At 59.5% G+C, this 57,054-nt stretch carries 50 protein-coding genes, 3 tRNA genes, 1 pseudogene and 2 riboswitches (1 of these 56 running past the window's edge); of the genes and pseudogenes, 30 read left to right on the top strand and 24 right to left on the bottom strand.

Annotation, left to right across the window (positions count from 1 at the left end; genetic code table 11):
- Positions 1–152 carry the 3' end of a magnesium and cobalt transport protein CorA gene (locus tag HMPREF2980_RS02325; protein WP_005507281.1) on the top strand. It extends 886 nt beyond the left edge of the window, so the window shows 152 of its 1,038 coding nt (coding positions 887–1,038); the start codon falls outside the window, past its left edge; it ends in the stop codon at positions 150–152.
- A gap of 37 nt (positions 153–189) precedes the next feature.
- Here the strand turns inward: HMPREF2980_RS02325 and HMPREF2980_RS02320 are convergent, their stop codons facing one another.
- The 3 genes from HMPREF2980_RS02320 to HMPREF2980_RS02310 form a co-directional block, all read right to left on the bottom strand.
- Entirely contained in the window at positions 190–873 is a 684-nt protein-coding gene (locus HMPREF2980_RS02320; RefSeq protein ID WP_012904284.1) for a hypothetical protein, read from the bottom strand.
- Between the two features lie 272 nt (positions 874–1,145).
- Entirely contained in the window at positions 1,146–2,183 is a 1,038-nt protein-coding gene (locus tag HMPREF2980_RS02315; protein ID WP_083301074.1) for a FecCD family ABC transporter permease, read from the bottom strand.
- A 25-nt stretch (positions 2,184–2,208) separates the two neighbouring features.
- Positions 2,209–3,498 (bottom strand): FecCD family ABC transporter permease, encoded by a 1,290-nt coding sequence (locus HMPREF2980_RS02310; protein ID WP_070689979.1) that lies wholly within the window; start codon positions 3,496–3,498, stop codon positions 2,209–2,211.
- 123 nt (positions 3,499–3,621) lie between these two features.
- On the opposite strand from HMPREF2980_RS02310, the gene HMPREF2980_RS02305 reads away from it, so the two are divergent.
- The 3 genes from HMPREF2980_RS02305 to HMPREF2980_RS02295 all read left to right on the top strand — a co-directional run bounded on the left by HMPREF2980_RS02305 (position 3,622) and on the right by HMPREF2980_RS02295 (position 6,789).
- Positions 3,622–4,641 carry an ABC transporter substrate-binding protein gene (locus HMPREF2980_RS02305; RefSeq protein ID WP_070605202.1) on the top strand — a complete coding sequence of 340 codons (1,020 nt, stop codon included), beginning with the start codon at positions 3,622–3,624 and terminating at the stop codon, positions 4,639–4,641.
- Positions 4,642–4,927: 286 nt separating this feature from the next.
- Positions 4,928–5,827: a YwqG family protein gene (locus HMPREF2980_RS02300; RefSeq protein ID WP_070605136.1), complete on the top strand. Its 900-nt coding sequence runs from the start codon at positions 4,928–4,930 to the stop codon at positions 5,825–5,827.
- Positions 5,828–5,868: 41 nt separating this feature from the next.
- Positions 5,869–6,789, top strand: coding sequence for a YwqG family protein (locus tag HMPREF2980_RS02295; protein WP_070605134.1), 921 nt, complete (start codon positions 5,869–5,871; stop codon positions 6,787–6,789).
- Between the two features lie 92 nt (positions 6,790–6,881).
- Here the strand turns inward: HMPREF2980_RS02295 and HMPREF2980_RS02290 are convergent, their stop codons facing one another.
- Positions 6,882–8,483 (bottom strand): ATP-binding protein, encoded by a 1,602-nt coding sequence (locus tag HMPREF2980_RS02290; RefSeq protein ID WP_070605131.1) that lies wholly within the window; start codon positions 8,481–8,483, stop codon positions 6,882–6,884.
- A 376-nt stretch (positions 8,484–8,859) separates the two neighbouring features.
- On the opposite strand from HMPREF2980_RS02290, the gene HMPREF2980_RS02285 reads away from it, so the two are divergent.
- From HMPREF2980_RS02285 to HMPREF2980_RS02260, 6 genes are all read left to right on the top strand, one after another.
- On the top strand, positions 8,860–10,320 hold the full coding sequence (locus HMPREF2980_RS02285) for an O-acetylhomoserine aminocarboxypropyltransferase/cysteine synthase family protein (protein WP_005509182.1): 1,461 nt from the start codon (positions 8,860–8,862) through the stop codon (positions 10,318–10,320).
- Positions 10,320–10,826, top strand: a complete 507-nt coding sequence (locus HMPREF2980_RS02280; protein ID WP_005509183.1) for a CoA-binding protein — start codon at positions 10,320–10,322, stop codon at positions 10,824–10,826. Before HMPREF2980_RS02285 ends, HMPREF2980_RS02280 begins: the two co-directional genes overlap by 1 nt.
- 296 nt (positions 10,827–11,122) lie before the next feature.
- Positions 11,123–12,127: an Abi family protein gene (locus tag HMPREF2980_RS02275; protein WP_049361881.1), complete on the top strand. Its 1,005-nt coding sequence runs from the start codon at positions 11,123–11,125 to the stop codon at positions 12,125–12,127.
- A gap of 460 nt (positions 12,128–12,587) precedes the next feature.
- Complete coding sequence (locus HMPREF2980_RS02270; protein WP_070689977.1) at positions 12,588–13,406, top strand: transporter substrate-binding domain-containing protein; 819 nt, start codon at positions 12,588–12,590, stop codon at positions 13,404–13,406.
- A 28-nt stretch (positions 13,407–13,434) separates the two neighbouring features.
- Positions 13,435–14,109, top strand: coding sequence for an amino acid ABC transporter permease (locus HMPREF2980_RS02265; RefSeq protein WP_049346553.1), 675 nt, complete (start codon positions 13,435–13,437; stop codon positions 14,107–14,109).
- On the top strand, positions 14,102–14,851 hold the full coding sequence (locus tag HMPREF2980_RS02260) for an amino acid ABC transporter ATP-binding protein (RefSeq protein ID WP_070688064.1): 750 nt from the start codon (positions 14,102–14,104) through the stop codon (positions 14,849–14,851). The genes HMPREF2980_RS02265 and HMPREF2980_RS02260 overlap by 8 nt, the downstream gene beginning before the upstream one ends.
- Before the next feature lie 99 nt (positions 14,852–14,950).
- Here HMPREF2980_RS02260 and HMPREF2980_RS02255 read toward each other — a convergent pair whose 3' ends face one another.
- A complete protein-coding gene (locus HMPREF2980_RS02255; RefSeq protein ID WP_070688066.1) occupies positions 14,951–15,742 on the bottom strand; it encodes a trimeric intracellular cation channel family protein in 792 nt (263 codons plus the stop codon).
- A gap of 272 nt (positions 15,743–16,014) precedes the next feature.
- On the opposite strand from HMPREF2980_RS02255, the gene HMPREF2980_RS09485 reads away from it, so the two are divergent.
- Entirely contained in the window at positions 16,015–16,188 is a 174-nt protein-coding gene (locus HMPREF2980_RS09485) for a hypothetical protein (RefSeq protein WP_162837467.1), read from the top strand.
- A 97-nt stretch (positions 16,189–16,285) separates the two neighbouring features.
- A complete protein-coding gene (locus HMPREF2980_RS02250) occupies positions 16,286–16,936 on the top strand; it encodes an L-alanine-DL-glutamate epimerase (RefSeq protein ID WP_070688068.1) in 651 nt (216 codons plus the stop codon).
- 129 nt (positions 16,937–17,065) lie between these two features.
- On the opposite strand, the gene HMPREF2980_RS02245 is transcribed toward HMPREF2980_RS02250, so the two are convergent.
- The 3 genes from HMPREF2980_RS02245 to HMPREF2980_RS02235 all read right to left on the bottom strand — a co-directional run bounded on the left by HMPREF2980_RS02245 (position 17,066) and on the right by HMPREF2980_RS02235 (position 18,779).
- The gene (locus HMPREF2980_RS02245; protein WP_049346711.1) at positions 17,066–17,506 is read right to left on the bottom strand and encodes a GNAT family N-acetyltransferase; all 441 of its coding nucleotides are present in this window, start codon (positions 17,504–17,506) and stop codon (positions 17,066–17,068) included.
- A gap of 157 nt (positions 17,507–17,663) precedes the next feature.
- A complete protein-coding gene (locus HMPREF2980_RS02240; protein ID WP_070688070.1) occupies positions 17,664–18,194 on the bottom strand; it encodes an alkylhydroperoxidase, AhpD family in 531 nt (176 codons plus the stop codon).
- A 3-nt stretch (positions 18,195–18,197) separates the two neighbouring features.
- A complete protein-coding gene (locus HMPREF2980_RS02235; protein WP_070689975.1) occupies positions 18,198–18,779 on the bottom strand; it encodes a peroxiredoxin in 582 nt (193 codons plus the stop codon).
- A gap of 226 nt (positions 18,780–19,005) precedes the next feature.
- On the opposite strand from HMPREF2980_RS02235, the gene HMPREF2980_RS02230 reads away from it, so the two are divergent.
- Entirely contained in the window at positions 19,006–19,638 is a 633-nt protein-coding gene (locus HMPREF2980_RS02230) for a GNAT family N-acetyltransferase (protein WP_070689974.1), read from the top strand.
- A 36-nt stretch (positions 19,639–19,674) separates the two neighbouring features.
- On the opposite strand, the gene HMPREF2980_RS02225 is transcribed toward HMPREF2980_RS02230, so the two are convergent.
- Positions 19,675–19,992: an acylphosphatase gene (locus HMPREF2980_RS02225; protein ID WP_049334014.1), complete on the bottom strand. Its 318-nt coding sequence runs from the start codon at positions 19,990–19,992 to the stop codon at positions 19,675–19,677.
- Positions 19,993–20,256: 264 nt separating this feature from the next.
- Between HMPREF2980_RS02225 and HMPREF2980_RS02220 the strand changes: the two genes are divergently transcribed.
- Together HMPREF2980_RS02220 and HMPREF2980_RS02215 are read left to right on the top strand one after the other, a co-directional pair.
- On the top strand, positions 20,257–21,828 hold the full coding sequence (locus tag HMPREF2980_RS02220; protein WP_070689972.1) for a DHA2 family efflux MFS transporter permease subunit: 1,572 nt from the start codon (positions 20,257–20,259) through the stop codon (positions 21,826–21,828).
- A gap of 155 nt (positions 21,829–21,983) precedes the next feature.
- A pseudogene (locus HMPREF2980_RS02215) lies at positions 21,984–22,121 on the top strand (C4-dicarboxylate ABC transporter substrate-binding protein); the annotation flags it as partial.
- A gap of 177 nt (positions 22,122–22,298) precedes the next feature.
- Here the strand turns inward: HMPREF2980_RS02215 and HMPREF2980_RS02210 are convergent.
- The 3 genes from HMPREF2980_RS02210 to HMPREF2980_RS02200 all read right to left on the bottom strand — a co-directional run bounded on the left by HMPREF2980_RS02210 (position 22,299) and on the right by HMPREF2980_RS02200 (position 25,318).
- The gene (locus tag HMPREF2980_RS02210) at positions 22,299–22,907 is read right to left on the bottom strand and encodes a DUF1269 domain-containing protein (protein ID WP_049340211.1); all 609 of its coding nucleotides are present in this window, start codon (positions 22,905–22,907) and stop codon (positions 22,299–22,301) included.
- Between the two features lie 450 nt (positions 22,908–23,357).
- On the bottom strand, positions 23,358–24,050 hold the full coding sequence (locus HMPREF2980_RS02205; protein ID WP_044151027.1) for an SDR family oxidoreductase: 693 nt from the start codon (positions 24,048–24,050) through the stop codon (positions 23,358–23,360).
- A gap of 416 nt (positions 24,051–24,466) precedes the next feature.
- Complete coding sequence (locus tag HMPREF2980_RS02200) at positions 24,467–25,318, bottom strand: hypothetical protein (RefSeq protein ID WP_049338269.1); 852 nt, start codon at positions 25,316–25,318, stop codon at positions 24,467–24,469.
- Positions 25,319–25,551: 233 nt separating this feature from the next.
- Here HMPREF2980_RS02200 and HMPREF2980_RS02195 point away from each other — a divergent pair, with 233 nt between their 5' ends.
- Positions 25,552–26,640, top strand: a complete 1,089-nt coding sequence (locus tag HMPREF2980_RS02195; RefSeq protein ID WP_070689970.1) for a C4-dicarboxylate ABC transporter substrate-binding protein — start codon at positions 25,552–25,554, stop codon at positions 26,638–26,640.
- 164 nt (positions 26,641–26,804) lie between these two features.
- Here HMPREF2980_RS02195 and HMPREF2980_RS02190 read toward each other — a convergent pair whose 3' ends face one another.
- From HMPREF2980_RS02190 to HMPREF2980_RS02175, 4 genes are all read right to left on the bottom strand, one after another.
- Positions 26,805–28,919 (bottom strand): AMP-binding protein, encoded by a 2,115-nt coding sequence (locus HMPREF2980_RS02190; RefSeq protein WP_070689968.1) that lies wholly within the window; start codon positions 28,917–28,919, stop codon positions 26,805–26,807.
- Between the two features lie 428 nt (positions 28,920–29,347).
- Positions 29,348–30,190, bottom strand: a complete 843-nt coding sequence (locus HMPREF2980_RS02185; protein ID WP_049338266.1) for an ABC transporter permease — start codon at positions 30,188–30,190, stop codon at positions 29,348–29,350.
- Entirely contained in the window at positions 30,190–31,254 is a 1,065-nt protein-coding gene (locus tag HMPREF2980_RS02180; protein ID WP_049338265.1) for an aliphatic sulfonate ABC transporter substrate-binding protein, read from the bottom strand. Before HMPREF2980_RS02180 ends, HMPREF2980_RS02185 begins: the two co-directional genes overlap by 1 nt.
- A gap of 64 nt (positions 31,255–31,318) precedes the next feature.
- Positions 31,319–32,155, bottom strand: a complete 837-nt coding sequence (locus HMPREF2980_RS02175) for an ABC transporter ATP-binding protein (RefSeq protein WP_049327389.1) — start codon at positions 32,153–32,155, stop codon at positions 31,319–31,321.
- A gap of 4 nt (positions 32,156–32,159) precedes the next feature.
- Positions 32,160–32,256: riboswitch (SAM riboswitch) on the bottom strand.
- A gap of 175 nt (positions 32,257–32,431) precedes the next feature.
- Positions 32,432–32,540: riboswitch (SAM riboswitch) on the top strand.
- 114 nt (positions 32,541–32,654) lie between these two features.
- Between HMPREF2980_RS02175 and HMPREF2980_RS02170 the strand changes: the two genes are divergently transcribed.
- Complete coding sequence (locus tag HMPREF2980_RS02170) at positions 32,655–34,082, top strand: LLM class flavin-dependent oxidoreductase (RefSeq protein ID WP_070689966.1); 1,428 nt, start codon at positions 32,655–32,657, stop codon at positions 34,080–34,082.
- Positions 34,083–34,251: 169 nt separating this feature from the next.
- The gene (locus HMPREF2980_RS02165; protein ID WP_049354437.1) at positions 34,252–34,680 is read left to right on the top strand and encodes a YchJ family protein; all 429 of its coding nucleotides are present in this window, start codon (positions 34,252–34,254) and stop codon (positions 34,678–34,680) included.
- A gap of 213 nt (positions 34,681–34,893) precedes the next feature.
- Here the strand turns inward: HMPREF2980_RS02165 and HMPREF2980_RS02160 are convergent, their stop codons facing one another.
- The 3 genes from HMPREF2980_RS02160 to HMPREF2980_RS02150 all read right to left on the bottom strand — a co-directional run bounded on the left by HMPREF2980_RS02160 (position 34,894) and on the right by HMPREF2980_RS02150 (position 38,955).
- On the bottom strand, positions 34,894–35,577 hold the full coding sequence (locus HMPREF2980_RS02160) for a hypothetical protein (protein ID WP_049340223.1): 684 nt from the start codon (positions 35,575–35,577) through the stop codon (positions 34,894–34,896).
- Between the two features lie 142 nt (positions 35,578–35,719).
- The gene (locus HMPREF2980_RS02155; RefSeq protein ID WP_070689965.1) at positions 35,720–37,168 is read right to left on the bottom strand and encodes an NCS2 family permease; all 1,449 of its coding nucleotides are present in this window, start codon (positions 37,166–37,168) and stop codon (positions 35,720–35,722) included.
- A 320-nt stretch (positions 37,169–37,488) separates the two neighbouring features.
- The gene (locus tag HMPREF2980_RS02150) at positions 37,489–38,955 is read right to left on the bottom strand and encodes an NCS2 family permease (protein WP_049327386.1); all 1,467 of its coding nucleotides are present in this window, start codon (positions 38,953–38,955) and stop codon (positions 37,489–37,491) included.
- Positions 38,956–39,297: 342 nt separating this feature from the next.
- Here HMPREF2980_RS02150 and HMPREF2980_RS02145 point away from each other — a divergent pair, with 342 nt between their 5' ends.
- Both HMPREF2980_RS02145 and HMPREF2980_RS02140 read left to right on the top strand, forming a co-directional pair.
- Positions 39,298–39,663 carry a DUF2218 domain-containing protein gene (locus HMPREF2980_RS02145; RefSeq protein WP_049340230.1) on the top strand — a complete coding sequence of 122 codons (366 nt, stop codon included), beginning with the start codon at positions 39,298–39,300 and terminating at the stop codon, positions 39,661–39,663.
- A 296-nt stretch (positions 39,664–39,959) separates the two neighbouring features.
- A complete protein-coding gene (locus tag HMPREF2980_RS02140) occupies positions 39,960–41,363 on the top strand; it encodes an FAD-dependent oxidoreductase (protein WP_049340232.1) in 1,404 nt (467 codons plus the stop codon).
- Between the two features lie 367 nt (positions 41,364–41,730).
- Here HMPREF2980_RS02140 and HMPREF2980_RS02135 read toward each other — a convergent pair whose 3' ends face one another.
- Positions 41,731–42,312 carry a hypothetical protein gene (locus tag HMPREF2980_RS02135; protein WP_049358906.1) on the bottom strand — a complete coding sequence of 194 codons (582 nt, stop codon included), beginning with the start codon at positions 42,310–42,312 and terminating at the stop codon, positions 41,731–41,733.
- A gap of 938 nt (positions 42,313–43,250) precedes the next feature.
- Here HMPREF2980_RS02135 and HMPREF2980_RS02130 point away from each other — a divergent pair.
- From HMPREF2980_RS02130 to HMPREF2980_RS02100, 7 genes are all read left to right on the top strand, one after another.
- Positions 43,251–43,323 (top strand) — tRNA-Glu (locus HMPREF2980_RS02130).
- A gap of 68 nt (positions 43,324–43,391) precedes the next feature.
- A tRNA-Asp gene (locus HMPREF2980_RS02125) sits at positions 43,392–43,465 on the top strand.
- A 73-nt stretch (positions 43,466–43,538) separates the two neighbouring features.
- Positions 43,539–43,611, top strand: a tRNA-Phe gene (locus HMPREF2980_RS02120).
- Between the two features lie 277 nt (positions 43,612–43,888).
- Positions 43,889–44,839 carry an ABC transporter ATP-binding protein gene (locus HMPREF2980_RS02115; RefSeq protein ID WP_070605091.1) on the top strand — a complete coding sequence of 317 codons (951 nt, stop codon included), beginning with the start codon at positions 43,889–43,891 and terminating at the stop codon, positions 44,837–44,839.
- A complete protein-coding gene (locus tag HMPREF2980_RS02110; RefSeq protein ID WP_070688086.1) occupies positions 44,836–45,615 on the top strand; it encodes an ABC transporter permease in 780 nt (259 codons plus the stop codon). Before HMPREF2980_RS02115 ends, HMPREF2980_RS02110 begins: the two co-directional genes overlap by 4 nt.
- A gap of 3 nt (positions 45,616–45,618) precedes the next feature.
- Positions 45,619–46,317: an ABC transporter permease gene (locus tag HMPREF2980_RS02105; RefSeq protein ID WP_070689963.1), complete on the top strand. Its 699-nt coding sequence runs from the start codon at positions 45,619–45,621 to the stop codon at positions 46,315–46,317.
- 5 nt (positions 46,318–46,322) lie between these two features.
- Entirely contained in the window at positions 46,323–47,273 is a 951-nt protein-coding gene (locus HMPREF2980_RS02100; RefSeq protein WP_070634579.1) for an ABC transporter substrate-binding protein, read from the top strand.
- Positions 47,274–47,431: 158 nt separating this feature from the next.
- On the opposite strand, the gene HMPREF2980_RS02095 is transcribed toward HMPREF2980_RS02100, so the two are convergent.
- Positions 47,432–49,264: an alpha,alpha-phosphotrehalase gene (locus tag HMPREF2980_RS02095; protein WP_070634561.1), complete on the bottom strand. Its 1,833-nt coding sequence runs from the start codon at positions 49,262–49,264 to the stop codon at positions 47,432–47,434.
- A 403-nt stretch (positions 49,265–49,667) separates the two neighbouring features.
- Between HMPREF2980_RS02095 and ilvD the strand changes: the two genes are divergently transcribed.
- Both ilvD and HMPREF2980_RS02085 read left to right on the top strand, forming a co-directional pair.
- Positions 49,668–51,512, top strand: coding sequence for a dihydroxy-acid dehydratase (gene ilvD, locus HMPREF2980_RS02090; RefSeq protein ID WP_070593568.1), 1,845 nt, complete (start codon positions 49,668–49,670; stop codon positions 51,510–51,512).
- Positions 51,513–51,764: 252 nt separating this feature from the next.
- Entirely contained in the window at positions 51,765–52,799 is a 1,035-nt protein-coding gene (locus tag HMPREF2980_RS02085) for a hypothetical protein (RefSeq protein WP_049338253.1), read from the top strand.
- 114 nt (positions 52,800–52,913) lie between these two features.
- Here the strand turns inward: HMPREF2980_RS02085 and HMPREF2980_RS02080 are convergent, their stop codons facing one another.
- Entirely contained in the window at positions 52,914–53,192 is a 279-nt protein-coding gene (locus HMPREF2980_RS02080; protein WP_049338252.1) for a putative quinol monooxygenase, read from the bottom strand.
- Positions 53,193–53,462: 270 nt separating this feature from the next.
- Between HMPREF2980_RS02080 and HMPREF2980_RS02075 the strand changes: the two genes are divergently transcribed.
- Positions 53,463–54,659, top strand: coding sequence for an RNase H family protein (locus HMPREF2980_RS02075; protein ID WP_049346605.1), 1,197 nt, complete (start codon positions 53,463–53,465; stop codon positions 54,657–54,659).
- Positions 54,660–54,909: 250 nt separating this feature from the next.
- Here HMPREF2980_RS02075 and HMPREF2980_RS02070 read toward each other — a convergent pair whose 3' ends face one another.
- Both HMPREF2980_RS02070 and cls read right to left on the bottom strand, forming a co-directional pair.
- Positions 54,910–55,467, bottom strand: coding sequence for a hypothetical protein (locus HMPREF2980_RS02070; RefSeq protein ID WP_005507226.1), 558 nt, complete (start codon positions 55,465–55,467; stop codon positions 54,910–54,912).
- Between the two features lie 62 nt (positions 55,468–55,529).
- Positions 55,530–57,008 carry a cardiolipin synthase gene (gene cls / locus HMPREF2980_RS02065; protein ID WP_070634556.1) on the bottom strand — a complete coding sequence of 493 codons (1,479 nt, stop codon included), beginning with the start codon at positions 57,006–57,008 and terminating at the stop codon, positions 55,530–55,532.
- Positions 57,009–57,054 lie beyond the last annotated feature (46 nt).

Here is a 57,054-nt window from a genome sequence, read left to right as displayed (position 1 = left end):
TGGTGCCCACCATCGTTGGCTCCGTGTACGGCATGAACTTTGAGGTCATGCCTGAACTCAAATGGGAGTTCGGCTACCCCGCCGCGCTGCTACTCATGGTGGGTTCCTGCCTGCTTCTCTACTGGTTCTTCAAGAAGAATAAATGGCTCTGATATGCGCGTATGCCGCATAAGGCATACACGATATACCTTATGCGGCGCGGTCGTACTGGGCACGCATTGCGCGGCGGCAATCACGACGCTCACGCTTGAACTTCTTACACACAGCCTCCGAATCGGCAAACATGTAGAAGTCCTCCGGCTCAGCCGACAAACCCAAAGTCGACAGCTCAACCAGCGACAGCATCGCGTAGAACATCTCGCGGCGCAGCTCAAAATTGCAGGCACCCGGAGCGGACTCCACCGCAAACACGCCGCCGGTGCACTCCAGCGCGCGCATCGCCCAGTGCTGAGTCCACAGGTCACCATTGACCGGGCTCACGCCCAGGCGAGTCAACGCCAGGCCGGTACCCTGCACACGCTCAAAGCGCAGGCACATCTCCAGGTCCTTCTCCAGGGGGAACACGAACAGCAGAGCGTTCTGTGCCGCCGCACGCAGCTCAGCCAGGTTCGCCTCGTAACCGGAAGCACCCTGAGTCAGGTGACGCATCACGCGGCCCATCGTCGAAGACGCCGGCGCGGTGCGGAAGCACGAACCGTCAGCCACCAGCTGCTCCAGAACGCCGCGGAGCTCCTCCACGTTGAAACGCTCCATACGGACGATGGTGCCCGCCTGCATTAGCAGGTTGAACTCTGCATCACGGCACAGCTGCTCATCTGCGGTGCAGGAAATCTCTGCGTTTGCGTACTGGCTCTCGTGAGTGGTGTTGTCCATGACCGTTCCTTCCGTAGATGCTGAATCAACCTAGCGGCAACACCGCAGGAGACGGTGTGCCCGGTCGGAAGGATCGTCCCTTCCAACACCTACACTCTATGAGCGACCCCTGACACGATAAGCAGTTTTTAATCTACCCCGGGGTAAAACTGGGAAAATTCTGAAAAATTCTGAAACCACCCGTGAAACCTAGCGAAACCCCGTGAAACAGAGAAAACCGGGTGCCCCCAGTTGGGAACACCCGGTCACTCATACGGAATAAGACGGCGCAACTAGCGCTGACGGTGCAGCAACCACAGCATGTACACGCCACCCAACGCGCCCGTCACCAGACCCACCGGAATCTGGAACGGCGCCAACGCACGAGCCGACACAAAATCAGCCAGCACCAAAATCACCGAACCCAGCAGCGCCGAATGCCACATCGCCATACCCGGAGTGTTCCACAGGCGGCGCGCAATCTGCGGGGCAACCAGCGCCAAGAAACCAATTGGGCCCGCAACAGAAATCGCCACAGCCACCAGGAGCACGGCAGCCGCCACCAGCAGGTTCACGGTCCTCTTCACCGGCAGGCCCAAACCCGCCGCCAAATCGTCGCCGAGCTCCAAGACGCGCAGGCGATGCGTCAGCATCAGCACCAGCGGAATCGCCACCAGCAGCAGCACCGCCTGCACCGACACCTGATTCCACGACAGCGCATTTAGCGAACCGTGTTGCCAGGTCTTCGCCGCCTCCGCCTTCTCCAAATCACCGCGTGTGATTAGGTAATCGTTCACGGAACTGAGCATCGCACTCACCGCAATACCAATCAGCACCATCTTCTGACCCATCGTCGCGCCACCGCGCACACCCGCCAGAAGCATCACCACGGCCGCCGTCGCAAAACCGCCAATAATAGCGCCCATGCCCATACCCACGCCGGTAGAACTCAACGACCCAATCAGCACCACAGACAGGGCACCGGTCGCCGAACCCACCGTGAAACCGATAATATCCGGCGAACCCAGAGCATTACGGGAAACCGACTGAAAAATAGCGCCCGATAAGCCCAAAGCCGCACCCACCACCACGGCGGCAAGCATACGCGGCAGACGCTGATTCAACACCAGCTGACGCTCAATCTCCGTGCCCTCACCCTGAAAAATCAGGCGAAACACCTGATCAGGGCTCATCTGATAACTACCAAACACCAGGGAGGCGACCGCCGCCACCACAAGCACCGCCACCACCAGCAGGGTACGCGGAATAGGGGTGCGGTAACGCCCCGGGATACGCACAGACCCGGCTACAGAACGAGACACAACGCTCACAATAAAACCTCTCAGAAACCGGGACCTACGAACCAAACGCGCCAGATGAACCAGACGAACCACGCGCAACAGGGCGCTGAGCACGATGCGGACCGTGCTCCGACACATGAGCTGGACCCGATTCATCGTGCGCCTGCGCCTTCGCACCCATGCGGCCCTTCTTCGCACCGCGCGCACCCGTACTCAATCGCAGCACCAGAACCATTAGCACCGGGGCACCAATAAAGGCGGTCACAATACCCACCTCAAGCTCACTCGGCATCACCAGAACGCGACCCAAAATATCGGAGGCAAGTACCAACACCGGGCCGTACACCAGCGACAGCGGCAGCACACGCGCAATATCGGAACCCACCAGCAGACGCACCACATGCGGCACGACCAGGCCCACAAAACCAATCGGGCCCGCAACCGCAGTCGCCGCACCACACAGTGCCATGATCGCAATAATCGTCGCGCCACGCACCATTGTCACCGGCACACCCAGGCCGGCTGCCGCATCCTCTCCAAGTGCCAGGGCACGCAGAGGACCAATCAGCATGAACGACAGCACCAAACCCAACGCCACAAAGGGCAGCGCAGACAGCACCTGCTCAAAGGTGCGGTTCTCCAGCGAACCCACCACCCAGAAACGGTGCGAATCAAAAGCCTTCGAATTAAACATCGTGATAATGCCGGTAATCGTGCCCAGGCAAGCGTTCACCGCCACACCAGTCAGCACCAGACGCGCCGTCGAATCCAGGTTCGGTTTAGAATCCACCAGGCCCATGACGAACACCAGCGCCGCTGCCAGACCCGAACCCAGTAGAGCCAGCCACAGCTGAACGAACGGGGAGGACACCCCAAAAACGCCCACACCCACCACCACGGAGGCGGCAGCACCCGAGTTCACACCCAGCAGACCCGGCTCAGCCAGCGGGTTACGGCTCAACGCCTGCATGAGCACACCCGACACCGCCAACGCGGCACCCACCAGCAACGCCGCGGCGGTACGCGGGGCACGCTTCGCCCAAATCAGCTTCGACTCAATAGTGTTCGCCTCCGGGTGGAGGAAACCGTCAATGGAGCGATCCAGGGGGAACATGCGCGAACCCACCGCAAACGACAGGGCGCAAAGCAGCACCAGCAGAACGCCGCCAATAATGAGCGCAACCGCCAGACGCGAGATAGACTTGCCGCCCTGACCGCCCGAGGAGGCGCCAGATACGGCGTCCGAAGAAGCGGAGAGGGCACGAATTTTCGCCAGGGAGGCAGCGCTGACGGTGGAGCCTTCGCTGACGGCGGGTCCGGAAGGGGGGGTGGTCTGTGGGGTCATATGCCTTGGAGGTGGTGGGGGAGCGGTGCGCTCCCGTGCGGACGGAGGATGCTTAACGTATCAATAGATGAGTATTAAGTATCGCATATGCATATATGAGGTTATCCTAATAAAATGGCAAATATGACGAATAAGATCACCCGCCGCTCCTTCGGCGCACTCGCACTCGGTTCCTTCGGTGCCCTCGCCCTGGCGGCATGCGGCTCCTCCAACACTTCCGGCTCTTCCTCCGCGTCTGCTTCTGCGACCGGTAAGAAGGTGGCACCCTCCGCCCTGCCCTCCGGCATGGGCACCACCACCGTTGACGGCGAATTCCCCCGCACCGTCAAGCACTTCCGCGGTGAAACCACCATCAAATCCGCACCCTCCAAGGTCGTGATTCTCTCCACCGGTCAGCTCGACGGCGTGCTCTCCCTGGGCATCGTACCCGTCGGCGCGGCAACTGCCGGTGACGCCGACCTGGTCCCCACCTACCTGAAGACCAAGTTCTCCGATAAGTCCGCAGAGCTCGACAAGATTGCCAAGGTCGGCAAGCGCACCGACCCGGACGTTGAGGCCATCGCAAACCTCAAGCCCGACCTGATCCTCATCAACAACACCAACAAGAAGGACGAGCTGTACGAGTCCCTCGCCAAGATCGCGCCGACCGTGGTCACCGAGGGTACCGGCATTAACTGGAAGCAGGACTTCCTGCTGATTGCCGCCGCGCTGGGTACCACCGAGAAGGCTGAGAAGCTTATGGAGGAGTACACCACCAAGGCGAAGTCGGTCGGTCAGAAGGCCGGCACCGAGAAGACCTTCTCCTTCCTGTACGCTTCCGCTGACCGCACCCGCATCTTCGCGAAGTCCTCGTTCGTGGGCTCCATCTGCCAGGATGCGTCCCTGGCACGCCCCGCAGCTGCGCAGGTTGAGAAGACTTCCATCGACCTGAGCTCCGAGCAGCTTGACCAGGCTGACGGCGATTACCTGTTCTACGGTGTGCAGGGCGGTGACGAGTCTAAGCTGACCGGTGAGGCGCTGTGGAGCACCCTCAAGGCTGTTACCGAGAAGCGCGCGCACAGCGTGGATTCTGATATGTTCTTCCTGAACGCTGGCCCGGCTGCCGCGCTTGGCGTTCTGGAGACCATTGAGAAGGCGCTCTAAAGGCTCTAGCCTCTCGTAGAGATTTGTAGAGAATCACTGAGTTCCACCAAGAATCACTGAAGCCCCGCATTCTTGCCTCTCATGCCCGTGCATGAGGGTGAGGAAGCGGGGCTTTCTGCACGCTGTGCACCTGTTTTTTGCCCGCCGGATGCACTTGTGACCGGATTCGGTGCGCGTCCGCCCGAAATAGGGTCTAATGGGGGTAGAAGGCGTAGCGGTACCGTTGCCCGCGCCTGACACACCGAACCTTCCACACCGATTAATTCACCGACGAAATGAGCACGTAATGCCGAAGAATAAGCCCTCCGAAGAGACCCTGGCGCAGGTACGCCGCGTCATCGACGCACTCAACGAGCGTGGCGCCCGCAAGCAGGCAATCCGCCTGAAGGTGACCCGCCCCGATGCACCGCTGCCGCAGACTGCTTCCAAGTTTGGTGGCCGCCCCTACCTGCCCGCCGGGGAGTCTGCGCCGACCAATGAGAAAGGTGAGCCGCTGGGCATGATCGCGCAGATTAACTGTGCCGACCTGCCCGAAAATGATATCTACCCAGCAACCGGTCTGCTGCAGTTCTGGATTAACCCCAACGACGAAAAGTGCTTGTGGGGTTACGACTACAAGAACCCGCTTTCGCAGAAAAACCACCGCGTGGTCTACTACGAGACGTTGGATGAGCCGAACCCGGATGCCCCCTTCCCGACCGTGAATTGGGATAAATACGATTGGCCTCTGGGCCCCGAGGGCGAGGACGTTTCTGAGGCGACCACCGAGTACGCACTTGCCTTCGAGACCTGGGAACAGAGCTTCCTGGACGGTGGCCTCGAAATCTACGACCAGTTCGCTGATGCCTGGGATGAAATGTACCCGGACCAGAAGCTTCCCGAGAACCCGAACGCACGCGATAACGCCTCCTACAACCTGCTGGAGCCCTTCGAATCGGAGGAGAGGGATTACTCGTATATTGGCGGCTACCCTTCGTTCGCGCAGGGTGACCCGCGCGATGAGTTTGAGGAGCTGCGCGGCCACTCGGTGAACCTGCTGACTATCGAGTCGGAGTGGGGCGAGGATGCTGAGGAGGACGTGTACGTGATATGGAGTGATGCCGGTGCAGCGAACTGGCTGATTACCCCGGAGGCACTTGCCGCCCGCGACTTCTCGCAGGTCGTCTTTGAGTGGGCTTGCAGCTAGACACCGTATTACTTTCACATCATCAATGAGGAGACTCTAAAATGCTCGACAACAAGCCGTTCAAGGACATCGAGAAGCAGGCGAAGCACGTTATCGACCTGCTCAACCAGGAGGGTGCCCGCAAGAAGGCTATCGCGCTGAAGCCCTTCGTTCCCGCCGATCCCTTGCCGCAGACTGCCTCCAAGTTTGGTGGCCGCCCCTACCTGCCCGCTGGCGAGTCCGCACCGACCAATGAGAAGGGTGAGCCGCTGGGTATGATTGCGCAGATTAACTGCGCTGACCTGCCCGAAAACGACCTGTACCCCGCCACCGGTCTGCTGCAGTTCTGGATGGACCCGAACGACGAAGAATGCCTGTGGGGTTACGACTACGAGAACCCGCTCTCTCAGAAGAATCACCGCGTCGTCTACTACGAGACGTTGGGCGAACCGAACCCGGACGCCCCGTTCCCGAACGTGGACTGGGACGAAGGCGGTTGGCCCATTGGCGGTTTCGACTGTGAGAGCGGCCCGCTCGAAATTGAGTACGGCATGACCTTTGAGGTGCGTGAGCAGGGTGTGACCGCATCCGGCTACGACTACTATGACCTCTTTGGCAAGAAATGGGATGAAACCTACCCGGATGAGTTGCTGCCCGAGGCGCACAAAAACCCGTATAAGAACCAGCCTCGCCGCGAAGCTATCTACGAGCTGACGGACCCCTTCGAGTCGGATGAAGAGTACTCCCACGTGGGCGGATACCCGTACTTCGTGCAGAATGACCCGCGTGACGAGTTCAAGGAGCTGCGCGGCCACACGGTGAACCTGCTGACTATCGTCTCCGAGTCGGAGAACGAGGAGAACGAAGACGAAGAAATCGAGATCATGTGGGGTGATGCCGGTGCGGCGAACTGGCTGATTACTCCGGAGACGCTTGCCGCCCGCGATTTCTCGCAGGTCGTCTTTGAGTGGGCCTGCGGCTAAGTAAGGTCTTGGCTGAGTAGCCGCAGGGGAGGGAAATAGAGAATAACCGCTCTATTTCCCTCCCCTTTTTGTGTACCTTTTATCGGGCACTTCTAAGCAGCGCGATACTTACGGTTCTTACTACGCGGCGGAGCCGTCGGGACAATCAGCTTCGCCTCCACAAGACTGCGCAGGTCATTCGTAATGGAGGTACGTGAAGCGCCCCGACCCCAATGTTCTTGGATATACGCCGTGGAAACAGCCTCGCCCTGTGCGCGCAGGCCGCGCACAATACCAGCCTGGCGTTCGCTGAGACCATCAAGCGACACGTCGACTCCCGTCGGTTCGACGGCGTCGGCTGAATCTTTGCCCGTGGAATGGGTTGCTTGCTGAGTCTTATCCTCAGGTGTGGTCTTCTGTTCCGTAGAAGACACATCCTGTGGGGGTTGCATCAGAGTGACCTGCACATAGAGTAGACGGTCAGCAAACTGGGGAGCGGGCAGACCCGCCTCCTTCAGCGCGCGCAGAACCGTGGGAATACCCGAAGCCCTGTTCTCCGCAATCAAACGCCCCGTCGCCGGGTCGGGCAGGTCAGTCAGAATGCTCGCCAGGTAGCTATTGCGGGTTGAAGAAACACCGGGCTGACCAAAATCTCGGATAGTCACGGCACCGTAAATACCACCCGGGCTACGCACCACCAGGCGGTTGGTGTAGAGCTCAACCTGCACCTGCGAGCCGCGCGCACCCGGCGAGTAGTCGCGGTGCATGAGGGCGTTAACCAGGAGCTCACGGATAGCCTCCAGCGGATACTCGTAGCGCTCAACCCGCCCGATACCGCTGCTGTTGAGACCCTCCATCGTGGACGTTTTGCGCATATTGCGAACCAAAACGCCCATCGCTTCATCCAGCATGGAGGGGATAGGCCCGGTACAGCTGTGATTGTCTAGGAAACGTCGACCGTCCTCGGTGACCTCACCGAGTTCTTCACCGGGAAGAACAACGACGCTCATCATCAGCTGCGGGAAGAACGCCTGCGGGTAGGAGCCCATGGCGAGAAGCGCCCCAAGAGTGGGCACTTCTCGACCCTCAGAATCGATGCGCAGAATGCGTGCCTGCAGAAGAACCTCACGGTCAGAAAGCGCCGCAAAAACGCGAGGCTGTTCTTCGCGGAGGCGGGCAACGTAGGCGCTGACGAGGGTGGGTGAGAGGTCCTTGAAGCTTGCCTCGCTGACGAGTTCCTCGTCGTAGCGGGGCTGACTGCGGTTCTCTAGGAGGCGGTCAATCTCGTACTTGGTGAGGCGAATATCGGCCTCGCCGACGCGCTGGTAGGAGCCGTTGTACATGCCGTGTGTTTCGATGTAGTAGGGCTTCTGCGTCGGGTCGCCGGGGAGTACGTCGATGCGCACGATACGGTGCTGCTCATCTGCCGCCTCAATTTGAATATCTACCGGGGGTCGAGGCGTGATCTTGGAACGGATTGCCTCAACGGATGCGTCGTGGACTGCCTGTGCATTGAAACCTTCAACCGGTTGCAGACCCTCTGCCGGGTCGGTCAGGCCAAGAAGGATGGTGCCACCGTCGCCGTTAGCGAAGGCGCTAACGGTTTCAAGAACGGACTTAGGGAACCCGCCAGCGGCAGCTTTGACTTCTACCCGCCCGTTTTCAGCCCGGTTATGGCGTAGGTTTTTGATGAGTTCGGCGGTGTTTGTTTCCATGCATGCTCCCGATGGCTACTTCTTGGTGAACGTCATAGCAACGTCATAACAGCATCATAACAATTTCTGTTATGAAGTTGTTATGATCCTGCGATAATGTTGTTATGATGCGATATTTTCCTCGCGCCTTGAACCTTGAAAACCCCGGATTTGCAAGCTAAAACCGGGTATTTTGCCGGCGCTGATTGAGCGCGCATCATAACAGCCGTCATAACAACTTCTGTTATGACAGCTGATATGATGCCCCGTCATAATCCGCAATAAACGACATATAGGTACCCGCACTTGGTGCCCCCCGCCGCCGGTGGCACAGTATAAAGTCGAGCCACTATCGACTCCCCGCACACAGGCGGGCAGATACACCAGGAGCAAACCAATGGCTGAACACACTTTCGGCTTCCGCACCCGCGCACTACACGCGGGCGGCACCCCCGACGCTGAACACGGTGCCCGCGCGGTCCCCATCTACCAGACTTCCTCCTTCGTCTTCAAAGACGCTGACGACGCCGCGAACCTCTTCTCCCTGCAGAAGTACGGCAACATCTACTCGCGCCTGTCCAACCCGACCGTCGCCGCGCTGGAGGAGCGCATCGCCTCCCTCGAAGGCGGCATCGGTGCGGTAGCGACCGCATCCGGCATGGCTGCCGAGTTCATCACCTTCGCGGCTCTGTGCCAGCAGGGCGACCACATTGTGGCATCTTCCCAGCTGTACGGCGGCACCGTCACCCAGCTGGACGTGTCTCTGCGCCGCTTCGGCATTGAGACCACCTTCGTGCCCGGCACCGACCCCGCCGACTACAAGGCGGCCCTGACCGAGAACACCAAGGCGATCTACACCGAGATCGTGGCGAACCCCTCCGGTGAGGTTGCCGACCTGGAAGGCCTCGCAGAGGTCGCCCACGAGGCGGGCATCCCCCTGGTCGTGGACGCAACCCTGTCCACCCCCTACCTGATCCGCCCCATCGAGCACGGCGCGGACATCGTCATTCACTCGGTCACCAAGTTCCTGGGCGGTCACGGCACCACCCTCGGCGGTATCGTCGTCGAGTCCGGTCGTTTCAACTGGGGTAACGGCAACTTCCCGTCCATGACCGAGCCGGTTCCCTCCTACAACGGCGTGTCCTGGTGGGGTAACTTCGGTGAGTTCGGTTTCCTGACTAAGCTGCGTTCTGAGCAGCTGCGTGACTTCGGTCCGTCGCTGAGCCCGCAGTCCGCGTTCAACCTGCTGCAGGGTGTTGAGACCCTGCCGCAGCGCATGGATGCGCACCTGGCGAACGCTAAGCAGGTTGTCGCATGGCTGGTTGAGGATCAGCGTATCGCCTACGTGAACTACGCCGGTCTGGAAGACCACCCGCACCACGAGCGTGCGAAGAAGCTTCTGCCGCTGGGCGTCGGTTCTGTGTTCTCCTTCGGTGTGAAGGCGACCGAGAAGGCTTCCGGCCGCCTGGTCGGCGGCGAGTTCATCGGTGCCCTGCAGCTGGCAAGCCACCTGGCGAACATCGGTGACGCCCGCACCCTGGTGCTGCACCCGGGTTCGACCACGCACCAGCAGCTGACCGCTGAGCAGCTGGCTGCTGGCGGTGTCGGTGAGGACCTGATCCGCATTTCCGTGGGTCTGGAAGACGTTGAAGATATCATTTGGGACCTGGATCAGGCGCTGACCTACGCGACCGGCCTGAACCACGCCGGTGAGCGTGTGGGCGAGTCCAGCGCAGACAAGGTTGTGGAAGCTGAAGAGGCGGTCGCCGCCGCTAAGGCCGCCGAGGACGCTGCCGCCGCTGAGGCTGCTGCTGGCGCATCCTGCTCCCTGCCTACTACCACTCAGGAGGAGAAGTAATGACTGAGAAGCGTACCTGGGTGGGTCCTTCCGCCCCTGAGCGTCTGAACATTCTGCGTAATACCCGCACGATCGCGATTGTGGGTATGAGCGATAAGATTTCGCGTGCCTCGTACTTTGTGGCAACGTACCTGCAGTCGGCGTCGCCGTACAAGCTGTATTTTGTGAACCCGATTCTGGCGGCGAAGGGCAAGCTTGTGCTGGGTCAGCCGGTGTACCCGTCGCTGCAGGACCTGCCGGAGGTCCCGGATCTGGTGGAGATTTTCCGCCGTAATGAGGACCTGCCGGGCGTGGTTCAGGAGGCTGTGGATCTGGGCGCGAAGACCGTGTGGATGCAGCTGGGCTCCTGGAGCGAGGAGGCTGCCGCGATTGGTGAGGCTGCCGGCCTGAACGTGGTGATGGATAAGTGCGTGAAGATTGAGCATGCGCGTTTCCACGGTGGCCTGCACCTGGCTGGTTTCAACACGGGCGTGATTTCTTCGAAGCGTCAGGTGCTGTCCAAGTAGCCTGCGCTGTGTAAGCTGCGGCTACCGTAGCTTGTAATTACAAAAATTAGGCGCTTGTCAGCGTGCTAGGAGGGGCGTACCCGGGGTGATTCCCGGGTACGCCCCTCCTTCATTAAGGACGATGTAGCGATATAAGCAACCAGAAGATAACCAGGGAAAACGCCCAGATTCCTTGAGAGCGTGTAGCTTCAATGTTATGGTTGTACTAACAGTCCCCCCTCCGCCTCTGATTCAAGCGCATCTCGAGGGGGTCCTTTTTTATGTTCGGTTCTACGGCGAACCGAGTAAGGAGAGCAGTGGTTTTGCCCAAGGAATCGTGCGTATTTCTGCCTTCAATAGAGGACCAGAAGGAATACCTTGTTGCTAAGAGGTATTTTCCTCAGGGAACGACCCTGAGCGATGATGACCGAGACATGCTTGCATGCTCTAATTTCCACTACCTTCTGGGATACTTTCGTAATTACAACAAATACAAGAGCGAGGGATTTCTGCCTGAGAAGCCAGACATCTCAGATATTTTAGATATTGTGCGTATGGATGTGGAGGTCTCTTCCCTCCTGTACGGATACATGAGGCAGAGCGAACAGGCGATTCGAGCTGCATGGGTGGAAGCATTCTGTACTTATCGTAGTCCCCATGAGTACCTCAACCCGGATGTATATATCTGCATAAATCAGGACAGGCCAGTAGATGCGCTTATCAAAGATATGATGCGGCATATCCTGCGATACCGTGAACCGTATGTTCGTGAGCGTATTGAGGAGTGGTGGAAATCTTGCGCTAAAAGTTCCTCTAAAAATCCCTCTGAAAGCTTGGAAGACTGGGAAGATGTTGAGGCGCTTCGAGAGATGATGCAAAAAGAGCTTCCCCTGTGGTCTATTGTTGATTCGTTTTCTTTGGGACTTCTCTCCCACGCAGTGGTCCAAAGTTATGCTTCAGAAACCTCCACTGAGTCTGGAGGTTCTGAAAAGTTGCTGCTCTACAAAAAGACCGCAGGGTATATGGGGGTGAACCATAAGCACTTTGAGGGCCGTCTTAAGTCTCTGACCACTCTGAGAAACCGTGTAGCTCATGGTTCTCGCCTCTGGATGATGCCAACGACTGATACCTCTGCAAAGCCTAAAATTTTTGCTAAGGACCTCCGCGAAGCGGACCCGAAAGGTATGTTGGTCAGCTTCGCCAATGTTGCTCTTTTGCAGGGAAACACCTGTCGTCAGAGGGAGGCCTGGAAAGCGATAAAAGCTTTAGTGAAGCAGAATGAGAGCTACTACATTGGCGTAGGTTCGCAGAAAATCTTCTGAAAACAGCGACAGTCCCGCAGGCACCTCGCATTATGACGCTGGCGTTCTCATTGGACTAAGAGAGGGGGCGTACCCGGGGTGATTCCCGGGGCGCCCCTAATCTGTGCCCGGTGGAGCATTCGGCGCGTTGTGGGCGAGATTGAGGGCGTAGCATCGCCCCTTGTCGAGAGCAGTTCAGCTTTAAGGTAAACCTGACCCCTATGTTCTGGGGTGCTAAGCCGGTATCCTAGTGTGGAGCCCGGCGGCCGGTACACAGCACACACGCGTACCGACCGCCGGGTTTTCCTCTCTCACAGATTGTGACGGAATATTACGTTGAATTCTCTCGGGTCTGGAATAACTGTAGGATAGCCAGCGTTGCACCCGCAGAGAGGGGCACACCGCACGATGCCCCCGGGTTACCGCAGGGTGACAACCCGCAACTACAAGAGCATCAACCACCACACGAAAGAAGAACACTATGTCCGCAATGATTAACCGCCGTACCGTCCTCGCAGGCACCGCCTTCACCGGCCTGGCTGCACTGCTCGCAGCGTGCGGTTCGTCCAGCAGCAGCACCGCATCCAGCACCAACAAGCTGGAGGCTATCAAGTCTGCCGGCAAGATTCGTGTGGGCCTGGAGGGCACCTACCGCCCCTTCTCCTTCCACGACTCGAACGGCGCCCTGGTCGGTTTCGAGAAGGAAATCATCGACCTGGTCGCTAAGGACCTGGGCGTCACCGCAGAGTTCACCGAAACCCCCTGGGATTCGCTGATCGCCGGTGTGGACGCTGACCGCTACGACATCGTCATCAACAACGTTTCTGCAACCGACGAGCGTAAGCAGAAGTACGACTTCTCCGTACCCTACCTGTACTCCGAGCCGAAGGTTGCCGTGAAGAAGGATTCTTCCCTGCAGAACGTGAGCGAGATTTCCGGTCACTCCTCGGCGCAGTCTGAGACCTCGAACTTCCGCAAGATGGTGGAGGCGAAGGGCGCCTCGATCGTGGTCGTTTCCGGTTTCGATGAGGCTATCGAGCAGGTCCTCTCGGGCCGTGCAGAGATGACCGCGAACGACTCCGTGTCCTTCGCTGAGTACTTCAAGGAGCACCCGGACGCCAACCTGCGCCTGCTCTCCGGTGACCTGGGCACCGGTAGCAACTCCTCCATCCTGCTGCCTAAGGGTCAGGATGCCCTGCGTAACGCTATCGATGAGTCGCTGAAGAAGCACCTGGAGAACGGTGACATCAAGGCGATTTACGAGAAGTACGTGGGCGAAGACCTCTCCCCGAAGAACTAACACTCTCATAAGGAGCTGAGTTCCGCGCATGGAACGCTACCTCAACCTCTGGGCAGAATCACTGCCGCAGCTGCTGACCTCGACGGTGGCAGTGACCATTCCGCTATCGCTCATCTCCTTCGCGCTAGCGCTGCTGGTGGGCATCATCTCCGCCGGCGCGCGCACGAGCCGCTTTGCACCGGTGAACTGGCTGGCCTGGCTGTATATCTGGGTCTTCCGCGGCACCCCGCTGCTGGTGCAGCTGTTCATCGTCTTTTACGGCCTGCCGAAGGTCGGTATTGCCCTGGACGTGTGGAGCGCCGCGATCATCACGATGAGCCTGCACACCGGTGCGTACGTGGCGGAGACGTTCCGCTCCGCGGTGGCTGCTATTCCGCGCGGCCAGTTTGAGGCGGCGGCAACTCTGAACTTCACCCGCATGCAGACCCTGCGCCACGTGGTCATTCCGCAGGCGGTGCGTATCGCGCTGCCGAACCTGGGCAACAACTTCATTGACCTGATTAAGGGCACTTCGCTGGTGTCGGTCATTTCAATGGTTGACCTGTTCCAGACCGGTAAGCAGATCGCGTCGCGTACTTTCGAGCCGCTGGCAATGTACTCCGAGGTCGCCATCATTTACCTGGTAATTTTCACTCTGCTGACCGCCGCACAGTCGGCGCTGGAGAAGTACAGCAACCGTTACGTGAGGAGCAACAATGCTTAGCGTTGAATCCCTGTCGAAGAGCTTCGGCGATACGCAGGTGCTCAAGAACATTAGCCTGGACATCCCCGACGGTGAGACCACGGTGATTCTGGGCCCGTCCGGTAGCGGTAAGTCGACTCTGCTGCGTTGCCTGAACCTGCTGGAAACCCCGCAGTCCGGCACGCTCACCATTGACGACGCGCAGGTGGATTACAGCCAGAAGCTCACCGACGCGCAGGTGCGTGATATTCGTTCCCGTTCGGCGATGGTGTTCCAGCAGTTCAACCTGTTCCCGAACTACACGGCGTTGAAGAACGTGGCGCTCGCCCCGACCCTCAACGGCACCCTGAGCGCTCAGCAGGCGCAGGAGCGTGCCCGCGAGCTGCTGGCGAAGGTGGGTCTTGCCGACAAGGTAGATTCCTACCCGGACGCTCTCTCTGGTGGCCAGCAGCAGCGTGTGGCGATTGCCCGCGCCTTGGCGTTGGAACCCTCCTACCTGCTCTTTGATGAGCCGACGAGTGCGCTGGATCCCGAGCTGGAGGCGGAGGTGATCCGCGTGCTGATGCAGCTGGCGAAGGAGGGGCGCTCCCTGGTCATCGTGACGCACAATATGGCGTTTGCGAAGAAGGTTGCGGATCGTATCGTGTTCCTGGAGAACGGTACCCTGCGTTATAACGGTGAGCCGGCCGGTTTCTTTGCTTCGGATGATGAGCGTATCCGTAAGTTCTTGACCGTGTACGACAGCACCGAGTACACGATTTAGGCATATTGCACATAGTAAATATGGGCTGGTTTCTGCCGGTCAGATAATCATCTGACGTGCGGAAACCAGCCCATATTCTATATTCAGCATATATTCGTTCTACTCTGAAGGCCTCTTCGAGCGGCGGTACTCCTCCAGCTGCTCAGGACTGACCACCTGTAGCTGGTCGGTGAGCGGATTACCCGGCGACCAGCCCTCATCCTGAACCGAGTTCTCTTCACGGTTGAAGAAGGTGAGCAGGCGGGGGCGGTGCACCTGCAGGCCGCCCGGGGTGGTCGGTAGCTGCCAATTCTTCATATGGGAGAGCACACCAAACACCAGGCACAAGATGATAGACAGCGCCATCGCCAGGTTAGGGCGGTGGAACAAGCCGGTTACCAGAGCGGTTTCAGAAGCACCCATAAACGCGACCGTTGCGTACAGGGAGTTACCACCAAAGATTGCCGGGATGCGGTTGACCATAATGTCACGGATAACGCCGCCACCGACCGCGGTGGTGATGCCCAACGCGATAGCGGGCAGCCAGTGCAGACCCAAGTTCAGGGACTTAATGGTGCCGGTTGCAGCCCAGCATCCCATGCCCACGAAGTCGACAACGAGCATGGTTCGGGTCGCCCAGCGGGCACTCAAATCGATGCTGTACGCAAGGATGGAAGAAACGATAGCACCCACCCAGTAGCCGCCGTCAGTGAGTGCCACGGGCAGTCCGGAGTTCAGTAGGATGTCGCGAATCATACCGCCGCCCATGCCGCAGGCGACCGCAAGCAGTAGGAAGCCCACAATGTCGAATCGGAAGGCGCGCGCCACAGCACCGCCGAGCAGGCCGTTAGCGACAACGGCGGCAATGTCGACGATGCGGAATACCTGATCCGGGTCAAAGAGCTCGTGCATGGGCGTTCTCCTGCGTACGTGATGCGTGTGCTGTGGGTACCGGTAGGGGAAGTGCGCGCAACGGGGGGGTCGGGTGACGACGTTATCACCGCATCCGGCTCTGTCTGCCTGTGCGCGTACCTGAACTGGCACCGATTTATTGTAGACCCGCCGCCGCTCCTGCTCCTAGTTGAAAGGTGCTCATGACGAGCTCTGAGACGTAACGGAGAAGCGTGTGGGCGCGCTAAAAGATGGGCGTAGAATGAGTGAATCTCCACCCCCAATGCTCTGTCATGATTGTTTCTGCGCTGGGTTCTTTCCAGGACGGTAGTGGCATCATTTCTTCGCTACTGTTGGCATTGAGCCCCCTGAATGCGGTGGAGTCTATGGCGATCATGATGTTTGCCGGTGCGGCGCTGTCGGCGCTCATGGTGTGGCTACCCTCCCATAAGCTGAGCGCTCGCTAAGCTGGGTCTAGACGAATACTGAAGGCATGTGGCCCGGTCGTTTGATAGACCGGGCCACATCGCAAATCGTTATCTGCGTAAGGTGAAAGGAGCCGCCGTGACGGTATCGCGTGACGAAGTTTTCGAAATCCTGCGGGGCGTGGTGCCCCGCCTGGAGGAGGTGCTTCCCGGCTGGTCGGTGCGCCCCAATATCACGGGTACCGGCGCGGTGGGGCTCTATCTGGACGGCCCCGCAATCTACCGGGACGGCGAGCCCCTGACCGGCGTGAACGCCGAGGGTGAGCCGGTCGTTCGGCACCTGTGCGGCACGATTCAGACCGCTGACCGCGGCCTGCCGCAGGAGCTCGGGCAGGTGCGCTACCAGTACATCCTGGGCGTGAGCGTGGCGGAGCACGAGAGCGAGTATCCCGAACTGGCCGACCTGGCGAGCGTGGGGGAGCCGAGCTGGGTTCCTGCGCTGAGGGCCCTGGAGGCGCTGGTGGAGTTCGAGGGCCGCGAGACGCTGTTCATCAGCCGCGGCGGGTACGTGCCCGGTCGCCGCGCCCTGGGTAAGCGCCGCGTGGCGCTGCGGCGCGAGTTCTTCCCCGGTAAGCCCTGGCTGGGTTTGGGCACGATTGACTGGTGTGCGGGCGTGCGCTCGACCCCGGTGTACGCCGAGGATCTGGTGGCTCTGGTGGCCGCGGCGACGCGCCTGGCGAGTAGCTGGGATGCAGCCCTGCGCATTGGCGCTGCGGACAGCCAAAAGTAGTTAAAACAAAGCGGCGCATCCGACCCGTGATGGGGTGGATGCGCCGCTTCTGTGTGTGCTCTAACGCTGAGTGGGTTTAGTCCAGTGCCTCAGCCAGTTTGAACGAGTCGAGCCGTATGAGATATTGCCTCATCGATAGCATGCAAGGGTGATGCATCCTGCTACCTCTACGGGGGCGTAACCGTAGCATTTGTAGAGCGCAACGGCGTGTTCACTAGCGACGTCGGTAGTAATGAGTCGCTGTCGAATGTCTTCTCGGTCAAAGTCATCAATGACACGCTTTAGAAGCGCAGAGCCAACGCCCTGACGCTGGGCGTGTGGATGCACTAGGAGGTCCTGAATGTAGGCGATAGATTGTCCGTCCCCGACGGCGCGGACTAGCCCGACGAGTCGTCCCGTTCCGTCCGTGGTTGCCTCTCGTGCGGTGTATAGATACCGCGACCCTTCCAACATCGGGATGAGACGTTCGGGCGTTTTGGTATAGGCGCTCCAGCCCACAGAATCGTAAAGCTCAGTAAGTTCTTCTACGCTGGGAAGAGGGCTGGTGGAGTCCAAAATACAGTACCGCATACAGGCATTGTATAGCGCCAAATCGAGGGAGCTAGGAAAGCCGTCCAACGCGTTTTTAGCTACTGCAGGGCATAATCTGTGCATAAAGGAAGCGGCGCATCCGACCCGTAAAGGGGTGGATGCGCCGCTTCTGTGTGTGCTCTAACGCTGAGTGGGTTTAGCCCAGTGCCTCAGCCAGCTGAATGCCCTGTGCCACGCCACCGAGGGTTGCAGCAATACGAATCAGGTCGTTGACCTGCTCCTTGGTTGCGCCCTCTTCGCGCAGGGTGTGCTCGTGAGCCTCAACGCAGTGGGAGCAGCCGTTGACTGCGGACACTGCCAGTGCGAACATCTCGAAGTCCAGCTTCTCAATGCCACCGTTCTTACCGATGATCTGCATGCGCAGGTTTGCGCGCTGGTCATCGTAGGCGCCGTTCAGGAAGCCACGGGTGCGGTAGAAGATGTTGTTCATGCCCATGATGGTTGCAGCGCCCAGAGCAGCCTCGTAAGCGGTGTCGCTCAGGTGCTCCTTAGCCTCTGCAGCAATCTCAACAACAACAGAGTCAACCTTGGTTGCTGCTGCGGTTGCGAGGATTGCGCCCCAGAGCTGCTGCTCGGTGAGGGAGGTGATGCGGGGCAGGGAGGACAGGTTGAGGTTCATGTCCTTCGCGTAGGAAGGCAGAGCCGAACGCAGGTTATCGATGCTCATGGATTACTTCATCTCCTTGAATGCGTCGATGGTCTCTGCACCCTTCTTCCAGTTGCATGCGCACAGCTCGTCGGACTGCAGAGCGTCCAGCTGGCGGAGTACCTCGTCGGTGTTACGGCCGACGGAGTCAGCGGTAATGGAGACCGACTGGATGGTGTTGTGGGGGTCGATGATGAAGGTTGCGCGGTCTGCAACGCCGTCCTTGTTCAGGATGCCCAGTGCGCTAACCAGCTCACGCTTGAGGTCGGATGCCATGACGATGGGCAGGTCCAGGAGCTCTTCGTGGGAGCGGCGCCATGCGTAGTGGGTGTACTCGTTGTCAACGGAAACACCGATCACCTGGGTGTCGCGTGCCTCGAACTCGTCAGCGAGCTTGCCGAATGCTGCAATCTCGGTGGGGCAAACGAAGGTGAAGTCCTTCGGCCAGAAGAAGACGACGCGCCAGGTGTCTTCGTCCAGACCCTCGGAGGAGACGGTGGTGAAGTAGTCTTCGGGCTTGGTTGCTTCGATGTCAGCCAGCTTACCGGGGACAACGCCGGTGAGCTCGTATGCGGGGAACTGGTCGCCGATGGTCAGAACTGCCATGGTGTTCTTCTTTCTACTTCGTGCCGCGCGGATTCGTTGCGCGGCGCTTGTTCTAAGTGGTGCCCATTGGGCGGGCTCGATAAATATTTTATTATGAATAATTCATAATAATCAAGTGGTGTTGGATTAAAACCCGAAGGTTTAACTATGATTTGCATCACCGAATATTCTGGGGTGCTCACAAAAGCTTTTCCGGCGTACAAACCTGAGGGTTTAAGCTCGAATCATGACCCCCGAACACAGTAACTTCTCAGAACACAGCGAATATGTAGAGCCCAACCAGCCCGAACTCATTACTGAACGCCTCACCCTGCGCCACCTGCGCGAGGCGGATATCCCCGACATCGTAGAAGCCTGCCGCGACGAAGAAACCCTCCGCTACACCCGCATTCCACTGAACTACACGCGCGCCGACGCCGAAGACTACCTGCTCACCACCGCCCGCCAGATTGCCGCCGGGCAGATTCAACGCTGGGCGATTGACGCCTCCGGCGTGTTTGCCGGGACCATTGAACTGCGCCTGCCCGAGGGCACCCCCGAAAGCCCCGGAACCCGCGCCGAACTGGGCTATTATGCCGCCCCGAAAGTGCGCGGCAAGGGCTACATGACCGAGGCGCTGCGTGCCGTCCTCGGCTACGCTTTCGACCCGCTTGGCTTGGGTCTTGAGAGTGTGCGCTGGACCGCCCTGGCGGGTAACGAGCCCTCGGAACGGGTGGCGGTTAAGGCGGGTTTCACCGGCATCTACGACGATATTGACCCGAGCTCCGGCCGCCCCGACGAGAACGGCCACCCGGTGCAGCATCGGGTGCGCCGCGCCGATATGACCCGCGCCCAGTTCGCGGCGCTCTGGTCTGACTAGCTCTGGGCTAGCTAAACCGCGCTACTTTAGTCCGCGCTACCTGATGCCGAAGCCGCGAAACGAGCCGCTCGGCTCCTCCCACTCGACGAGCACCTCATCCACGCGGCCCGCGGTGTCGCCGCCGCGCAGAATATCTACCAGGCGAGCGCAGGAGACGGCGGTACCTTCCGCAACGACTTTCACGCGCCCGTCGTCGAGGTTTTCGGCGTAGCCGGTCAGCCCCATAGGCTTGGCGGTTCCGGCGCACCACCAGCGGAAGCCCACGCCCTGCACTTTGCCGCTGACGAAAGCGACGAGGCGGATTTCGGCGGGTTCTGCCGGGGTGCGGTCGGTGAAGAAATCAAAGAAACCCATGGGTCCTCCCGTGGTCGTCTCGTTGAGGGTGGTTTGATGGGGGTGAGCGCCGGTGGTGGCGCTCTGATAGCTTCTATAGCTTTAGTCTAGAGGGTTCGGCGTTCCTGTCGCCTGGTTGCCGCGCGCACACGCCGTGAAGAGCTGAATAAGGGTAGAGCAACCGAAGCCGCGGCCTGAAAAGGAGTAACATTAGGGGCATTCACTTAGCGGCAATACTGAACACACAGACATCTACCCGCATACAACCCATCCCCTGGAGGATCATTGAGTTCACGCCCTAAAAAAGCGCCTCTCGTCGGTAACCCGGCGAAGGCACCGTACAAGCCCTGGCCTGCTCTCTGGTCCCTGGTTGTTGGCTTCTTCATGATTCTGGTGGACGGCAATATTGTCACCATCGCCCTGCCGCACATGCTGCAGGATTTGGATGCGTCGCTGTCGGCGGGCATGTGGGTGACGAGCGCCTACCTGCTGGCGTATGCGGTGCCGCTGCTCATTACCGGCCGTATGGGTGACCGCTTCGGTCAGAAGAACCTGTACATGATCGGTATGGCTATTTTTACGCTTGCCTCCCTGTGGTGTGGTCTGTCGCCGAATGTTGAGTCGCTGATTACCGCCCGCGTGGTGCAGGGCCTGGGCGCGTCGCTGATGACCCCGCAGACCATGTCTCTGATTACGCTGATGTTCCCGCCGAATGCGCGCGGTGTCGCCATGAGCATTTGGGGTGCGACTGCGGGTGTCGCCTCGCTGGTCGGCCCGATTCTGGGCGGCGTGCTGGTGGATACCCTCGGCTGGGGCTGGATCTTCTTCATCAACATTCCGGTTGGCCTGGTCGGCCTGTTCTTGGCGTGGCGTAATGTGCCGGTGTTCGAGCAGAAGAAGCACAGCTTCGACTGGTTGGGCGTGGTGCTTTCGGCGGTCGGTCTGTTCCTACTAGTTTTCGGTATTCAGGAAGGTTCCACCTACGACTGGGGCACCATCACTGACTCGTTCATGGGCACCGGTGTTCCGGTGAGCGTGTGGGGCCTGATTATTGCCGGCATTATGGTGCTGGCACTGTTTATCGGTTGGCAGGCGGTGAACCGCCACGAGCCGCTGGTTCCGCTGAGCCTGTTTAGTGACCGTAACTTCTCCGTGTCGAATGTGGCTATTTCGGCTATGGGTGTGGTTGCTATCAGTATGGCGTTCCCGCTGACCCTGTACCTGCAGCAGGTGGAGGGCCTGGACCCGACCCAGGCTGCGCTGATGACCGCCCCGATGGCGCTGTTCTCGGGCGCATTGGCGCCGGTGGTGGGTGTGCGCCTGAACCGTAACGACCCGAAGTGGATTGCCGTGATTGGCTTTACGCTGCTGGTTGTTGGTTTTGCCCTGCTCCGCCCGACGATGGTTGCGGAAGGCAACCTGTGGCTGATGGTTGGCCCGATGATTATTCTGGGTGCGGCGAATGCCTGCATTTGGGGTCCGCTGTCGGTGTCGGCGACCCGTAACCTGCCGCCGCAGCGTGCCGGTGCCGGTTCGGGCGTGTACAACGAGACCCGCCAGATGGCGTCGGTGCTCGGTTCGGCTGCGATTACGACGATTATGGCTTCTGCGATTACCTCGCACCTGTCCGCGTTGGGTCCGGCTGCCGCAGCGGGCGGTAGCTCTCACGGCGGTGCTGCTGGAGGCGTACTTCCGCAGATGCTGCGTGAACCCTACGCGGCGGCAATGGCTGATTCCATGATGCTGCCCCTGGTTGCCGCGGCGGTGGGCGCGGTCGTGTGCCTGTTCTATGCCTCCAAGAAGACCTCCGAGGCGAAGGCTGCCGCGCAGAACGCTGGGGTGGAGACCACCAAGTAGAAGGCTTATCAGAGCGCTTTTACGGCATAAGCGGTGCATAACCTGAGATATGGTGCTATACCGGAGAAAATCTATATGCACTCTGTGTATGATGAAGCGGGTTATTGTTGCCCTGAGGTGTTGAAACCTCGTGAGAGCGCAATAACCCGCTGTAGAAGGACATCTTCGTGGAGATGGATTACATGCCCGGCCTGCTCGCTAGCGAGGATGAGCTGGACCGTATCACCGAATCCTTCGCCCAGCTTCCCCTGCGCAACCCCAACAGCACCACCGGCATCAACATCCACCTGGAGAAAGAGAGATGGCTAAAATCCCCACCTTGAGTTTGGTATTTTTGCCATTGTCTTCCTTGATTTGTTCAAGATCTTGAGCCAAAATCCTCACTTCCTCTTTCTAAAATCTAGTTTTTTAAAAAAAATAGGCTATCTACCAGAAGTAGATAGCCTATTTTTTATGAGATGCTTGGGTGCTTACGCTTTCAATTTGTCAAACTTTGCTTTGACATTCGCCTTGAATTCTTCAAGCTTAGCCTTGCGTTCGGCTTTACGTTCAGCCTTCATCTGTGCACGCGCCTGGTTGTAGAGGTCTTCTTGGACTTGCAGAGCTGCTTCGATTTCGGCTACGACGGTTGCTACATCCCAACGCATGATTTGGGTGTCGTACTTGGTGAAGTAAGCATCGATGACTGCTTCGTTGTCTTCTTGCACCAAGGCAACAACGGCTGTTTCACCGTTAGTCAATTTTTGAGAAACAACGTCAATCAGGCCAGTTTCTGCCGTATCAACGGTAGCACCAGCAGCCAAACCATAGAGGCTACCCATACCATAACCAAACAAGACGCCGATAGGACCACCCAAAAGCCCGATAACTGCACCGAGCAAGCCACCTTTTAGGGTTGCATCCGTCGTTGAATCTTCAAAGTCATAGCGTTCTTTTTCAACGATATGACCGTTTTCATTTTTGACCAGGGCGATTTGAGCAACCTTGGTCGTCTGAGTTTGGCGGAAAGCCTTCAAATCTGCAAAGGACTGATAAGCTTCGCTTTCGGTGTTAAAGACTGAAATTACTAGGTTTTCCATAGTTGGTACCTCGTTCCTAAAGACTATATATACATTGTAATACAGTTCTCTTTTTTTGGGAACTACTTTTTGCGACAATTTACCTCGGCGGCGGCCGATAGGCTGAGCCCGAAAGCAAAGGGGCCCGGCATCCAGTATGGATGCCGGGCCCCTGGTGTTTTAAATTCGCTGTCTTAGCGGCTCATGCCCCTTAGCGGGTAATGGTCGCCGAAGCAGTCAGACCAGAAATGTCCTGGTAAGCTACGCCTCGGCGGGCTCGTCCGGGGTTTTGTCGGCGAAGAGATCGAAGAATCCCACGGGAACCTCTTGCAGTTGCTCTAAAAATACATGGTACTTTAGGATACTGAGCGATGCGGCACCAACCTTGCGTGAGAGAAAAACACGCCCCAAACCCGTGAAGAGGCTCGGGACGCGTCCGCACTCAGCCGGGGCGGGTGCATCCGGCAAACCCTAGCGCAGCTTATTGCTGTTAGGCGCCGATGCGAGAGCCTGAGCTATCGGGGTGGGCCCGCCAATAAACGGGAGCGCCTTCCCAACCGTGGACGGGTCCTCAAGAACCGCCGCCAGCACCTGGGCAACGGTGGCCCGCGGAGTATTAGATTCGGCGCCGGGCGTGTGGGCGGGCTCAATCCCCAGAGTAATGCCGCCTGCCTCCTCAAGGGTGAGCGTCCCCGGCCCCAGAATCGTGTAATCCAGCCCCGAGCCGCGCAGGTGCTCATCGGCGATCGTCTTCGACTCGGCGTAGGCGTAAAAACTGTCATCAGGGTCGATGCCGTGCCCGGAACCCGCGCCCAGGTACGATACCATCACGTACCGTTTAATACCGGCCAGCCGCGCCGCATCCATCGACCGGATCGCAGCGTCACGGTCAATCGCATAGGTGCGTTCGGGGCCACCTACACCGCCCGCACCCGCGGACCACACCAGCACTTCTGTATGTAAATCCTTGAAGAGCTTCGCCATCTCCTCGGTGCTCAACGCGGTAATGTCAGCGACCACAGGGTTCGCCCCGCGCGTGACAATATCCTCTGACTGCTCCGGCCTGCGAATAAGCGCATTGACCGCATGCCCGCGCTCCACCAGCAGCGGCTCGGCCAGAAGAGCAACCTTGCCGTGCCCGCCAATGATCGTAACGTTAGCCATCGTATCCTCCTGTATGTTGAAAAATACTTGTATATCCAGAATAGGCTTGCTGTGCCGCAACGTCTATGGTTTTTCTTATGCTTCCCGAGAACGACAGATACCCGCATTCCCTGTGCTGATGCGCTCAAACAGCACCGCATGATGAGAATTCTCGTGCGGGGCTCAAGACGGCGTTATGATGAAGTGCTAGGTTTTTATTGCCCGGCGGCACCGATGACGTGAACGACAAGCCGAACTACCTGAGCGTCATGAACTATTGCTACCAGCTGAGGGTCTGGTTCCCGCGAAGGACTAGCCTCTAGCAGCTACCGGCGGTGCCCGATAGTCCAAGCCTTAAACACGGCGAGGGGCCCGGCATCCATAACGGATGCCGGGCCCCCGGTGTTTAAATTCGCTGTCTTAGCGGGTCATTTCCCTTAGCGGGTGATGGTCGCCGAAGCGCGCAAACCAGCCAGGTCCTGGAAGGTGTACTCGCCACCCTCGGTCAGCTGCATTGCGACGCTACCGCTGGTGATCTGAGCGGTGGTGGTCAGAGTGTAGCTGGAGGTCACCTCGGTGAAGTACACCGGAACCAGCGAAGCCAGCACCTGCGCGTAGCTCACGCCGTCCTTCGCGGTGGCTTCCAGGTAGTCGGAGGTGCGGATGTCCAGTACGCCGGTCCAGACGTTGTCCTCGATGGTCGGCTCGTAGAACTTCGCGGTGTATGCGATGCCGTTGAACGCCGCCACGGCGGGGTTGTTGGTCTTTGCGCCGCCCGCACTCTTGGCGAGTGCCGGGATCTCAACGTCGTTATCGACATCCCACAGCAGCGGGTCGGTGACATCCTCGGCGGTGGGGAAAGTGAACTCGAAGGTCACCTGCAGATGCGCCTGAGGGTACAGCCAGGAGCTGCCCTGGAACTCGCCCTTGGAGTTGATGGGTGCGGAAATCCACAGACCCGCGCCACCGTACAGGCCGGCACCGACGCTACCTCCGGGGGTGAAGGTGCCGCCGCCGCGGCTCTGCGGGGTGGTGGAGGTTGCGCTGATGTTGGGAACCTGCACGGTGTAGGAGTCCAGACCGTAGCGGGTATCAAAGTCGTTGGAGGGGTTCGAGTTGAACGCCTGGGTGAAGACACCGAACTTCAGGGTCGGGGTTTCCTGCGCGTCGGTGGATGCCGCGTAGGCGGGTACCGCTGCGGCGGTTGCGATGACGGGGGTGCTCCATGCGGCACCCTTGATGAGTGCGCGGCGGTTCAGACCGTTAGTGGTGTTCGAGGAAGAAGTCATGGGATCTCTCTTGTTGTGAAAAATGTGGTGATGCATGTGATTTGAATTACTGATACTCTAATGTAATTCAGCTCATCTTCAAAATTATCTCAACTTTTACTTCAATGTATGAACATTGCGGCACCCAGCTCACCTAATACGTGAAACGGGAGCATCATGGAAACCGTGGAGAACGCCCTCCCGGAAAACTCCACAGAAACACCACCGGTCACCACACACTGAAGGAACACAACATGGCATTTATGAAGAGCGCACGCGTCACGCTTGCCTCCCTCGCAGTGCTCTGCCTGGGCACTATCGCAGCCCCCGCAGCAAACGCCTACAGCCCCGATATTGACGGCGACGGCATCCCCAACACCTGGGAACTGAAGGGCTACGACGCCGACGGCGACGGCAAGATCGACGTCGACTTCCCCGCACTGGGCGCCGACCCCAACCACAAGGACATCTTCGTCGAGATGGACTACATGGCGGGCCTGCTGCCCAGCGAAGACGAACTGGACCGCATCACCAAGATCTACGCCGACCTGCCCCTGCGCAACCCCGACGGCACCCACGGCGTGAACATCCACCTGGACGCAGGTAGCGCCCGCAGCGCCAAGTACAACCTCGGCGGCGGCAACGAAATCAGCTACCAGGCACTGGACAGCGAATTCAAGGCGCTCCACCGCATCAAGGCGACCGAAGGTAAGTTCAACCCCGCCCGCGAAGGCACCTTCCACTACGTCATCTGGGGCGATTACTACGACAACAGCACCTCCTCCGGCATTGCTAACTTCGGCGGCCGCAACCTCATGGTCACCGTCGGCCCGCACTTCTGGGGCAAGGCAACCAGCGACATCCGCGTGGCAGTGTTCGTGCACGAGCTCGGCCACAACCTCGCCCTGAGCCACGGCGGCTGGGACGAAATCAACTACAAGCCCAACTACTACAGCGTCATGAACTACCAGTACACCCTCACCGGCGTGCCTATGGCTGACGGTAGCCGCTACTTCGGCTACTCCACCGCCGAGTACCGCATGCTCAACGAGGCGAAGCTGTACGAGGCGCGCGGCTTCGGTCCTCGCGCGGCTGGCTTCCTGTACAAGGGCAAGCCCGCCAACCAGCCGATTGACTTCAACGGCAACGGCAAGATTGATACCGAGCCGGTGTCCGTGGACCTCAACGGTGACGGCATGATCACGAACCTGGGCGCCGCAAACGATATGAAGATGATCCGCTTCCAGGCGACCGAAAACCCGGAGAAGGACAAGGGCCCCGAGCACATTGAGCCGAGCGGCATTACCGCTGAACACGCTCGTTCGCTGGGCCTGATTAAGTAGGCTGACTGGTCGGAATCTGACCGGTCTGCACACCGCCGATAAAGAGCCTTGTCAGCTCGGTAAAATAGCAAGGTGCGGATACCGAATCATCATTCGGTATCCGCACCTTTACTCTATGCAGCTTTTCGGCTCAGCGTTCAGACCAGCAGTGGAGCCTAGACATCCTAGCTCACGCGGCCGGTATCCACCAGCACCTGCGCAATGTGGCCCAGCGCCTCCTCGTTCTGCAGCGAAGAAACATCGCCCAAAGAACGGCCCTGGTACAGCTCACCAAGCAGACGGCGAGTAATCTTACCCGAACGAGTCTTCGGGATATCAGCAACTGCCACAACATCCTTCGGCTTAGCAATCGGGCCAATGTGCTCACGCACGTGCGCGGTCAGCGCTGCCTTCAACTCATCCTCAGTCAGGTCCTTACCCTCATCGGTGAGCGTCACGTAGGCAACCGCCTGGTGACCGGTCAGCTCATCCTCCACGGGGCAGACGCCAGCCTCAACCACAGCCGGGTGAGTCACCAGTGCCGACTCAATCTCAATGGTGGACAGGCGGTGACCCGAAATGTTAATCACGTCATCAATACGGCCGAGGATGTACACGTTACCCTCTTCGTCTTCCTTCGCGCCGTCGCCAGCGAGGAACCAGCCGCGCTCGCCGTAGTGACGCCAATAGGAATCCAGGAAACGCTGCGGGTTCTGCCACACGGTACGAGCCATCGAGGGGCCAATCTTATCGACCACGATGAAGCCCTGCTTGCCGGGTTCGACCGGGTCGCCGTGCTCATCCACCACGCGGGTGGATACGCCGGGAACGGCGCGGGTAGCGCAACCGGGCAGGGGAGTGCAGTGCGGGGTGCCCTCCGGGTAGGTGCCCTCGGGCGCGAATGCGGGGTCGTGCGGGCGCGGGGAGCACACGGTCGAACCGGTTTCAGACTGCCACCAGGTGTCGATGAACGCCGCGGTGCCGCCGCCCACGTGCTGACGCAGCCAGCGCCACGCCTCCGGGTTAATGGATTCACCCACCGAACCGAGCAGACGCACGGTCGAGAAGTCGTACTTGCCGGGCTCCGGGCCGTTCGGGAACGCACCCATGAGGGAGCGAATCAGGGTCGGCGCGGTGTAGTAGTTGGTCACGCCGTAGCGTTCGATGACCTCGAAGTGGCGACCGTAGTGCGGGGTGTTCGGGGTACCCTCGTAAATCACCTCGGACACGCCGTTGACCAGCGGACCGTAGATTTCGTAGGTGTGCGCGGTCACCCACGCCAGGTCGGCGGTGCACCAGTGAACGGTGGACTCAACCTTTTCCGGGTCATTAACAGCCGACAGCTCGTCGGGGCGCAGCACGCCGTTCTCGTCCACGTAATCCGGCAGCAGATCGTACAGCAGCGCGTGAGTGTACGCGGTCTGCACCAGGTATCCAGCCATGGTGTGCACCAGACCCTTGGGCTTACCGGTCGTGCCGGAGGTGTAAATAATGAACAGCGGATCCTCGGCGTCGTGCAGTTCGTAGGCGTGAGTATCCGGCTGGTCGTCCACCAGGTCGTGGTACCAGACGTCGCGGCCCTCAGTCCACGGCACAGCGGCGTGCGCCACCGGGTCGGAGGCGCTGGTGCGGTCCACCACGATAACGTGCTCGATGTTGTTCTCACCGGAGCATGCTTCGTCGGCGTTGACCTTCACGGGAACGACCTTGCCGCGGCGGTTCTGGCCGTCGGTGGTGATGAGAACCTTCGCGCCGGTGTCTTCCACACGGAACTTCAGCGCCTCGGCGGAGAAACCACCGAACACGAGCGAGTGAATCGCACCAATACGCGCGCAGGCGAGGGTGAAGATAATGGTTTCGGGGATGACGGGCAGGTAGATGACCACGCGGTCACCCTTGCGCACGCCCAGGGACAGCAGGCCGTTCGCTGCCTTCGCGATGCGGCGCTGCAGCTCGGCGTAGGTGATGGCTTCGCGGTCGCCGGGTTCACCTTCAAAGTAGAGGGCGACCTTGTCGCCGCGGCCCGCCTCCACGTGGCGGTCTACGCAGTTGTAGGCGACGTTCAGCTTACCGCCCTCGAACCACTTAATTTCGGGAATCGTGAACTGTTCGATGCCGTCCTCATCGAAGCCGAGGGACTTCGGCTTCTCGAAGCGGTGCGCGGTGTGCCAGGGCTCAGCCCAGGTGAGGCGCTGCGCCTGCTTCTCCCAGAACTCGACGCGTGCCTCGTCAGATTCGAGCGCGGGGTTCGGAGTGGGGTTCAGCGGGTCGGTGAACGAGTAGGGGGTGGGCAGTCCCATTATTCTCCCATCGGTTGCTGGCATTAGCACCCTTGCTCGCCGCGCCGCTGTCTGTGTGACCGTGGGGTCTGTGTGTGCGTTGGCGAGGGGGTTGCTGCGACGTCACGGAGCCAGGTCTCTCGGTCGCTCTGGATGGTTTGCCTTCTTAGTAAAGCGCGCTCGAGGGGGTGGACGCAAAGGGGACCGTCATATTCGGAATGGTGAGTACCAGTTCGTAATATAACGACATATTTAAAGACCCCGCCCCGCGCTCACTGCTGTGGGGCGCGGGGCGGGATTCATCATCATCATTCAGTAGGCGACAGGTTTCCCCGCCGACTTCTTTCTCCGGCGCGTAGCGATGATTAGCTCACCTTTGGGGAGCAGCCACGCGGCGGACATCTCTCCTAAAACTCAGCGCGTGCTGAGTGTTACGTTTAGCTGTGGTGCTAGTTGCTGGGGTACTTCGCCTTCACCCAGCGCTCGAACACGCCCACCAGCGCGTCGGTAATCTTACCGAGCACCGCCAGCGCCACAATAGCCAGCAGCAGGCGGTCGGTACGGCCGTTGTTCTGCGAGTCGGTCAGCAGGTAACCCAGACCCATGGATGCACCCAGCAGCTCAGCGGCGACCAGGAACAGCCACGCCTGAGCCAGCGCCAGACGCAGACCCGAAACCACCGACGGCAGAACCGCGGGAAGCTGAACCGTGGTGAACAGACGCAGACCCTTCAGGCCGAAGGCGCGTGCCGCCTCCACGAGCTTCGGGTCAACGTGCGCCAGAGCCGCAGAAACCGTGGTGTACACCGGGAAGAACGCACCAATAGCAACCAGGGTCACCTTGGAATTCTCACCAATACCAATCCACAGCAGAAGCAGCGGAACCCACGCCAGGGAGGGCACGGCACGCAGCGCACCAATGGTCGGTGCGGCAATCAGACGCACCGGTGCAGACAAGCCAATCAGCGCACCCAGCACCAGGCCGAGTACGGCACCAATACCGAAACCAATCAGCACACGCTGAGTAGAAATCGCCACGTGGCGGCCCAACTCGCCGCGCTGCGCCAGCTCAATACCGGCATTGACCACACGGTCGGGGGAGGGCAACTGAACCTGGGTGAACACGCCGTTGGTGCTCAGGATGTACCAGAGGGCAATCAACGCCAGGGGAAGAATCAGACCCAGGTACTGCTTACCGGCGAACGGGTTCGACGGCAGCTTCACGGAAGAGACACGCTTCTCAGAACGCTCAGCGCGAGTGCTGGAGGCGGCGGTAATCGTTGCGGCGGTCATTACTTCTCAACCACCTTTGCGATCTTCTCAACGGCTGCGCTGTCAGCCTTCTTTGCGAACTGGTCGTCCACAATGCTGTTCAGTGCCTTGTCCACGTCGGACTGGGAGGGAACGTCGCCGGACTCCACCAGAATCGGGCCGACACCCTTGAGAACCTCAACCTGCTTAGCGCCCGGAACCGGGTCGATATCCAGGTGGGTGCGCTCCATGACGACCTGGGCGGTCTCGTGCTTAATGCCGGACTCCTCCTCGACAATCTTCACAGCCTCTTCGGGGTTCTTCTTAGCCCAGGCGCGAGCGTACTCGTACACGTCCACGATGGTCTGTGCGGCGGTCGGGTTGGACTGAATGAACTTCTCGGTCGCGTTCAGGAATCCGTAGGTGTTGAAGTTCAGGTTGCGGTAGAAGAGCACGTCGCCGCTTTCCACCTCGGCAGCAGCCATGATCGGGTCCAGGCCACTCCACGCGTTGACCTGACCGTTATCCAGGGCGGTGCGGCCGTCGGCGTGCTGCAGGTTCTGAATGGTCAGGTCCGAAGCGGAAATACCCTCCTGCTTGAGTGCCTGCAGCAGCAGGAAGTACGGGTCGGTACCCTTGGTCACGGCAACGGTCTTACCCTTCAGGTCCGCAACCTTAGTGATGCCCGAATCCTTGCGGGTCACCAGTGCCGACCATTCCGGCTGCGAGTAGAGGCTAATGACCTTGATGGGGGAGCCATTAGCGCGTGCCAGCAGCGCCGCCGAACCGGCGGTCGAGCCGACATCAATATTGCCGCTACGCAGCGCCTCATTCGCCTTGTTCGAGCCGGCCGACTTGACCCACTCAACCTTCTTACCCTCGGCGGCGAGGGCGGTCTCAAGCCAACCCTTCTTGCGGATAATCAGGGACAGCGGGTTGTAGGTCGCGTAGTCAATGGTCACGGTGTTCTGGCCGCCACCACCGGCAGCACCGGAGGCGTTAGCGGAACCGGAACCTTCACCGGCGCAGGCGCTGAGCAGAGTAGCAAAAGCGGCGGCTGCGGCAAGGGACTTGAGGGCGGTACGGCGAGACGGGGAGTAAGTCATGATGAAATCTTTTCGCTTCTGAAGATGATGATGTGATGTGTGAGAAATGCGTTTCGTGGCGGCTTTAGGCGTTATCTTCCACGCCGAGCTCAGCCAACAGTTCGCTACGCAGCGCCGTGATCTCTGCATCGGCGCGGTCACGCGGGTGAGAACGGTCAACGGTCACAATGCGCTGGATGGTGGCGGGCGCCTCCGGGGTGTCCTTACCGAGGACAATCACCCGGTCAGAGAGGTACAGCGCCTCTTCCACATCGTGGGTGACCAGCAGAATCGTGGTCGGGTCTTGACGGTGCACGTCCAACAGCAAATCCTGCATGTTGATGCGGGTCAGCGCGTCCAGAGCACCGAAGGGCTCGTCGAGCAGCAACACGCCGGGGTTGCGTGCGAGCGCTCGCGCCAGGGACACGCGCTGAGCCATACCGCCTGAAATTTCCTTGGGACGGTGGGTTGCGTATTCGCCCAGGCCGACCAGGTCGAGCAGGCGCGCTACGGATGCTGCGCCTTCAGATTTTTTGGTGCCCTGCGGCAGTCCGAGAGCCACGTTGTCGGCGACGGTGCGCCAGGGGAGCAGGCGCGGTTCCTGAAAGCCGATAGCTACGCGGGGGTCGAGGCCGGTCACTGCCTTCTCGCCGATACGCACGGTACCTGCGGTGATGCGGTTCAGGCCTGCTGCTGCACGCAGGAGGGTGGATTTGCCGCATCCGGAGGATCCGATGACGGAGATAATCTCGCCGGGGGCTGCGGTGAAGGAGACTCCGCGAAGAACTTCGTGGGTTCCGCCGGGCACGGGGAAAGACTGTCCGACGTCTTCAAAGCTCAAGGGGACGGCGGCGGTGGATACGGCACGGCGGCCGTTCTTTTCACTGGTGGGTACGTCAGTTACTGCACTGTTGAGTGTCATGTCACTTCCATCGTTCCTGGCGTTAGCACCGGGGGCGGAAGAATCCGTGCCGGTTGCTGCGACGTCGTGGAGCCAGGTCTCTCAGTCGCTCTGGATGGTTTGCTTCTCCCACCCTATGGGCTGTGGCGTGCCTCAATCAACCCGGCGGGCGCGTATGAATTTCTATGACCGTATATTTCGCATTTATCACGAAATATTTCGGTTCCACGTCACAAAAAGATTTTTTCGTCACAAACGTGACCTCCCTCCCGTGCGCCCCGTACACTCAAACCACGAGATCATGAGTCCCGGCGCTAAGCTCTGGCTAGCCGGGCGGCAACCCTCTCCCGTAGCGGGGTGCCCCAGATGATGATCTGGCCTCAACGGAAAGAGGCAAGTACGGCGCGAACGCGCCACCTGCACGAAGGCCACCACCGAACGCAGAAGGCAAGAAGGAGGCGGCGCGCGGGGTGCAGGGCACTAACCCGATCGTCCCCGATCATTCGCGAAAGGAAAATCGATGGCTGAGCAGAAGAAGCGCATCGTAGTTAACGCATTCGAAATGACCTGCATTGGTCACCAGAGCTTCGACCTCTGGCGTCACCCGAGTTCCCGTGCAACCGAGTACAACACCATCAAGTACTGGACGGACCTGGCTAAGACCCTTGAGCGCGGCCTGTTTGACGCCGTGTTCATCGCTGACGTTGTTGGTATCTACGACGTGTACAAGAACTCTGCCGCTCCCGCCATTGAGGGTGCCGCTCAGGTTCCCGTGAATGACCCCGCAACCCAGATTTCTGCAATGGCTGCAGTGACCGAGCACCTCGGCTTCGGCGTGACTGCTGCCGCTACTTTCGAGCAGCCCTACACCCTGGCTCGCCGCTACGCCTCCCTCGACCACCTCACTGAGGGCCGCGTCGGCTTCAACGTTGTGACCTCTTACCTGCCTTCGGCTGCTGAGAACCAGGGCCTGCCCACCCAGATCCCGCACGACGAGCGCTACGAAATCGCTGACGAGTTCCTGGACGTCTGCTACAAGCTGTGGGAAGGCTCCTGGGAAGACGGCGCAGTCATCAAGGACCGCGAGCGCGGCATCTACGCTGACCCCTCCAAGGTCCACCCGATTGGCCACAAGGGCAAGTACTTCTCCGTACCCGGCATCTCCCTGACCGAGCCGAGCCCGCAGCGCACCCCCGTGATTTTCCAGGCTGGCGCATCCAGCCGCGGCCAGCAGTTCTCCGGCAAGCACGCTGAGGCTGTGTTCATCAGCGCCCTGCGCCCGGACCTGACCCGCGTTGTGACCGACCGTATTCGCGCCGCTGCAGAGGAGCAGGGCCGTAGCCGCGACGACGTCAAGATCCTCGCAATGCTCTCCGTCATCGTGGATGAGACCGAAGAGAAGGCAAAGGCAAAGTACGAGGATTACAAGAAGTACATCAACCTCGACTCTGCACAGGCTATTGTCGGCGGCTGGTCCGGTGTTGACCTGTCCCAGTTCGACGAGGACGAGGTCCTGAACTACGTGCAGACCGAGTCGATTCAGTCCTTCCTGACCCCCTTCACCCTGCAGGCGAAGGACAAGAAGTGGACCCGCAAGGACATCGCTGAGCACACCACCCTCGGCGGTATGGGCGAGGTCATTGTTGGTGACCCGGTTCAGGTTGCTGACGAGCTGGAGCGTTGGATCGACGAGGGCGGCCTGGACGGCATCAACCTGGCGTACCACGTCTCCCCGGGTTCCTTCGAGGACTTCATCGAGTACGTTGTTCCCGAGCTGCAGAAGCGCGGCCGCTACCGCACCGAGTACGAGGGCAACACCCTGCGTGAGAACATCTTCGGTAAGGGCCACACCAAGGTTGCTGACAGCCACCCGGCTGCTAAGTACCGCGGCGCATACGTGGGCAAGCCTTCGGCTGCTGACACCCCGGCTCGCGCAATCGCTGAATAAGCGTTGCCGCTGAAGCGTACCGTGTAGGTTCGCTCAAACTTAACGATTGAAAACAAGAACGCCCGTTCTGCTGGAGGATTTGTACCCCCGGCAGGGCGGGCGTTTCTTTGCGCTGTGCTTTCTTGATGCGATACCTTCTTGACGTGGCGCGTTCTTTATACTGGGTGGCATGACTGAACTTAACCATGATGACCGCTGTCCCTGCTCGAGCGGCGAGGTGTACGGCGCCTGCTGCGGCAGGTTCCTGGGCGAGTTTGCCGCCTCCGGTACGCTGACTGCGCCTGCGCCGGAGCAGCTGATGCGCTCGCGTTTTACCGCGTTTGCGACGGGGGACGCGGCGTACCTGTTGGCGAGCTGGCATCCGAGTACTCGCCCGGCGATGCTGGATTTGGAGGATGATATCCGCTGGTACCGCCTGGATATTCTGGGCTCTTCGGGCGGCCCGTTTGATGCATCCGGTACGGTGGAGTTCGTTGCGTATTACCGCTCGGTGCCGGGCACACCTGCGGAGGAGCGGGTGAAGGGTAGCATGCATGAGCTGTCGCGCTTTGAGAAGGTGGGCGGTGCCTGGTTTTATGTGGATGGGGACGTCCGCTAACTCTAGCTCTCGCCCCCCTGTCTCGTGCAGGGTGCGAGCACATAAAGAAATGGCAGAATCATTCCGAAACCGGAATGATTCTGCCATTCTTCGTTTTCGCTAGCTTCTGTCTTTTAGAAGCTTTTCAAAGTCAATCTGAGATATCAGCCAGACCAAGCCAAGAGGCACGCTCTGCCCCAATAGCAGGAATCAAAATAGGTGATGCGTTCATGACTAAGACGCTTCCTTGAAAACAGATTCTTGAAGAATGCGCTCTGCCTCAGCGGAGCTTCGCGGATCCCCCAAATCTAGAAGATCCACCGCCACGTGCAGGGGCAGAATATGGGGCGGCTCATCGCATTCACGCAAGATGACGTTCGCTGAATCCGCGGAAGCTGGAAGCAGATTGTAGAGAAAAATAATATTCTCTAAATCCTGGCTTGAAACATATGCATCAACCATTGAGCCGTACACCTGCGAAATATCGCTACTAATGCCAGTAAGCGACAATGCGGGGTCTTCCAAAATTGCTGGAATCTCAGCGGGAGGAGCCTGCAGATGATGTACTTTCAGCCCGCGGCGGGCTCGGTATCGCTCAACAGACGCAGGTCCTTGCATCTGAATTGCTGAGGCGCGTTCTTTCGCCCTGCGGCGTTCCTCAGCAGATAGAACAGATGACTGCCCGTCACAGTAGCGAGCCAAAGCGTTGAATGCTTCAAAAGAAATAGGGCGGCCAGCATTACTGCGGTGTGCTGCGGGGATGGCGTCGACAACCCAGCGGCTCCCCAATTTACGACCTTGGAGCATTCCGCGTTCTAGGCGGGCGCGTACGCTTCGCTCTGAAACCTTAGCTTCTTGAGCATACTCTTGAACGGACATCATGGCAGAATCATACCGGAAACGGAATGATTCTGCCATGATTTTTCCTTGCACCCAGGCGCGATAAGGAACATGTAAGAGCGAATCAGATACACAAAAGGCAGGCCCTTCGGCAGCTTGAAAACTTACGTTCTCAGCTACCTCAGGAACCTGCCCTCAGCAAATATGTGCTCCGTTGGACTTAGTGGGTCCAGCCGTTAATGATGCCCATACCGAAGTAAATCACGAACACCGCGGAGACCAGGTACATCAGCCAGTGCACATCCTTGCCGCGGCCCTGCACCAGGCGAATGAAGGTGTAGGACACGAAACCGGCGCCAATACCGTTCGCAATCGAGTACGACAGCGGCATGAAAATAATGGTCAGGAACGCCGGGATGCCCAGACCCCAGTCGGTCCAGTCAATGTTCACGGCCTGGCGGATCATCAGGAAGCCGACCACAACCAGTGCGGGGGCAACCGCCTCGAAGGGAACGATGGTGACCAGGGGCGAGATGAAAATCGCCAGCAGGAACAGCACACCGGTCACAATGTTCGCGAAACCGGTGCGTGCGCCCGCACCAATACCGGTAGCGGACTCCACGAAAATCTGGTTCGCCGAACCGGACGCGCCACCACCAACAACGGAACCGAAAGCGTCCACGAGCAGGACCTTGTCGATGTCCTCAACCTTGCCGTCCTTCATGGTGCCAGCCTCGGCGGCAAGACCCACCGAAACGCCCATCGCGTCGAAGAACACGGACAGCAGAATGGTGAACACCAGCAGCGACGCAGCCAGCGGGCCGATGTGGGTGAACGCGCCGAACAGGTCAGCGGAACCGATGAGGGAGAAGTTCGGGGTGGTGAACTTCATGTCCGCCAGGGAGGGCACGTTCAGGGACCAGCCGGTTGCCGCCTCCTTCACGGAACCGGAGGGGACAACCGCCTCCAGAATCAGGGACAGCGCAGTGGAGGCAAGCACGCCCCACAGGATCGCACCCTTCACGTTACGGATGAACAGGGCGATGGTGAAGAACAGGCCGAAGAGGAAGACGAGGGTGGGCCAGCCGAGCAGGTGACCGCCCGCGCCGAGGCTCACCGGAACGGTGGTGCCAGCTGCGTCAGGCATGCGGCGGATAATGCCGGAGTCGACCAGACCGATAAAGGAAATAAAGAAGCCGATACCGACCACAATCGCGGTCTTGAGCGACTCGGGGACCGCCTCAAACACCGCGGTACGGAAGCCGGTGAGCACCAGAACGGTCATGATCAGACCGGCAAGAACGACCAGGCCCATGATGTCTGCCCAGGTCAGGTTCGGGGTGGTGGCAATGGTGGAGGCGAGCAGCGCGTTCACGCCCAGGCCAGCCGCCATGGCGAAGGGCTGCTTGGCGATAACACCCATGAGGATGGTCATCACGCCGGCAACCAGCGCGGTCACAGCCGCGACGGGTGCGATACCGAGGGTGCGTTCGGATGCGTCCTTGCCGAGGCCGATGACGAGGGGGTTCAGCACCACGATGTAGCTCATGGCGAAGAATGCGGCGAGGCCGCCGCGGAATTCTGCGGCGATGGAGGAGCCGCGTTCGGAAATCTTGAAGTAGCGGTCGAGTGCGCTGGTGGGCGCTGCCGCCTTCTGGGGTTCAGACATGTGAGGATCCGTTGATGTTGTTCGGTGTGTACTGTTGCGCCGCCGGTTTCGCGGGTGAAGCTCGCGGGTAAATCCCGGGTTGGGCGCCACGATGGTTCAACCATTGTAGGCGCCGCCGCATAGCTTGTGCCGTTGAAACGCGTTGTGTGCGGCGGTTCAGTCGGTGATGTGGTGTTTCCCCGACCCCTGCAACCAGAATTGGGTAGTTGGGGTAGAGGGAAGAATAGCGCAGGGCGGGGTACCGGCACTCCAAAGGTGCCGATACCCCGCCCTGATGGCGCCCGCTCCTCCACGTGTGGAGGGTGAGGCACCCGATGTATTTAGTGCATCCAGCCGGTAATCAGGCCGTTAGCGAAGAAGATGAGGAACACTGCGGAAACCACGTACATGAGCCAGTGAACTTCCTTGCCGCGACCCTGCACCAGGCGGATGAAGACGTAGGACAGGAAGCCTGCACCGATACCGTCCGCGATGGAGTATGCCAGCGGCATGAAGATGATGGTCATGAACGCGGGGATACCCAGACCCCAGTCGTTCCAGTCGATGTTCACTGCCTGGCGGATCATCAGGAAGCCAACGAACACCATTGCGGGTGCAACAGCTTCGAAGGGCACGATGGTGACCAGCGGGGACAGGAAGATCGCGACGAGGAACAGTGCGCCGGTGACGACGTTCGCGAAGCCGGTGCGTGCGCCCGCGCCGATACCGGTTGCGGACTCCACGAAGATCTGGCTTGCGGAGGAGGAGGTGCCACCGCCGGCTACGGAGCCGAGGGCGTCCACGAGCAGGACCTTGTCGACGTTCTCGATCTGGCCGTCCTTGATGGTGCCTGCTTCGGTTGCGAGACCGACGGAGGTGCCCATTGCGTCGAAGAACGCGGAGATGAGGATGGTGAAGATCAGCAGAACAGCAGCCATGCCACCGAGGGTGCCGAAGGCAGCGAACAGGTCAGCGGAGCCGAACAGGGAGAAGTTGGGCAGCTTGCTGGTGTTGGAGTCCCAGACGGGGACGTTCAGGGACCAGCCGGTGGGGGACTTAACCGAGCTGCCGGAGGGCACGACCTTCTCCAGGATGATGGAGAGGGCGGTGGAGGCGAGCACGCCGTAGAGGATTGCACCCTTCACGTTGCGGATGAACAGCGCAATGGTGAGGAACAGGCCGAAGAGGAAGACGAGGGTGGGCCAGCCGAGCAGGTGACCGCTGACGCCGAAGGAGACGGGCACGGTGGTGCCTGCTGCGTCGGGCATGCGGCGGATGATACCTGCGTTGACGAGGCCGATGAAGGCGATGAAGAAGCCGATACCGACGACGATTGCAACCTTGAGCGATTCGGGAACCGCGTTGAACACTGCGGTGCGGAAGCCGGTCAGCACGAGGATGGTCATCAGCACACCAGCCCAGACGACGAGGCCCATGATGGCGGGCCAGGTCAGTCCGGGGGTGGAGGCGATGGTGGTTGCCAGCAGCGCGTTCACGCCGAGGCCTGCCGCCATGGCGAAGGGCTGCTTGGCGACGACGCCCATGAGGATGGTCATGACGCCTGCGACCAGTGCGGTCATTGCTGCGACCTGCGGTACGCCGAGGGCGTTGCCGGATGCGTCCTTGCCGAGGCCGATGATGAGGGGGTTCAGCACGACGATGTAGCTCATCGCGAAGAAGGTGGCGAGGCCGCCGCGGAATTCTGCGGCGATGGTGGAGCCTCGCTCAGTGATCTTGAAGTAACGGTCCAGTGCGCCCTTGGCTTCTGCCTTGGGGCTCTGGGGAGCCGCGGTGTTCTCAGAAGACATTCGTGAAAATCCGTAGATACTCATAGTCGGGGCGGGGTTCGGGGTTCCGATCCCGCATAAAAAAGTGCCACTTCCCGGTGTGTTGGGGAGGTGACACTGTTGTACCGAAATATTCTACGGTTAAAGTTTCTCTAAGCGTTAATCCAGGAAATTCCCAGCTTTCGTTCAGAGATTTTTTGGGGGCGTAATAGCGGTAACTATCTCTCGCCTCTGCGCGAACAATGATAGTTTGTTAGGTTAGTAGACCCTAAGTTTCTGCTATATTCGAGGTGAAACATGCGTCGCCGGATGCCAGGTTCCGTGTGGTGAGCCTTTTCCGGCATAGATGAGAAGGAATCCACCGTGACTGAAACTCCCCAGGAAAACACCGCTGAGAACTACCCCGCCGCGGAATCCCTGCCGGTACGCCAGCGCGCCGTCGTAGCAACCGACCGCCCCGCCCGATACATCAAGCAGCTCGGCTCGCACATGGGCCGCAAGCTCGGCACCGCAGAACTGCCCGACGGTCTGCGCCTCACCTTCAACCGCGACGGTATTTTCCGCGGCTACGGTGACCTGCGCGAAATCGACGGTGCCCTCATCATGGAGGTGCGCGCCGAAAGTGACGAGTTGGCTGCTGGTCTGGCGGATGTGCTGGACCGCCACCTGGTCCGCTTCGGTGAGCGTGACGAACTGGTCGTGACCTTTGAGGCGGTACCCGCCTCCTAGTCCCTGCTTTCTAGTCTTCGTTACCCTGCCCCGCCCTCCTGCACCTCGGAGGGCGGGGCAGTTTTTACGCCCGCCGCGTGCGCAGGGTTCCGGAACCGACCGTGCCGCACCTCCCCGGATTAGGTGACCCCGCCCGGATTAGGTGACAGAAAATTGTCCTATTTAGTGGGCGACGACATATAAGCCCCCGAACACCCGTCAATCCCCGGTAAAATAGGCAGGAAGTGAACACTAAGCTCACCGCCTGTTCGCGCCGCACCGGGCGCCGGACGGTGAACTTCGAAAGGAAGATTTTCGTGTCTGAAGCAGCACGCCCCCTGCGCGTCGCCGTTATTGGTGCAGGTCCCGCCGGTATTTACACCGCCGACATCCTCACCAAGTCTGAAGAGGTCCGCACCGGCGCCGTCGAGGTCGCCATCGACATCTTCGACCGCTACCCCGCCCCCTTCGGCCTGATCCGCTACGGTGTGGCACCGGATCACCCCCGTATCAAGGGCATCATCACCGCGCTGCACAAGGTCTTGGACCGCGGCGACATCCGTTTCTTCGGCAACGTCGAATACGGCAAGGACCTGACCCTCGCCGACCTGCGCGAACACTACGACGCCATCATCTTCGCAACCGGCGCGATTTTTGATGCACCCCTGAACATTAAGGGCATCGACCTGGACGGCTCCTACGGCGCAGCAGACTTCGTCTCCTGGTACGACGGCCACCCCGACTACCCCCGCACCTGGCCGCTCGAAGCTGAGCAGGTTGCAGTGCTCGGTAACGGCAACGTCGCCCTGGACGTCTCCCGCATCCTCTCCAAGCATGCTGACGACCTGCTCGTCACCGAAATCCCCGACAACGTCTACCAGGGCCTGAAGGCTTCTCCCGTGACCGACGTGCACGTCTTCGGTCGCCGCGGCCCCGCACAGATGAAGTTCACCCCGCTCGAGCTGCGCGAACTCGCACACTCCCGCGACGTGGACATCGTCCTGTATGAAGAGGACTTCCAGTTCGACGCTGCTTCCGAAGAAGCAATGGAGAAGAACGCGCAGACCAAGGTCATGATGAAGACCCTGCGCGGCTGGCTGGAAGACCAGAAGACCAATGAGCAGACCGCATCCCGCCGCCTGCACCTGCACTTCCTGCAGTCCCCGCACGAGATCCTCGGCGAAGACGGCAAGGTCGTGGGCCTGCGCATTGAACGCAACAAGCTCGACGGCAACGGCGGTATCATCGGCACCGGCGAGTACGTGGACTACCCCGTACAGGCTGTCTACCGCGCGATCGGCTACTTTGGTTCCGAACTGCCCGAAATCGGTTACGACGACAAGCGCGGCGTCATCACCAACGTTGAGGGTCGCGTCGTGGACGAGAACGGCGAGGTCGTTCCCGGCCTGTACGCATCCGGTTGGATTAAGCGCGGCCCCGTCGGCCTGATCGGCTCCACCAAGTCTGATGCACTCGAGACCATCACCCACCTGCTCGAGGACCGCGAGAACCTCTACACCGCACCCGAGCCGGAGGCAGAGGCATTCAGCGCCTACCTGGACTCCAAGGGCATCAAGTACACCACCTGGGAAGGCTGGCACCGTCTGGACGACCACGAGAAGGCACTGGGCGCCGCATCCAAGGATGCAGCCGGTGAGCCTCGCGCCCGTGTGAAGGTTGTGGACCGCGACGAGATGATTAACGTCTCCCGCGGCGAGTAATCCTTACGTCTAGTACGCAGAACATAGAAATCGACCCCGTACCGTGAACCGGTGCGGGGTCGATTTTTGTCTATATATAAGGAGGTAATAAGAAGTAGGGGAGTAGCGGGGGAGGAAGCTCAAGAAGCGCTCGCCCGGAAGAGCCGTCGAAAGAGCGGTTAAAGAAACCCACCCCGCACCATGAGGTCATGCGGGGTGGGCTGGGTAGGCGCCGAAGACACTCGAGGACATACCCTCCGGCTACCCGGACGCGCAGCGAGCCCATGCAGTGACTCCACGTGCGGCGCATCCCTTAACGGGGTCTAGAAAGCTAAAGAAACACCAAGATTAGCTCTCTAAACAAGCGCATAGCCGTACGGTGTGTAGACTATGCACACTTTTTGAGGACGTCTTCAATGCCCAAAATGGCCTTGAGTACGGTTTCAGTTTCAGTACCCAGCTTCTTGCGGGCTTCACCAGAAATGACGGCCTTCACGATGTTCTTGAAGGTCTTCCACTGCTTGAAGGCGTTAACGAGTGCCTTAATAAGCTTGTAAATGGCGATGCCCAGCTGAATGACAAACTTTGCAATACTGACAACGCAGGCAATAACACCAACGGGGGAGAGAGCTGCGTGGGCGCGTCCATCAGACTTACGAACAGCGGCCTTAGCGCTTGCAATCTGACGGCCTGCGTCAGTGCCCTGGACGGTGGTCAGGTTGCCCAGTGCGCTCTCAATGCCGCTATTAACGCGGTTGGAGGATCCAGGCTTCGCATACTTCAAACGGGCAGGTACCTGCTCTAGGCGGCGCAGGATCAGCTTGAGCTGCTGGTCGGCAGTCATTGCCTTCTGCGGGTGCGCCATCTGCTGTGCCTGCGCTGCGGGTGCAGCTACACAGCCGAGAGCGATGGTTGCGGTGCCTACGCCGAGTGCACGGAATGCCATGCGGCGATTCATCGTTGCGGACACTGGATCCCCCTTTGGATCTCTATGCGGTTTATCGGTGCTGTAATGTGCGGTGACTTTACGTCTGGGGCTCCGGAAGTGGCCCCGTGCAAGGTCCGGAAGTGACCTCACGCCCTCTATAGTACGGTGCTCAAAGAGGGGGCTTCAAGCTATTTCAGGGGGTATTTTCAGCCAGCTTTCATCTCTCCTTGTCAATCGCTAGAGGTTTATCAAATCTTTATATTTCTGCGTCGTCATAATTGCGTAGATATCTGCACTGAGAGAAAAATAAGCGTCTGACAAGCCGGTTTATTGTATTCCCAAGAGTGAATATTTGCATCTACGTGCATTCTGGCCTGTAGTTGCTTTGCGCGGCACATTTTTGAGGGTTCCGGGGGTGCTGGGGTGAACCCTCTAGAGAGGTGTTGCTGTGCACTCTCTTGCAGATATTTGCGCCCAGGGTAGCGTCTTGCCTGCATGTCCTATATAAGCGCGTAGAAAGTTGTCGAAAATTTTTTGGAGATATTGTGGAGTTTTTTGGCCGCTGCGATGCGCATAAGAGGGGTGTATAAGAGATGTGAAGGTGGGTTTTTGGAATTCTTGCGGGACTGATGCCGGCATCTTCGGAACAAAATTTTGAAAGATTCTGAAGGAAATTTGTAGAAATCAGAGCAAAAAATAGGGCTTCCTCGAGGCCTCTGTAGGCGCCCAAAAGTCGCTAAAACCCCTCCAAAAGCCCCTGATATGGGGTGTTGTGAAGAAATTTTAAAATTTTTTGAAGTTTTTCTGAATCCTCATTGACAAGCTTAAATACATATGTGCCAGGCTATAAATGGTCGAAAATGGGGGTCAAAATCGGGCAAAATCGAACAAAACGGTTTGCGCGCCTCCGCAAACCTGTCATAGACTAGTGGAGGTTCGAACGACGGGATGAAGAAAACGGAACCTGTTCGATCGACTAGGCCCCCATCGTCTAGCGGCCTAGGACGCCGCCCTTTCACGGCGGTAGCACGGGTTCAAATCCCGTTGGGGGTACTTGCAAATCTCACAATTTGCAAAGCCAAGTTAGATGATATAGAATTTACTTCTGTTGATTCCAACAAGGCCCCGTAGCGCAGTTGGTTAGCGCGCCGCCCTGTCACGGCGGAGGTCGCGGGTTCAAGTCCCGTCGGGGTCGCTCTGGCCGCGTAATTTCAGATGATTATTCATCCGAAGACGCGGTCATTGCGTATCTAAAAGTAAATACGCAAGGCTCTGTAGCTCAGTTGGTAGAGCGTACGACTGAAAATCGTAAGGTCACCGGATCGACGCCGGTCGGAGCCACGAAATCCGCCTCCAGGCTTCTACAGTGGGGCGGGTTTTGTTTTTAAAAAACTTTGCGGTTGCAGATACTGAAAAACCGTCGAAAAGGCGGCATCTTGGGAATAAAACCCTCAGATGCCGCCTTTTGTATAAGAAAACAACGCCACGCTCACTCTAGAAAGCTTCCCGCAGAAAACTGACCCAAATATTTCTGCGGGCACGGCGCATGCACCGGGTTATAAAACCGGGCTGTAACACCAGGCTGTAACACCAGGCTGTAGAAAGGATTGCCGCACCCATGACCGCTCAGAATCCCAGCGCTCAGCCTCCGGAAATCTCACCCCAAATTCCGGGCTCACCCCAGATTCCCTGGGCAAAAAATGCTGCTGTCGATAGTGCTCAGGCGGGCGGAATCCGCTTCGAGAACATCACCAAAAGCTACCCGAGCCGAACCGGTGAACCCACCACGGTACTGCAGAACCTGAACCTGCATATTCCCGCCGGTCAGATTACCGTGTTCGTCGGCCCCTCCGGCTGCGGTAAAACCACTAGTCTACGCATGATTAACCGCATGGTGGAGCCCAATAGCGGAACCATCACCATTGACGGCGTGAACGTGCACGAGAAGAACCCCTACGAGTTGCGCCGCGGCATTGGCTACGTAATGCAGCAGGGCGGGCTCATGCCGCACCGCACCGTCGCGCAGAATATTGCCACCGTACCGCGCCTGCTCGGCGCCTCCCGCAAGGAGGCGCAGGCGCGCGCCCTCGAACTGCTCGAAGTAGTCGGTCTGGATCCTTCGTACGCCAAGCGCTACCCCTCCCAGCTTTCGGGCGGTCAGGTGCAGCGCGTTGGTGTGGCGCGTGCTCTCGCCGCCGATGCGCCCGTCCTGCTGATGGACGAGCCGTTCTCCGCGGTGGATCCGGTGGTGCGTACCGACCTGCAGAAAGAGCTGCTGCGCCTACAGGGTCGACTCGCCAAGACGATCGTGTTCGTCACCCACGACATTGATGAGGCGCTTCTGCTCGGCGATACAATCGCCGTCTTCGCGGAGGGCGGCCGCCTCGCACAGTTCGGTACTCCCGAAGAGATTCTCTACAGCCCCGCCGATGATTTTGTGCGTTCCTTCGTGAGCCGCTCCGTTGCCGGTCTGCTGGATGAGCAGACGGTGCGCCAGGCGCGCGCACGCCGACTTGCCGCCTCCCGAGAAGCACAGAATGGTGTGGTAGAAGGCGAGAAAAGCGAATGAGTCTTCTAGAAAATATTGTGCTCGCGGCACCACCTCTCGCCGCGCAGTCCCTAGTGGCATCACCCCTGGCGGCAAGCGATATGCACTGGGAGTGGGTCGCCACCAACAGCCAGCGCATCCTCGAGCTGACCCTCAGCCACCTCTACCAGGGCGTCGTGCCCGTCGCGATTGGCGCTCTCGTCGCGCTGCCGGTCGCCTACTACGCGAGCCGTCGCCGTGACCGCGGTTCCGAACGCCGCATCGGTGCGCGAACCCTCATGCATCTCTCCTCGCTGCTGTACACCATCCCCTCGATCGCGCTGTTCGTGCTGATGCCGCTCATTCTGGGAACCTCCATTATTTCCCCGCTGAACGTGCTCGTCGCCCTGAGCGTTTACTCCTTCTCGCTCATGGTGCGCTCCGGTGTGGATGCCTTCGACTCCGTACCCGATAGCGTGCACGAATCTGCACGCGCCCTCGGATACACGCCCCGACAGGCGCTGATGGAGCTCTACTTGCCCCTCGCTACGCCCGTCATTATGGCGGGAATCCGCGTGGCAACCGTGGCGAATATTGCGATGGTGTCCGTGGGTGCCCTCATCGGTGTGCCCTCGCTCGGCACGCTCTTCACCGACGGACTCGCGCGCAATATCCCTTCGGAAATCCTGGCTGGCGTGATCCTTAGCCTGCTGCTCGCGTTGGTCCTCGACCTGCTCCTTATCCTTCTGACGAGGGCATTTACGCCCTGGCAGGCGGCTACGGTTGCGAACCGCCGCAGTCCCGAAAGGAAGGCATAACCCGTGAACGTCATAGAACGAACCTTCGCCTACCTCATGGACGGCGCCAACTGGCAGGGAAGCGGCGGAATCCTCGTGCGCCTGCTCGAACACCTGAGCGTCACCGCCCTTGCCACCGTCTGCGCGGCACTCATCGTCGTGCCCCTCGGCCTCTGGGCAGGGCACCACCGACCCTCCGACGGCACCAACCGCGGCCGTAGCAACCTGCTCATGAGCACCGTTGCCGCCACCCGCGCGCTGCCCGCGCTCGGTCTGCTCACTATCCTGGCACTCTGGCTGGGTGTCTCGACCCTGCCCGCCCTCATCGTGCTCATTATTATTGCGGCGGCGCCTCTGCTCGCCGGAGTTCTTGAAGGCCTCGCCGCCGTACCGGAAGACCTCGTGGACGCAGCCCGCGCCCAGGGACTCACCGAATGGCAGATTCTGACCGGCCTCGAAATCCCGCTCGCCGCCAACATGATGCTCGGCGGGCTCCGCTCCGCACTCGTGCAGGTCATCGCAACCGCGACCATCGTCGCCTACCTCAGCGGCGGAACCCTCGGCAGGTACCTCTTTGATGGGCTCGCCGTGCGCGATTACCCGCGTATGCTCGTCGCAACCCTGCTCGTGGCGCTTCTCGCTTTCGCCGTGGACGCGCTCATGGGCCTCGTGCAGCGTGCGCTCACTCCCGCGGGGCTCACCATCAACCGGAAGAAGGCATGAACCCGATGATTCAGGCACCTAAAACCTTCTCTCGTCGCACTGCCCTAGCCGCCGCCGGAGCGCTCGGCATGGCGGGTATTCTCAGCGCCTGCGGGCTCAGCGGCGACAAAGTCTTCAGCGGCGAACATGAAGGAATCATTGTCGGCTCAGCGGCCTTCGCTGAATCCCAAATCCTTGCCGAAATCTACGCCGGAGCCCTCGCCCGGGCGGGATTCAACGCCCGTACCCAGCTGAGCATCGGCGCCCGCGAGGCGTACCTGGGGGCACTCGCCTCCGGTGCGGTGGACGTTATCCCGGACTACTCCGGCAACCTGCTGCTTTACCTCGACCCGAAGGCTACAGCTAGCACTGCGCAGGAGATTCTGCAGGCGCTACCCGCCGCCCTCGGCACCCTCACCACGGGTGGCTCCGGGGCTGAAATCCGCGCCCTGAACGCCTCCGAGGCGGAGGATAAGGACTCGCTTGTCGTTACCGCGCAGACCGCCCAGAAATACGGTCTGCGAAGCCTTGAAGACCTCGCCTCCCGCTGCACGAATCTGAAGCTCGGCGCCGCCCCGGAGTTCGCCGAGCGCGCCTACGGCATCCCGGGTCTGAAAGAGAAGTACGGATGCGCCCCCGCCGAGTTTGTGCCCCTCTCGGATGGTGGTGGCGCGCTGACCGTCAAGGCCCTGCTGGATGACACCGTGCAGGTGGTTGACCTCTACTCGACCACCCCCGCAATTGAGCAGAATCAGCTGGTGGTGCTGGAGGATCCGAAGAACATGATTCTGGCTCAGCAGGTGCTGCCCATTATCAATACCTCGCGAGTTCCCGACTCTGCGGCGGAGGTTCTGAACCGTGTCTCGGCGAAGCTCACCACCGCTGATTTGCGCACTCTCAATGACCGTGTTTCGGGTACCTCTAAGCAGGAGCCCGCGCAGGCGGCGGGTACCTGGCTGAACGAGCACGGCTTCTAAGATTCTGCCTGATATTCCACATAAATTCCTCTACAGGAATGGTTTAAGCAGAACCGACCTGGGAATATTCTAGAAATAGAATATTGCCAGGTCGGTTTATAGTCGTCCTTCTCCCACACGTCTCCCCACAGGTCAGGGGAGGGGCATACAGTAGCTTTTTAGCCCTCAATCAGTAGCGCCAGAGCCTCGTAGGGGCGCAGGCTCAGTGTCACCGTCTCAGCTGAATCAGATACGGCAGAATCCGCCGCAGCGGAATCGACCGCAGAATTCTTGTAATTACACACCAGCACGCGACCGGAACGAACGAATTCAGCCGGAACCTCAACCTCGGTCGGCTCACCGTAGAAGTTCGTCAGCACTAGCAGACACTGCGCCGGGCGGGTACCATCAGCAGGCAGCTCACGCAGGTACGCAAACACCCGCTCGTGATCCAGCGCGTAGGGCGCGTACGAACTCGCAGAGATGACCGGGTACTGCTTACGTAGGGCAATCAGGTTGCGGTAGTAGGGCAGAATCACGCCGTCGCGTTCCTCATCCTCCACCGAAATACCGGCACCGGTCGCCGCGTCACGCACCGGGGCGGGAGTCAGCCACGGCGACGTGGAACCAAAACCGGCAGTCGCCGGATCCGCGGCCCATTGCATCGGCACACGCGAATTATCGCGAGCCTTCGAGGCTACAATCTCCAGTGCCTGCTGCTCGCTCAGACCGCGCTCACGCAGCATCGCATAGGCGTTGTGCGCCTCCACATCCACATACTGCTCAATCGAGGAGTAGACCGGGTCAATCATGCCGATTTCCTCGCCCTGGTACACGTACGGGGTGCCGCGTAGCAGGTGAATCACGGTCGCCAGCATGGTTGCCGATTCGGCACGGTAACGCTCAACGTCACCAAAACGGTTCAGCGCGCGCGGCTGATCGTGGTTATTCCAGAACAGCGCGTTCCAGCCGCCGCCGGCCTGCATACCCAGTGCCCAATCGTTCAGGATCTGCTTCAACTTGGCAAAACGGAACGGCACCTTCGACCACTTCTCGCCGTTCTCGTAGTCCACCTTCAGGTGGTGGAAGCTGAACACCATGTCCAGCTCGTGGTTTGCCGGGTTGGAGTAGCCCACGCAGTTTTCGATGCTGGTCGAGGACATTTCGCCCACGGTCACGGTGTCATCATACTGACCGAAGGATGCGCGGTTCAGCTGCTGAATGCGGGTGTGCACAATCGGGGTGTCGGTGTATTGTGCCTTGTCCACGGTGCCTTCGGGGGCGTCGAGTAGCTCTTCACCCTTACCGATGACGTTAATGACGTCAAAGCGGAAACCGCGTACACCTTTCTCGTACCAGAAGTTCACGACCTTAAACAGTTCGTCGCGCACAGTCGGGTTGTACCAGTTCACGTCCGCCTGGGTGCGGTCGTACAGGTGCATATAGAACAGGGGCGTGCCGTGTTCATCCGTGTACTCGCCAAAGCGGGACCAGCAGGGGCCGCCGAACTTCGATTCCCAGTTGGTCGGTTCGCGCAGCTGACCATCCTCGGTGTATTTGCCGGGGCGAATGTAGAAGTAATCCCAGTACTCGCGCTCACCGGCGAGCGCACGCTGGAACCACTCGTGCTCGGTCGAAACATGATTGAGCACCATATCGAACATGACGCCCACACCGTGCTTGGCGAGGGCAGCAATCATCTCTTCGACGTCCTCCATGGTGCCCAGGTCGGGGTTGATGGCGTAGTAGTCGGAGATGTCGTAGCCGTTGTCGTTCTGCGGGGAGGCGAAGAACGGGTTGAACCACACCATGTCCACGCCCAGGGAAGCAATGTAGGGCACCTTCTCGATGACGCCGCGCAGGTCGCCGTAGGCGCCACCCGCCGAGGAGTAGAAGGACTTGGGGTACACCTGGTAGATGACGGAGGACGCGAAATCCTTGCCACCTGCCGGGGTGGTTGCAGGGCTGGTTGCCGGGGTGAGGGTGAGCGATGCGGTGGGTGCCTGTGTCATGGAAACCTTCTGAAATGTAAGCAGGGTTCAGCGTGTATAAATCAGTGTGTTGGAAACGAACCGCGCCGGTGCTGCGTGTGCTGCTACGTATGCACAGCGAGGCCCGTACGCGGCAGGCACAGCGGCCCGCCGCCTCCCGGTGCGTTCGCCGACTGAATATCGCCGCCCGGAACCTGGGCTCATTCCAGATTAGGGGGCATAATGGGGTGATGTCCCCCGTCTACCCCAAAGGGGGCAATTCTGCCGCAGATCCGGCACAACCCCCGTGGCCTCAACCCTCCCACCGATAGGCGGTTGCAGGCTCGTGCGCGTTTCGATGCATGAAACCAAAGTGACCCTGAGCTGAAGAGCGTTGGACGCCGCGCGTAAAATCAGTACTTGCATCACTACGGAAGGTAAAACAATGCCAGAACTGCGTTCACGTACTTCAACTCACGGCCGTAACATGGCTGGTGCCCGCGCCCTGTGGCGTGCCACCGGCATGGGCGATGACGACTTCGGCAAGCCCATTATTGCTATTGCGAACTCCTTCACCCAGTTCGTGCCCGGCCACGTGCACCTGAAGGACATGGGTGAACTGGTCGCCGGCGCGATTCGTGAGGCTGGCGGCGTCGCCAAGGAATTTAACACCATCGCTGTTGATGACGGCATCGCGATGGGTCACGACGGTATGCTCTACTCGCTGCCTTCCCGCGATCTGATTGCTGACTCGGTCGAGTACATGGTCAACGCGCACCGTGCCGACGCGCTGGTCTGCATCTCTAACTGTGACAAGATCACCCCCGGTATGCTTCTGGCGGCTATGCGCCTGAACATCCCCACCATCTTTGTCTCTGGCGGCCCCATGGAGTCCGGCGAGGGCATTGAGGGTATTGTTGAGCACCGCCTTGACCTGGTGGACGCCATGGTGATGGCTGTTGATGACAGCGTCAGCGACGCTGCGCTCGCCCAGATTGAGAAGAATGCGTGCCCGACCTGCGGTTCGTGCGCGGGTATGTTCACCGCGAACTCCATGAACTGCCTGAATGAGGCGATTGGCCTGGCGCTGCCCGGTAACGGCACCACCCTGGCTACTCAGGTTGCTCGTAAGGAGCTGTTCCTGGATGCTGGCCGCCGCATCGTTGAACTGTCCAAGCGCTACTACGAGCAGGATGACGAGTCGGTTCTGCCGCGCTCCATTGCGACCAAGGAGGCGTTCGAGAACGCTATGGCGCTGGATGTGGCGATGGGCGGTTCGACCAACACTGTGCTGCACACCCTGGCGATTGCTCATGAGGCGGGTGCTGACTTCACCCTGAAGGATATTGACCGTATTTCGCGTCAGGTTCCCTGCCTGGCGAAGGTTGCCCCGAACTCCACTAAGTACCACATTGAGCACGTGCACCGTGCCGGCGGTATTCCTGCCCTGCTGGGTGAGTTGAACCGTGCCGGCCTGCTGCACAAGAACGTTCATTCTGTTCACGCTGACTCGCTGGACGAGTGGCTGGACGAGTGGGATATCCGCAGCGGCAAGGCGAGCGAGAAGGCGAAGGAACTGTTCCTCGCTGCTCCCGGCGGCGTGCGCACCACTCAGGCGTTCTCCACCGCGAACAAGTACGAATCCCACGAGACCGACGCCGAGAACGGTTGCATCCGCGCCGTGGAGCACGCGTACACCAAGGACGGCGGTCTGGCGGTCCTGTACGGCAACATTGCCCAGAACGGCGCGATCATCAAGTCTGCTGGTATTGATGAGGAGCTGTTCCACTTCAAGGGCCGCGCCTTCGTGGTCGAGTCGCAGGACGAGGCTGTGCACGAGATTCTGTCGAAGAACGTGAAGGAAGGCGACATTGTTGTCATCCAGTACGAGGGTCCGAAGGGTGGCCCCGGCATGCAGGAAATGCTGTACCCGACCTCCTACCTGAAGGGTCTGGGCCTTGGCAAGAAGTGTGCGCTGATTACTGACGGTCGTTTCTCCGGTGGTACCTCGGGTATTTCTATCGGTCACGTCTCCCCGGAGGCGGCTGCTGGCGGCGCGATCGGCCTGGTGCAGACCGGTGACGAGATTGAGATTGACGTGAACAACCGCATCCTGCGTGTGAACGTTTCGGATGAGGAGCTTGCTGCTCGCCGCGAGGCGAAGGGCGCTGCACCGTGGCGTCCGACCAAGCCGCGTGAGCGTCAGGTATCGAACGCCCTGAAGGTGTACGGCATGCTGGCTGCTTCGGCTGATAAGGGCGGCGTGCGCATCCTGCCCGAGGACGCATAAGCCCCTCACGTATCGTGTGAGAATTTAATATCTTGCCCTGATGGGCTGGCGCCCCGTTCCGCGGTTTTTCTGCGGGCGGGGCGCTGTTCTTTGTTCGCGTATTTGTTTACCGTCGTGGGATACCCGGTGCGGCGTATTGCCTTGTCAGTTGCGGTGCAGTAGGGTGTAAGAAGGTATTTAGGTACCCGATTCACCGACTCAGCACAACCACTCAAACACAACGCAATTCGCAACCCTCACAAGGACGTATTCATGGTTACCCTGCCCGCACGCGCACAGCGTGCTTTTACTCGTCGTGCCCTGACGGCTCTTGCCTGTATCGGTGCGCTCGCTTTGAGCTCTTGCTCTGCTCAGCCGCAGGCTGATGATTCTGAAACCGCCCCGATGATGGTGGCGACTTCTTCTGCGCCCGTTGATGCAAAGACCCTGTTCACCGCGGCGGATGGCTCCTGGAAGCCGAATACTGTGCAGATCTCTGCCGGCCTGGATTCCCCGGTAACGTACGACTCGGTAGCGACCCCCACGGATGAGCCGAGCACGGACGCCGAGTACGAGGCGGCATACGCCTCGGCGAGTGGCTCTGCGAACACTATTGATGCGGGCACCCGCTGCGGTGTGACAAGCCTGCTGGGTGGTTCCGCCGGTATTTACGTGTATGACGGTTCGGATTGTGCCAAGGCTCAGGAGGCGGTGCGCCTCTTCAACAGCCGCAAGAACCAGGACGGCGCGGCGAGTGTTGAGTGGTACCAGTGCGCTACGAAGGTGCAGGGCCGCGACTACATTACGGGTGCCTGCTTCACGCAGGGTGGTAGCGTTGAGAAGCCGCGCCTGGCGCTGATTCCGGCACAGACCCGCATGCTGTCGGGTACGCTGACTTTCGCTGAAGCGTACGGTGGCGGCACTTTCGGTCAGGGTGATTCTGCGAAGACTGTTGAGGCGCTGCGTTTCACCAGCCCGGACTCTAAGGTCGCGTGTTCGGTGACCCCGTCAGGTGTGGACTGCCAGGCGCTGGTGGGCGTGACCCTGGAGGGCTGGGATGCCGCATCCGGTAAGGCGCAGCAGCGCGTGCACATGGTGCAGGGCCAGGCGCCCGAGGTGAGCCTGGTCGGTCAGACCGCCACCCCGGAGCCGGTGAATACCGAGGGTATTACTGCACTGCCGACCGGTCAGGTGGTGACCGCGTATGGTTACACCTGCAAGTCGGTGAATAGCGGTAAGGTGCATTGCGTGAGCGCGACGAATGGTTTCACGCTTGATTCGGTGGAGGTCGGTTTGGAACGCCGCTAGACCGAGCATAAAGGCGCGCCGCGAGTAGCTGCGCTCGTCTCCAAGGGTGATATACGAAGGTGCCCGGCGCCCCTCACAGAGGGGGTGCCGGGCACCTTCGGTATTTAACGTCGCTTAGCGGAAGTTGACGATGCGAACGTCCAGCTCGGAGGAGAGCAGCGGCTCCCATGCGGCAACAGCCTTCTGGAAGTGCTCGGCGCCCATGTGCTTTTCGAGTAGTTCCTGGGATTCCCATCGCTCGATGAATGCGAAGTCGGTGTCGGAGACGGCACCGAAGTCGTAGCTGACGTTGCCTTCGTCCTGGCGGCTTGCGGTCACGAGCGGTTCGATGGTCTTGAGGAATTCTTCGACGTGCTCGGGCTTGACGGATACTCCGGCGTAAACACCAATCATGGGGCTCTCCTTATGGGGTGGGCGGCGTGAGGCCGCGTTGTATATGACTCTTTTACCGTACACCTTCACCCCCGGTTCGGGGAGGCAATGGTCGTGGTTTTCTTGCGCTGTGGCGGCGGGTGAGAGGATTTTCGGCTGGCCCATTCGCTAACTGTAAAAAAGGTGTTTTATATTTGCGTGCCCCTTTCTTTTCGACCTATAAAAGAACGAGGACGATACACCGCATGAATGGAAGGAGAAGCGGTATGGCACACATGGGGGGTGACACTCATGGGATTTTCACCGGCGCATATCAAACGATGCACCCTGACTTGGGAGGCTCCCGACTATAGCGCCTCGTACCCTGCCGGGTACACGAATCAGGGCGTTGCTGTGATTGCGGTGGCTCAGGAGCATCGTACGGCGCAGGGTTTTTGCTATTCGGCGTTGTCGACGGTGGTTTTTATTTCTAAGCAGGACGGCACCCGCACGGTGGTGAATGAGGAGCTGATGCTTTTCACTCACGTTCATTCCCTGATGGAGTGCTGTGATGAGGTGCATCCGCGTCTGCTGGGTCGTGCCGTGCTTTCTGCGTGGGATGTGGTTCCTGAGCAGTACCGTCAGAACCTGGTGACGATTGCTGCTGACCGTAAGAATCTGAAGCATCTTTTCCGTGATTGCGACCAGTTGAAGGGGATTATGGAGTACCGCGCCTTTGAGAAGGTGCTGGACCCGTACGATAACCATTCTTTGGGTGAAGTGCATGTGAAGCTTGCTGGCACGCCCGCGTATGAGCGGATGCAGGCTGAGGTGTGTGCGGCACGTACCGCTGTGGATGAGATGGTGGAGGAGGCACTGACCCCTCGTCCGCTGGATCAGCTGCAGGACTATAGCGTTTTCACGGATTGTTCGTTCCGTTCGACTCACAATAAGAAGTATCAGCGTGGCGGCCGTATGGGTATCGCCGGCGTGAGTGAGGACGGCTTCTATTTTCATGCCCACTATGATGGCGTGAACATTATGACCGGTGAGCTGTCTGCAATGTTGGCGGCTTATACGGTGTTCCATAGCGGTTCGCGCCGCCTGATTATTCATACGGATTCTTTGGGTGCGTTGACGTTTGTGTTGCGTTTGGCGCATAGCCGTTGGGCTTTTGAGGCGTGGGTTTCTGAGGGTATTCAGGATGAGCGTGTGGTGTCTCAGATGCGTGCTTTGACGGAGGCTATCCGCGAGAAGCGTGTGCTGGTGAAGCATGTTCCGGGCCATACGGGCCACGGTTTGCAGGAGAGTAGCGACTCTGTGTCGAAGATGCATCGCCATTTTCCGGGGCAGATTGTGGATAAGCGTCATCAGAGCGAGTTTAATCAGCGTTGCGAGTCGATTATTACTGCTTTGTCGGGGTGTGCGAAGGCTGTTCGCCTGCTTGCGCCGGAGTGGTTGCAGATTAAACCTTCTTCAATCCACACGGGAAACCGTTTATGGCGCTAAACTAGTCCAGGGTAGAAATGAACGCGCGATACATTCGCTGCATACGAAGGTATGCGATGTCGGAGGTGTCGCGTGTTTCTTTTTGCCCTTTTGCCTTCTCCGCATGCGCTTTTACGAGGCTCACCTGTAGCGCTGCTCTAGCTTGTAGCCCCGCGCATCCTGCAATGGTGCGTGGGAAAAGAATGCGGGGGAAACGAAAGCTCCCCCTGAGCGTCGAATCAATCGAACTCAGGGGGGGGGAGCTTTTAGGTTATTTACCAGCGTGGGTGAACATAATCTTCACAATCGCAAGAACAATAACGGCGAGGGTGAGCCACACGGCGCTTCGGACAGTACGCCAGCAGATTGGCTCGCCGCGGTAGCGAGCAATCGCGAAGTTGAGGGTAAAAATACGCCACACCACGGTCACAAGACAGAGAATAATAGTGCAGTCAAAAATGATGTCGTAGGTGCCGCCGGGCGGTAGGAATGTCGCCAGAATCAGGAGCGCCACGGGGTACACGGTCGTACCCAGAATAGGGCTCGCGTTGCCCAGCGCGTGCTTGACGAAATCTCGCGGCGGGGTGCCGCCGTGCAGCACCCGGTACTCCTGCATTTCTGAGATGACGTGGGCAATGTAGGTGGTCAGACCGGTACCCGTAATGTAGAGGATTGCGGTGCCGTCAAAGATCGCGTTCGCGTCGTGAATGCTCAGCAGAGCCGCCAGCACCAAGAAATTACCGTAGGTGTACGCAGAGATACGGTGAGCAACGTCGTGCGCATCGAGTTCAGCGAATTTACGGCGTGCTTTACGGAATAGAAGGGGCATTCGATAGTCCTTTGGCGGGTGCGGGGATGAAAACTCAGACCCCCGAGTGTGTGACAAATAGCTTAGAGGAGCGATGACCACAGTCGGCAGAGGTTCTCCACCATCTTGATGCGGCGCGGGCGCTCCGCCCACTGGGTGTACAGCAGCTCGGTGCAGACCTGCTCGTATTCGGCGCATACTTCATCCAGCATCGCGACCATGCCGCGGTCAATGACGAACGTTGACACTTCCATGTTCAGTGAGAAGGAACGCGGGTCCATATTGGACGAGCCAATGAACGTAATTTCGTCGTCGACCATCATGAACTTGGAGTGCAACACGGTCGGGCTGGGGTACTGCAGAATACGCACACCCGCCTGCAGCAGCTGCTCGTAGTAGGAACGCTGCGCCATGTTCGGCAGGAACTGGTCGCCCTTCTCGCACACAATCACGGTGGTTTCAATACCGGAGTAGGCGGCGTTCGTGAGTGCCTGCAGTAGGGTCTCTTCGGGCACGAAGTAGGGCGAGCAGATGGTAATACGCCGCTCGGCGTTGTAGATCAGGTAGTTAATGAGGCGCAGGTTGTTTTCGGTTTCAAAACCGGGGCCGGAGGGCACAACCTGGGCGCGCATCCCATCCTTGTAGTAGGGGATATTGGTGTTAATTTCTGCCAGGATCAGCTGGTTCGTTTCGGAGTACCAGTCGGAGACGAAAACGGCGTTGAGCTCTTCAACGATGGGGCCGGTGCAGGAGAAGGTCAGGTCCTTCCACTCCAAGCCCTTCTTAATGTTTTCGGGCATGTCGTAGGAGCGGTGAATAGCGTTCTGCGAACCGGAGAACGCGACGCGTCCGTCCACGACGAGGACCTTGCGGTGGTTACGCAGGTCGGGTCGCTGCCACTTGAGTTTCCACGGTTTGAGCGGCAGCATGAGGCGCCACTGCATACCCGAGTCGTTGAGCATTTTCACGAGTTTCTTATAGGACGGGTATTTGCAGGAGCCGATGTGGTCGAGGAGTACGCGCACCTGTACACCGCGTTCGTGGGCTGCGAAGAGGGCGTCCCAGAGGACTGCGCTCGCCTCGTCGTAGGCGGTGATGTAGAACTCGAAGTGCACGTATTTGGTGGCGCGGTCGACTTCTTCCGCCATGGCGACCATTGCCTCGTGGTTGTCGGTGTGGAGGGTGAATTGGTTGCCGCCGACCAGGGGGAGTGAGCCCAGGGTGTAGTTGAGCTGGCTGGCTGCCTTTGCGGGGTCGGAGAGGTCGTCGGTGCGGGTGAGGAAGGGCTTGTTCTCGCTGACTTCGCGGATCAAGTCGTTCATGGCGTGTTGGCGTGCGCGGCGGTAGGCGGGCAGGCGCGAGGAGCCGAAGACGAGGAATGCGATGAACCCTACGAAGGGGATGAAGAAGATGGCCATGAGCCAGCCCAGGGCAACCACGGGTTTGCGGTTGTAGGGGAGCCAACAGAGGGCTGCGAGTCGGATGAGGATATCGGCTATGCCGAGTGCGAGGCGTAGCCAGTCGGGCAGGAAGTCGAGGTAGGCGGGGGCAAACAAGTTCATCCCTCTATTATGCCGGTATTTCGTGTGGGGCGGGGGGGGGGGGGGG

It is taken from the genome of Rothia sp. HMSC076D04, assembly GCF_001814645.1.
GTDB classification, from domain to species: domain Bacteria; phylum Actinomycetota; class Actinomycetes; order Actinomycetales; family Micrococcaceae; genus Rothia; species Rothia mucilaginosa.
The sequence above is the reverse complement of the archived record's forward strand: the minus strand, read 5'-3'. Positions and strand labels throughout refer to the sequence as shown.

Coding starts and splice junctions, on each gene's coding strand:
- HMPREF2980_RS02320 (WP_012904284.1), bottom strand. CDS start 873: ATGGACAACACCACTCACGAGAGCCAGTACGCAAACGCAGAGATTTCC.
- HMPREF2980_RS02310 (WP_070689979.1), bottom strand. CDS start 3,498: ATGACCCCACAGACCACCCCCCCTTCCGGACCCGCCGTCAGCGAAGGC.
- HMPREF2980_RS02305 (WP_070605202.1), top strand. CDS start 3,622: ATGACGAATAAGATCACCCGCCGCTCCTTCGGCGCACTCGCACTCGGT.
- HMPREF2980_RS02300 (WP_070605136.1), top strand. CDS start 4,928: ATGCCGAAGAATAAGCCCTCCGAAGAGACCCTGGCGCAGGTACGCCGC.
- HMPREF2980_RS02295 (WP_070605134.1), top strand. CDS start 5,869: ATGCTCGACAACAAGCCGTTCAAGGACATCGAGAAGCAGGCGAAGCAC.
- HMPREF2980_RS02290 (WP_070605131.1), bottom strand. CDS start 8,483: ATGGAAACAAACACCGCCGAACTCATCAAAAACCTACGCCATAACCGG.
- HMPREF2980_RS02285 (WP_005509182.1), top strand. CDS start 8,860: ATGGCTGAACACACTTTCGGCTTCCGCACCCGCGCACTACACGCGGGC.
- HMPREF2980_RS02280 (WP_005509183.1), top strand. CDS start 10,320: ATGACTGAGAAGCGTACCTGGGTGGGTCCTTCCGCCCCTGAGCGTCTG.
- HMPREF2980_RS02270 (WP_070689977.1), top strand. CDS start 12,588: ATGTCCGCAATGATTAACCGCCGTACCGTCCTCGCAGGCACCGCCTTC.
- HMPREF2980_RS02265 (WP_049346553.1), top strand. CDS start 13,435: ATGGAACGCTACCTCAACCTCTGGGCAGAATCACTGCCGCAGCTGCTG.
- HMPREF2980_RS02260 (WP_070688064.1), top strand. CDS start 14,102: ATGCTTAGCGTTGAATCCCTGTCGAAGAGCTTCGGCGATACGCAGGTG.
- HMPREF2980_RS02255 (WP_070688066.1), bottom strand. CDS start 15,742: ATGCACGAGCTCTTTGACCCGGATCAGGTATTCCGCATCGTCGACATT.
- HMPREF2980_RS09485 (WP_162837467.1), top strand. CDS start 16,015: ATGATTGTTTCTGCGCTGGGTTCTTTCCAGGACGGTAGTGGCATCATT.
- HMPREF2980_RS02245 (WP_049346711.1), bottom strand. CDS start 17,506: ATGCGGTACTGTATTTTGGACTCCACCAGCCCTCTTCCCAGCGTAGAA.
- HMPREF2980_RS02240 (WP_070688070.1), bottom strand. CDS start 18,194: ATGAGCATCGATAACCTGCGTTCGGCTCTGCCTTCCTACGCGAAGGAC.
- HMPREF2980_RS02235 (WP_070689975.1), bottom strand. CDS start 18,779: ATGGCAGTTCTGACCATCGGCGACCAGTTCCCCGCATACGAGCTCACC.
- HMPREF2980_RS02230 (WP_070689974.1), top strand. CDS start 19,006: ATGACCCCCGAACACAGTAACTTCTCAGAACACAGCGAATATGTAGAG.
- HMPREF2980_RS02225 (WP_049334014.1), bottom strand. CDS start 19,992: ATGGGTTTCTTTGATTTCTTCACCGACCGCACCCCGGCAGAACCCGCC.
- HMPREF2980_RS02210 (WP_049340211.1), bottom strand. CDS start 22,907: ATGGAAAACCTAGTAATTTCAGTCTTTAACACCGAAAGCGAAGCTTAT.
- HMPREF2980_RS02205 (WP_044151027.1), bottom strand. CDS start 24,050: ATGGCTAACGTTACGATCATTGGCGGGCACGGCAAGGTTGCTCTTCTG.
- HMPREF2980_RS02200 (WP_049338269.1), bottom strand. CDS start 25,318: ATGACTTCTTCCTCGAACACCACTAACGGTCTGAACCGCCGCGCACTC.
- HMPREF2980_RS02195 (WP_070689970.1), top strand. CDS start 25,552: ATGGCATTTATGAAGAGCGCACGCGTCACGCTTGCCTCCCTCGCAGTG.
- HMPREF2980_RS02190 (WP_070689968.1), bottom strand. CDS start 28,919: ATGGGACTGCCCACCCCCTACTCGTTCACCGACCCGCTGAACCCCACT.
- HMPREF2980_RS02185 (WP_049338266.1), bottom strand. CDS start 30,190: ATGACCGCCGCAACGATTACCGCCGCCTCCAGCACTCGCGCTGAGCGT.
- HMPREF2980_RS02180 (WP_049338265.1), bottom strand. CDS start 31,254: ATGACTTACTCCCCGTCTCGCCGTACCGCCCTCAAGTCCCTTGCCGCA.
- HMPREF2980_RS02175 (WP_049327389.1), bottom strand. CDS start 32,155: ATGACACTCAACAGTGCAGTAACTGACGTACCCACCAGTGAAAAGAAC.
- HMPREF2980_RS02170 (WP_070689966.1), top strand. CDS start 32,655: ATGGCTGAGCAGAAGAAGCGCATCGTAGTTAACGCATTCGAAATGACC.
- HMPREF2980_RS02165 (WP_049354437.1), top strand. CDS start 34,252: ATGACTGAACTTAACCATGATGACCGCTGTCCCTGCTCGAGCGGCGAG.
- HMPREF2980_RS02160 (WP_049340223.1), bottom strand. CDS start 35,577: ATGGCAGAATCATTCCGTTTCCGGTATGATTCTGCCATGATGTCCGTT.
- HMPREF2980_RS02155 (WP_070689965.1), bottom strand. CDS start 37,168: ATGTCTGAACCCCAGAAGGCGGCAGCGCCCACCAGCGCACTCGACCGC.
- HMPREF2980_RS02150 (WP_049327386.1), bottom strand. CDS start 38,955: ATGTCTTCTGAGAACACCGCGGCTCCCCAGAGCCCCAAGGCAGAAGCC.
- HMPREF2980_RS02115 (WP_070605091.1), top strand. CDS start 43,889: ATGACCGCTCAGAATCCCAGCGCTCAGCCTCCGGAAATCTCACCCCAA.
- HMPREF2980_RS02110 (WP_070688086.1), top strand. CDS start 44,836: ATGAGTCTTCTAGAAAATATTGTGCTCGCGGCACCACCTCTCGCCGCG.
- HMPREF2980_RS02100 (WP_070634579.1), top strand. CDS start 46,323: ATGATTCAGGCACCTAAAACCTTCTCTCGTCGCACTGCCCTAGCCGCC.
- HMPREF2980_RS02095 (WP_070634561.1), bottom strand. CDS start 49,264: ATGACACAGGCACCCACCGCATCGCTCACCCTCACCCCGGCAACCAGC.
- ilvD (WP_070593568.1), top strand. CDS start 49,668: ATGCCAGAACTGCGTTCACGTACTTCAACTCACGGCCGTAACATGGCT.
- HMPREF2980_RS02085 (WP_049338253.1), top strand. CDS start 51,765: ATGGTTACCCTGCCCGCACGCGCACAGCGTGCTTTTACTCGTCGTGCC.
- HMPREF2980_RS02080 (WP_049338252.1), bottom strand. CDS start 53,192: ATGATTGGTGTTTACGCCGGAGTATCCGTCAAGCCCGAGCACGTCGAA.
- HMPREF2980_RS02075 (WP_049346605.1), top strand. CDS start 53,463: ATGGGATTTTCACCGGCGCATATCAAACGATGCACCCTGACTTGGGAG.
- HMPREF2980_RS02070 (WP_005507226.1), bottom strand. CDS start 55,467: ATGCCCCTTCTATTCCGTAAAGCACGCCGTAAATTCGCTGAACTCGAT.
- cls (WP_070634556.1), bottom strand. CDS start 57,008: ATGAACTTGTTTGCCCCCGCCTACCTCGACTTCCTGCCCGACTGGCTA.